This is a genomic window from Cohnella candidum (assembly GCF_003713065.1).
GTDB classification, from domain to species: Bacteria; Bacillota; Bacilli; order Paenibacillales; family Paenibacillaceae; genus Cohnella; species Cohnella candidum.
In genome coordinates this window covers 3,527,743-3,585,413 of the sequence record NZ_CP033433.1, presented here as the reverse complement: position 1 = coordinate 3,585,413, position 57,671 = coordinate 3,527,743, and the positions used below count along the sequence as shown (strand labels likewise).

The 57,671-nt window shown below is 55.6% G+C and carries 41 protein-coding genes (2 of these 41 only partly in view); 31 read left to right on the top strand and 10 right to left on the bottom strand.

All coding sequences use genetic code 11. From position 1 onward, the window contains the following. From EAV92_RS16275 to EAV92_RS16260, 4 genes are all read left to right on the top strand, one after another. A protein-coding gene (locus EAV92_RS16275; RefSeq protein ID WP_123042080.1) for an ABC transporter substrate-binding protein crosses the window boundary here: on the top strand, nucleotides 1-1,415 show its 3' portion. Its footprint begins 19 nt before the window's first position; 1,415 of the gene's 1,434 nt are visible here — the last part of the coding sequence; its start codon lies off the left edge, out of view; its stop codon occupies nucleotides 1,413-1,415. A gap of 95 nt (nucleotides 1,416-1,510) precedes the next feature. Beyond that, nucleotides 1,511-2,398, top strand: a complete 888-nt coding sequence (locus EAV92_RS16270; protein WP_123042079.1) for a carbohydrate ABC transporter permease — start codon at nucleotides 1,511-1,513, stop codon at nucleotides 2,396-2,398. A gap of 56 nt (nucleotides 2,399-2,454) precedes the next feature. Then, nucleotides 2,455-3,225, top strand: a complete 771-nt coding sequence (locus tag EAV92_RS16265; protein WP_241158572.1) for a carbohydrate ABC transporter permease — start codon at nucleotides 2,455-2,457, stop codon at nucleotides 3,223-3,225. 25 nt (nucleotides 3,226-3,250) lie between these two features. Further along, nucleotides 3,251-5,092 (top strand): glycoside hydrolase family 127 protein, encoded by a 1,842-nt coding sequence (locus EAV92_RS16260; protein ID WP_123042077.1) that lies wholly within the window; start codon nucleotides 3,251-3,253, stop codon nucleotides 5,090-5,092. A gap of 392 nt (nucleotides 5,093-5,484) precedes the next feature. On the opposite strand, the gene EAV92_RS16255 is transcribed toward EAV92_RS16260, so the two are convergent. From EAV92_RS16255 to EAV92_RS16235, 5 genes are all read right to left on the bottom strand, one after another. Continuing rightward, nucleotides 5,485-6,684, bottom strand: a complete 1,200-nt coding sequence (locus tag EAV92_RS16255; RefSeq protein WP_123042076.1) for a trans-sulfuration enzyme family protein — start codon at nucleotides 6,682-6,684, stop codon at nucleotides 5,485-5,487. 30 nt (nucleotides 6,685-6,714) lie between these two features. Beyond that, nucleotides 6,715-7,548, bottom strand: coding sequence for a carbohydrate ABC transporter permease (locus tag EAV92_RS16250; RefSeq protein WP_123042075.1), 834 nt, complete (start codon nucleotides 7,546-7,548; stop codon nucleotides 6,715-6,717). Next, nucleotides 7,548-8,423 carry a carbohydrate ABC transporter permease gene (locus tag EAV92_RS16245; RefSeq protein WP_123042074.1) on the bottom strand — a complete coding sequence of 292 codons (876 nt, stop codon included), beginning with the start codon at nucleotides 8,421-8,423 and terminating at the stop codon, nucleotides 7,548-7,550. The genes EAV92_RS16250 and EAV92_RS16245 overlap by 1 nt, the downstream gene beginning before the upstream one ends. 88 nt (nucleotides 8,424-8,511) lie before the next feature. Further along, on the bottom strand, nucleotides 8,512-9,858 hold the full coding sequence (locus EAV92_RS16240) for an ABC transporter substrate-binding protein (RefSeq protein ID WP_123042073.1): 1,347 nt from the start codon (nucleotides 9,856-9,858) through the stop codon (nucleotides 8,512-8,514). Nucleotides 9,859-9,983: 125 nt separating this feature from the next. Then, on the bottom strand, nucleotides 9,984-10,664 hold the full coding sequence (locus tag EAV92_RS16235) for a FadR/GntR family transcriptional regulator (RefSeq protein ID WP_123042072.1): 681 nt from the start codon (nucleotides 10,662-10,664) through the stop codon (nucleotides 9,984-9,986). 252 nt (nucleotides 10,665-10,916) lie between these two features. Between EAV92_RS16235 and EAV92_RS16230 the strand changes: the two genes are divergently transcribed. From EAV92_RS16230 to EAV92_RS16155, 16 genes are all read left to right on the top strand, one after another. Continuing rightward, nucleotides 10,917-12,716: a diguanylate cyclase domain-containing protein gene (locus tag EAV92_RS16230; RefSeq protein WP_164472813.1), complete on the top strand. Its 1,800-nt coding sequence runs from the start codon at nucleotides 10,917-10,919 to the stop codon at nucleotides 12,714-12,716. 40 nt (nucleotides 12,717-12,756) lie between these two features. Continuing rightward, nucleotides 12,757-13,335, top strand: a complete 579-nt coding sequence (locus tag EAV92_RS16225; RefSeq protein WP_123042070.1) for a dienelactone hydrolase family protein — start codon at nucleotides 12,757-12,759, stop codon at nucleotides 13,333-13,335. A 79-nt stretch (nucleotides 13,336-13,414) separates the two neighbouring features. Next, a complete protein-coding gene (locus EAV92_RS16220) occupies nucleotides 13,415-15,118 on the top strand; it encodes a sensor histidine kinase (RefSeq protein ID WP_123042069.1) in 1,704 nt (567 codons plus the stop codon). Further along, nucleotides 15,115-16,773 (top strand): response regulator transcription factor, encoded by a 1,659-nt coding sequence (locus EAV92_RS16215; RefSeq protein WP_123042068.1) that lies wholly within the window; start codon nucleotides 15,115-15,117, stop codon nucleotides 16,771-16,773. Before EAV92_RS16220 ends, EAV92_RS16215 begins: the two co-directional genes overlap by 4 nt. Before the next feature lie 158 nt (nucleotides 16,774-16,931). Beyond that, entirely contained in the window at nucleotides 16,932-18,236 is a 1,305-nt protein-coding gene (locus tag EAV92_RS16210; RefSeq protein ID WP_123042067.1) for a nickel pincer cofactor-dependent isomerase, group 22, read from the top strand. 39 nt (nucleotides 18,237-18,275) lie between these two features. After that, a complete protein-coding gene (gene larE / locus EAV92_RS16205; protein ID WP_123043773.1) occupies nucleotides 18,276-19,076 on the top strand; it encodes an ATP-dependent sacrificial sulfur transferase LarE in 801 nt (266 codons plus the stop codon). Nucleotides 19,077-19,082: 6 nt separating this feature from the next. Beyond that, entirely contained in the window at nucleotides 19,083-19,733 is a 651-nt protein-coding gene (locus tag EAV92_RS16200; protein ID WP_123042066.1) for an urease accessory protein UreH, read from the top strand. A 20-nt stretch (nucleotides 19,734-19,753) separates the two neighbouring features. Further along, entirely contained in the window at nucleotides 19,754-20,458 is a 705-nt protein-coding gene (larB, locus tag EAV92_RS16195) for a nickel pincer cofactor biosynthesis protein LarB (protein WP_123042065.1), read from the top strand. 12 nt (nucleotides 20,459-20,470) lie between these two features. Continuing rightward, nucleotides 20,471-21,370, top strand: coding sequence for a nickel pincer cofactor biosynthesis protein LarC (gene larC / locus EAV92_RS16190; RefSeq protein ID WP_123042064.1), 900 nt, complete (start codon nucleotides 20,471-20,473; stop codon nucleotides 21,368-21,370). Nucleotides 21,371-21,385: 15 nt separating this feature from the next. Further along, nucleotides 21,386-21,847, top strand: coding sequence for a nickel pincer cofactor biosynthesis protein LarC2 (gene larC2 / locus EAV92_RS16185; RefSeq protein ID WP_123042063.1), 462 nt, complete (start codon nucleotides 21,386-21,388; stop codon nucleotides 21,845-21,847). Nucleotides 21,848-21,994: 147 nt separating this feature from the next. Next, on the top strand, nucleotides 21,995-23,338 hold the full coding sequence (locus EAV92_RS16180) for an ABC transporter substrate-binding protein (RefSeq protein ID WP_123042062.1): 1,344 nt from the start codon (nucleotides 21,995-21,997) through the stop codon (nucleotides 23,336-23,338). A gap of 84 nt (nucleotides 23,339-23,422) precedes the next feature. Continuing rightward, on the top strand, nucleotides 23,423-24,289 hold the full coding sequence (locus EAV92_RS16175; RefSeq protein ID WP_123043772.1) for a carbohydrate ABC transporter permease: 867 nt from the start codon (nucleotides 23,423-23,425) through the stop codon (nucleotides 24,287-24,289). A gap of 10 nt (nucleotides 24,290-24,299) precedes the next feature. Then, the gene (locus EAV92_RS16170) at nucleotides 24,300-25,127 is read left to right on the top strand and encodes a carbohydrate ABC transporter permease (protein WP_123042061.1); all 828 of its coding nucleotides are present in this window, start codon (nucleotides 24,300-24,302) and stop codon (nucleotides 25,125-25,127) included. Next, complete coding sequence (locus EAV92_RS16165; protein WP_123042060.1) at nucleotides 25,127-26,086, top strand: phosphoglycerate dehydrogenase; 960 nt, start codon at nucleotides 25,127-25,129, stop codon at nucleotides 26,084-26,086. The genes EAV92_RS16170 and EAV92_RS16165 overlap by 1 nt, the downstream gene beginning before the upstream one ends. A gap of 15 nt (nucleotides 26,087-26,101) precedes the next feature. Continuing rightward, the gene (gene rbsK, locus EAV92_RS16160; protein WP_206424228.1) at nucleotides 26,102-27,007 is read left to right on the top strand and encodes a ribokinase; all 906 of its coding nucleotides are present in this window, start codon (nucleotides 26,102-26,104) and stop codon (nucleotides 27,005-27,007) included. A gap of 46 nt (nucleotides 27,008-27,053) precedes the next feature. Then, a complete protein-coding gene (locus EAV92_RS16155) occupies nucleotides 27,054-27,944 on the top strand; it encodes a dihydrodipicolinate synthase family protein (RefSeq protein WP_123042059.1) in 891 nt (296 codons plus the stop codon). Between the two features lie 298 nt (nucleotides 27,945-28,242). Here the strand turns inward: EAV92_RS16155 and EAV92_RS16150 are convergent, their stop codons facing one another. Both EAV92_RS16150 and EAV92_RS16145 read right to left on the bottom strand, forming a co-directional pair. Continuing rightward, entirely contained in the window at nucleotides 28,243-29,784 is a 1,542-nt protein-coding gene (locus tag EAV92_RS16150) for a glycoside hydrolase family 31 protein (protein WP_123042058.1), read from the bottom strand. A gap of 191 nt (nucleotides 29,785-29,975) precedes the next feature. Next, complete coding sequence (locus EAV92_RS16145; RefSeq protein WP_241158290.1) at nucleotides 29,976-30,686, bottom strand: DJ-1/PfpI family protein; 711 nt, start codon at nucleotides 30,684-30,686, stop codon at nucleotides 29,976-29,978. Between the two features lie 428 nt (nucleotides 30,687-31,114). Between EAV92_RS16145 and EAV92_RS16140 the strand changes: the two genes are divergently transcribed. The 4 genes from EAV92_RS16140 (at nucleotide 31,115) to EAV92_RS16125 (ending at nucleotide 38,743) form a co-directional block, all read left to right on the top strand. Continuing rightward, the gene (locus EAV92_RS16140; protein ID WP_123042056.1) at nucleotides 31,115-33,181 is read left to right on the top strand and encodes a methyl-accepting chemotaxis protein; all 2,067 of its coding nucleotides are present in this window, start codon (nucleotides 31,115-31,117) and stop codon (nucleotides 33,179-33,181) included. Between the two features lie 137 nt (nucleotides 33,182-33,318). Continuing rightward, entirely contained in the window at nucleotides 33,319-34,860 is a 1,542-nt protein-coding gene (locus EAV92_RS16135; protein WP_241158289.1) for a glycoside hydrolase family 31 protein, read from the top strand. A gap of 69 nt (nucleotides 34,861-34,929) precedes the next feature. Next, on the top strand, nucleotides 34,930-35,946 hold the full coding sequence (locus EAV92_RS16130) for a LacI family DNA-binding transcriptional regulator (RefSeq protein ID WP_164472812.1): 1,017 nt from the start codon (nucleotides 34,930-34,932) through the stop codon (nucleotides 35,944-35,946). 157 nt (nucleotides 35,947-36,103) lie between these two features. Further along, nucleotides 36,104-38,743: a DUF4832 domain-containing protein gene (locus EAV92_RS16125; RefSeq protein WP_164472811.1), complete on the top strand. Its 2,640-nt coding sequence runs from the start codon at nucleotides 36,104-36,106 to the stop codon at nucleotides 38,741-38,743. A gap of 65 nt (nucleotides 38,744-38,808) precedes the next feature. Here EAV92_RS16125 and EAV92_RS25060 read toward each other — a convergent pair whose 3' ends face one another. Then, on the bottom strand, nucleotides 38,809-44,100 hold the full coding sequence (locus tag EAV92_RS25060; RefSeq protein ID WP_123042053.1) for a DUF4832 domain-containing protein: 5,292 nt from the start codon (nucleotides 44,098-44,100) through the stop codon (nucleotides 38,809-38,811). Nucleotides 44,101-44,580: 480 nt separating this feature from the next. On the opposite strand from EAV92_RS25060, the gene EAV92_RS24900 reads away from it, so the two are divergent. From EAV92_RS24900 to EAV92_RS16100, 4 genes are all read left to right on the top strand, one after another. Next, nucleotides 44,581-47,010: a LysM peptidoglycan-binding domain-containing protein gene (locus tag EAV92_RS24900; protein WP_241158288.1), complete on the top strand. Its 2,430-nt coding sequence runs from the start codon at nucleotides 44,581-44,583 to the stop codon at nucleotides 47,008-47,010. A 110-nt stretch (nucleotides 47,011-47,120) separates the two neighbouring features. Continuing rightward, nucleotides 47,121-48,632 carry an extracellular solute-binding protein gene (locus EAV92_RS16110; RefSeq protein WP_123042052.1) on the top strand — a complete coding sequence of 504 codons (1,512 nt, stop codon included), beginning with the start codon at nucleotides 47,121-47,123 and terminating at the stop codon, nucleotides 48,630-48,632. An 11-nt stretch (nucleotides 48,633-48,643) separates the two neighbouring features. Continuing rightward, the gene (locus tag EAV92_RS16105; protein WP_164472810.1) at nucleotides 48,644-50,359 is read left to right on the top strand and encodes a sensor histidine kinase; all 1,716 of its coding nucleotides are present in this window, start codon (nucleotides 48,644-48,646) and stop codon (nucleotides 50,357-50,359) included. Nucleotides 50,360-50,379: 20 nt separating this feature from the next. Continuing rightward, on the top strand, nucleotides 50,380-51,996 hold the full coding sequence (locus EAV92_RS16100) for a response regulator transcription factor (RefSeq protein ID WP_123042050.1): 1,617 nt from the start codon (nucleotides 50,380-50,382) through the stop codon (nucleotides 51,994-51,996). On the opposite strand, the gene EAV92_RS16095 is transcribed toward EAV92_RS16100, so the two are convergent. After that, the gene (locus EAV92_RS16095; RefSeq protein WP_123043769.1) at nucleotides 51,991-53,280 is read right to left on the bottom strand and encodes a Gfo/Idh/MocA family protein; all 1,290 of its coding nucleotides are present in this window, start codon (nucleotides 53,278-53,280) and stop codon (nucleotides 51,991-51,993) included. The genes EAV92_RS16100 and EAV92_RS16095 overlap by 6 nt on opposite strands. 261 nt (nucleotides 53,281-53,541) lie before the next feature. On the opposite strand from EAV92_RS16095, the gene EAV92_RS16090 reads away from it, so the two are divergent. The 3 genes from EAV92_RS16090 to EAV92_RS16080 all read left to right on the top strand — a co-directional run bounded on the left by EAV92_RS16090 (nucleotide 53,542) and on the right by EAV92_RS16080 (nucleotide 56,686). Next, nucleotides 53,542-54,885: an ABC transporter substrate-binding protein gene (locus EAV92_RS16090; protein WP_241158287.1), complete on the top strand. Its 1,344-nt coding sequence runs from the start codon at nucleotides 53,542-53,544 to the stop codon at nucleotides 54,883-54,885. Between the two features lie 78 nt (nucleotides 54,886-54,963). Next, entirely contained in the window at nucleotides 54,964-55,833 is an 870-nt protein-coding gene (locus EAV92_RS16085) for a carbohydrate ABC transporter permease (protein ID WP_123042049.1), read from the top strand. A gap of 13 nt (nucleotides 55,834-55,846) precedes the next feature. Continuing rightward, a complete protein-coding gene (locus EAV92_RS16080; RefSeq protein WP_123042048.1) occupies nucleotides 55,847-56,686 on the top strand; it encodes a carbohydrate ABC transporter permease in 840 nt (279 codons plus the stop codon). Nucleotides 56,687-56,738: 52 nt separating this feature from the next. Here EAV92_RS16080 and EAV92_RS16075 read toward each other — a convergent pair whose 3' ends face one another. Further along, nucleotides 56,739-57,671, bottom strand: the end of a protein-coding gene (locus tag EAV92_RS16075; RefSeq protein WP_241158570.1) for an S-layer homology domain-containing protein. It continues 1,752 nt past the right edge of the window; 933 of the gene's 2,685 nt are visible here — the last part of the coding sequence; its start codon lies off the right edge, out of view; its stop codon occupies nucleotides 56,739-56,741.

Here is a 57,671-nt window from a genome sequence, read left to right as displayed (position 1 = left end):
CCATATCCGTTCTGATCGCTTTACTTCTGCTGCTGGTTGCGATTCTATCCGCATGCTCGAAGTCCAGCTCGGGCCAAGATAGCAGCAATGCCTCTTCCCCCGCCAATTCGGCGAGCTCGGCATCATCCGGCGGAGATCAGTCGAAAGAACAAATCACGCTTCGCATGACGGTATGGGGAGCGCCGGAGGAAGTGGCTGCTTATAAGGTAGCCATCAAAAAGTTCGAGGAGAAATATCCGAATATCACCGTAAAACTTCAGCATATTCCCACTGACTATGATACCAAGCTCACGACAATGGTGGCGGGTAATGACGTGCCAGATATCGCGCAGATGGAATCTGCCAGCATTGCTTTCCCGCTTGCGGAGCAAGGCAAATTCTACAATCTCCAGGAATTTCTCTCGTCCGATCCGGACATCAATGCGGAAAGACTCGTTCCGAATATCTCGTATTCGCTTGAGCCGGGCAACGTCATCGGCTTAGGCCCGGGTCCCGAGACATTCGCCTTGTTCTATAACGAAGATATTTTCAAAGATGCTGGCTTAACGCCTCCGCCGTCCAAAGCATCGGAAGCGTGGACATGGGATCAGTTCGTCGAAGTCGCCAAGAAACTGACGATCGACAACAAGGGCAGGAATGCCACGGATGCAGACTTTGATCCCAAAAATATTAAACAGTATGGCGTGAACTTTCCAACGTGGTGGGGGAGCTACAGTAACTTTATTTTCTCCAACGGCGGGGACTTCCTCTCCGAAGACGGGAAATCCTTCGCGCTAAATCAGCCGGCTGCAGTAGAGGCCCTTCAGAAAATCGCGGATTTGATCAATGTTCATCATGTTGCGCCTTCTCCGGTCCAAGCCAAGAACATTCCGGCTCCGAACATCGCGCTTCAGACGAAAAAAGTGGCAATGGACATTGACGGGCAATGGGTGAGCGCAGGATTGGCGCAATCGAAAGTCCATTACAACGTCGGAGTATTGCCGATTATGCAAAAACCGATGACCACCGTGGTTTGCGGGATGTTCTCCATGTTCAAATCAACCAAGCATCCGAAAGAGGCTTGGGAGCTGATGAAAGCGCTGATGGACCCGGATGCGGCGATCGACATGATTACGGCCGGGACATGGATGCCCTCTTATCGAGACTGGTATACGGAACCGACTTTGCTCGCCAAATGGACGGAAAACCTCGATTCCCGCCCATCGGGCTATAAAGACGCGATCGTAGACGTTCTATTGAATAGCAGCCACCAAACGCCGACGGGTTATGTCAAAAACTTCAACAAGATTATGGATATCGTGAATCCCGCCTTGGATAAAGTATGGCTCGGCCAACAATCCGCGCAAGAGGCGATGGATTCAATCGCGAATAAAGCGCAAGCTCAGGTAAAGGGCCGCCGTGACGTGAAGGGCTAAGAATAAAAGAACAAGCGTTTAAATTTGCGGAAGACGGCGTTCTTGCTTAAGATCGCCGTTTTCCTTAGCTGGAAGCTATGAGATCGGAGGTAATCATGAGAAAAGGGCTGTTTTACGGGTTGTTGTTCACTTCGCCCGCCATACTCGGGTTTCTCATCTTCACGTTAGGTCCCATGATTGCCAGCTTGGTGCTTAGCCTGACGGATTATAACGTATTCAGAGAGCATACCGCATTCGTCGGATTCGATAATTATTCCAAGTTGTTTTCAGGCGAAGACGAACTGTTCTATAAATCGCTTGGCGTTACTTTCTACTTCGTCCTTCTGCGGGTACCTGCCGTTATTTTCATTTCTTTCGTGATTGCCCTGCTTCTGAACCTGAATGTCAGAGGAAGAGCCCTGTTTCGTACGATCATCTACTTGCCCAGCATCGTACCTGCGGTCGCATCGGCCATGATCTGGATGTGGCTGCTGAATCCCGATCTGGGCCTTGCCAACTCTCTGCTCAGATGGTTACATCTGCCGGCCGGAAGTTGGTTGTATTCGGAGGGAAGCGTGATTCCTTCCGTCGTGCTGACCACGTTGTGGGGAATCGGGGGCACGGTCATCATTTTCCTCGCAGGACTGTCAGGCATTCCCAAGCAGTATTACGAGGCGATCGAAGTGGATGGGGGCGGGTGGTACAGCAAGCTGCGTCACATTACGATTCCGATGGTCACGCCGACGATTTTCTTCAATACCATCATGACGATCATCGGATCTTTCCAGGTGTTTAACGAAGCTTATATTTTAACGCAAGGCGGACCGAACAATAAGAGTTTATTTTTCGTGTTCTATCTTTGGCGAACGGGTTTCCGGGATACGGAAATGGGGTATGCGTCCGCGCTCGCGTGGGTGCTGTTCATCATTATCCTGTTTTTCACCTTGATTGTGTTCAAAACCTCGAAATCATGGGTGCATTACGAAGGAGGGGAGCGTACGTGAGGCAATCGAAGCTTACGCTTACGGCGGGTTACACGGCTTTGTTATTGATCTCAGCGATGTTTATTATACCGTTCGTATGGTTGCTGCGAAGTTCGCTCATGGATTTATCGCAAATTTTCACCATGCCGCCGGAATGGATTCCGAAACCTTTTCATTGGGACAATTTCCATAGAGCCCTTACGACCCTGCCGTTCGGTACCTTCTTCACCAATACGCTTATCATCGTGGTCAGCGTTCTTGTCGGTACTGTCGTGACAAGCAGTATCGCGGCGTTCGGGTTTTCTCGGATTCAATGGAAAGGAAGGGACGCCATATTCGGCATTCTGATGTCAAGCATGATGCTGCCGGCGGCCGTAACCCTGATTCCCAGCTTTCTCGGTTGGAAGATGCTCGGCTTCTATGACACGTATTACCCGTTGATCGTACCGGCGTATTTCGGCGGCGGAATCTTCAATATTTTCCTGCTGCGTCAATTCTATTTAACCATTCCGCGGGATTTCGATGAAGCGGCCTTCGTCGACGGAGCCACTTATTTTCAAATCTACATGAGAATTATCATGCCGCTAAGCCGTTCCGTTCTTATCGTAGTGTCCTTATTCAGCTTTTTGGGATCATGGAACGATTTCATGGGCCCGCTCATTTACGTGAAAAGCGACAGCCTGTTTACCCTTGCGCTCGGGTTGCAGATGTTTCAGGGAACCTATACCGCGCAATGGGATCTGCTCATGGCGGCTTCGGCAGCCGTCGTGCTGCCTTGCGTCATCGTGTTTCTGATCGGGCAGCGCTACTTCCTTGAAGGGATTACGTTGACCGGCCTCAAAGGATGAGTTGACGAAAGAAAGGAAAAACAGGATGACACCCATAGAAAGCCAAATCATGAAATGGCAGAGCGTTCCCTTTACGAAAGTGAATATCGATGACGCTTTCTGGCGTCCGCGTCTAGAAGTCCTAAAACATGTGACGATAAAGACCTGCATTGCCCAATGCAAGGAAACCGGGCGCATATCGAATTTCGCTAAAGCTGCCGGTCTGATGGACGGAGAATTCGAAGGCATCTATTTCAACGACTCCGATGTGTACAAGGTGCTCGAAGGCGCAGCCTATCTGTTGATGTCGAACAGGGATCCGGAGTTGGAATCGGAAACCGACCGGATGATTGAGCTCATCGCCGCCGCGCAGGAACCGGATGGCTATTTATGCACTTACTACACATTAGTGGCGCCCGAGAGCAAATGGACGGACATGGAAAAACATGAAATGTATAACGGCGGTCATTTGATCGAGGCGGCGGTCGCTTATTTCGAAGCGACAGGCAAACGCAAGCTTCTGGATGTCGCCTGCAGGATGGCAGATCATTACGACCGCTTATTCGGCCCCGGTAAACGCCATTGGGTAGAGGGCCATGAGGAAATCGAACTGGCACTTGTCAAGCTGTATCGCGTTACCCGTGAGGAGCGTTATTGGAAGCTCGCTCTTTGGCTGTTGGAGGAACGGGGGCATGGCCACGGCAAGGGGGAAATATGGGATAAGGAAGAATGGGGGCCGGCATACTGCCAGGACGATGTTCCGGTTCGGGACATCGAAAGGGTTACCGGGCATGCCGTCCGTGCCATGTATCTATACTCGGCAATGGCGGATGTTGTTCACGCTTCGGGTGATCTTGCCTATGTCGATGCCTTGCATCGCGTTTGGGCGCATACCGTGGAACGAAACATGTACGTGACGGGAGGAATCGGACCTTCCAGGGATAACGAAGGTTTTACCACGGACTACGATCTTCCGAACGAAACGGCTTATTGCGAGACCTGCGCCGCGATCGCCATGGCGTTCTGGAATCATCGGATGAACCTGCTGTTCGGCGATGCCAAATATGCCGACGTGGTGGAGCGTGAAATGTACAACGGCGCTTTAGCCGGCATTTCATTGTCCGGCGACAAGTTTTTCTACGTCAATCCGCTGGCGTCGAAAGGCGGCCACCACCGCGTAGAATGGTTCGGTACGTCCTGCTGCCCAACCAATTTGGTACGGTTTCTGCCTTCCATAGGCCAGTATGCTTATGCGCGGACGGACGACGGACTCGTCGTAAACCAATTCATGAACGGCGAAGCGGAATTCGAGATCGGCAACGGACTTAACGTAAAGCTGAAGCAAACGACTTATTACCCGTGGGACGGCAAGATCGAGCTTGCGGTAAATCCTGAACGAACAGGGAAATTCGCCGTTCGATTACGCGTTCCGGGTTGGTGCCGGGGTTACAAACTGGAGGTTTGCGGAGCCCCCCTCTTCGGAGCCGAAGCGCTGACGGACCGCGGGTACCTGATTCTGGATCGACAATGGTCACCTGGGGATTCCATCGTACTTCAACTGGACATGCCTGTGGAGGTCGTACGCGCCAGGGCGGAGGTAGAAGCCAATCGCGGTCGTCTTGCCATTCAGCGTGGACCCGTTGTTTATTGTATGGAGCAAGCGGATAATCCGGAATTAAACGATGACGCTTTTGCCCTATCTCCCCGGGACCCGTTCCATATTTGTTACCGTCCGGATCTGCTTGGAGGCGTAACTTTAATGACCGGTAAAGAGGAAAATGGGAAACCTTGTGTTTTGATTCCTTACTATGCTTGGGACAACCGGGAGAAAGGCTTCATGCAGGTTTGGATTCGAGAGGTAGAGAACCAGCTCCTATATCTCTATTAACAATCGTCATAAGTTTGTCTTCCTATAAAATGGATGAATTTAGGTGACGAAGTTAAAAATTGACGAAATCGCTGGATGCGAGCAGACCGGTTATTTCCAACGACCGGTTCTCGTAACGGAGTTCGGAGGCATCTCTTTCCAACGCGGTGAATGGGAGGGCTGGGGATGCTTGAAAGGTTGTCCTGGTAAAGAAAGCTAGAACTGCTGAGATTCTTTCCCTCGGTTATAAGAAAAACCAGCAAATCCTTGTGATTGCTGGTTTTTTTGCACTTCATTACTTAATTGTTAAGTAACAGGTTGCCTAACCATCTGGGACCGTTTTTTTAGTGGATAAAGAACGGCGACCTCTCCCCGGTTGATTGCCGGGAATCGATCGCCGTTTAAACGTTGTCTTATGAAGAGATGGCTTCCTGCGAAGGTTCCTTCAGCCTTGCCCAGCTGCGATCGATATCCGCGATCAGCTCCTCCGGATCCTCGATACCGATGTACAGACGAACGCTCGACGGTGCGCTGCCATCTGCGTTGAATTTGGCGGGGGCAGCGCCGGCGGTGACGAGACTCTCGTATCCGCCCCAGCTGACTCCGATTCGGAAGTATTGGAGACCGGTCGCCCATTCCTTCATTTTCTCCACGCTGTGGCGCGTCACGAAAGAGAACAGGCCTCCGTAACCGGTCAATTGGCTGTCGGCGAGCTCCTTTTGCGGATATTGCTCAAGGCCCGGATGATTGACGCGGACGACGTCCGGCTTGGACGCCAGGTGCTGCGCAATCTTGAGCGCGCTGGCCTGGTGGCGCTCAAGCCGCAACGGCAGCGTACGCAAGCCGCGGGTGATGAGCGAAGCCGTCTGCGGGGCCATCGCGGCTCCCAGATTCAGATAACTTCGGGAACCGATGAGTCCGAGGAGCTCGCGGCTGCCGACGACGACGCCGCCGACGGTATCGCTATGACCCGAGAAGTACTTGGTGAGCGAGTGCATGACCAGGTCGCAGCCGAGCGCGATCGGCTTCTGGAAATAAGGCGTCGCCCAAGAATTGTCGATTGCGGTGAGTATCCCGTGGGTTTTCGCCAGTTTCGTGACGGCAGGCAGGTCCTGCATCTCGAACATCCCCGAGGTCGGGCTCTCCAGGTAGAACAGCTTGGTATTCGGGCGAATCGCCGCCGCGAATGCGTCCGTGTCCGTGCCGTCGATGAAGGTCACTTCGAGGCCAAAGCGGTTAGACAGGTCGACGAGCAATTCGCGGGTCGGGCCGTACGCTTGGTCCACGCAGACGATATGATCGCCCGTGCCGGTAAGCGCAAATAGCACCGCCGCTATGGCACCCATTCCGGATGCGAAGCAGCGCGCGGCCTCTCCGCCTTCAAGCTGCGCGATTTTGTCCTCCAGATACATGACCGTCGGATTGTTGCCCCGCGAGTAGACAGAGGCCGCCAGTACGTCCTTCATCGCCTCGTCGAACTTCTCGTGCGTTTCGAAGGCGAACAGACTGCTCTGGTAGACCGGCATCGAGATCGCTCCGTGATGCCTTGTATCTACCGAATCGTGAGAGACTTGAGTGTAAAAATGGCGCTTATCGCTTTCACTTGTTGGCATGTGTGCTACTCCCATCCTGCTGGAACTTGTTTAACCCTTTTCTGCCCCTTGCGTCAAGCCTTCAACGATATACCGCTGAGCGAAGGCAAACATAATAATCGTTGGGATAACGGAGATTACGGTTCCGGCCGACATGGATCCCCAATCGATATCGAACTTCAACACGAACGAATTCATGCCTACGGGAAGCGTCTTGAGCGAATTCGTGTCGATAAACATGACGGCCATGAACAATTCGTTCCAGTTCTGAACGAAGGCGAAAATAAACGTTGACGCAATGCCCGGCAGCATCACCGGGATAATGATGCGAAAGAGGGAAGAGATCCGCGAACAGCCATCGATCATCGCCGCTTCCTCAAGACTGGACGGGATACGCTGGAAGAAGCCCCTGAGCATGATGGTAGAGAAGGCGATGGACATCGTCGTGTACAGGATGATGAGCGACAACCGGGTGTTCGTGAGCCCCATCTTGGACATCATCAGATATAACGGCGCCAGCGATATGAAGCCCGGCAGCATCTGTGTAAGGAAAAAGGCGAGCATGATCTGCTTGTGGCCGCGGAATGTGAATCGCGCCATGACATAAGCGCACAGAATCGAGATGAAGATGACGCAAATCGCGGACACGATGGATACAAACAAACTGTTCATAATATAAACCTGGAACTTGGAAACGGTGAAAATCCGATTGAAATTGTCAAGGGTAAATGTACTTGGCCAATACGTGATAGGCAGTTTGAAGATCTCGCGCTTCGGTTTTAAGGACGTGACCACGATCCAATATAGCGGGAAGGCCATCACGATCATATGCAAGGCCAGATACAGAATTTTCAATCCTTTAAGTGTCGCTGCTTTTGCCTTCATCAGAAGTCACCCACTTTCTCGGACTTCGTCACGAACAAATAGAAGACCGTATACAGCATCAGTATTGCAAGCATAATGACGCCGATGGCGGAAGCCATGCCATAATTGCCGGCGAGCAATCTTTCCATTAATAGGGACGACAGGACGTGCGTGCTTCCGGCGGGGCCGCCGTTGGTCATGCCGTAGATCAGCGTCGGGTCGTTGAAAATCCAGATGACCCGCAGCAGTGTGGTAGCGATAATTGTAGGCATAATGTAGGGCAACGTCACGTTGAAAAACTTGCGGAACGCGTTCGCGCCGTCGATGTCCGCGGCTTCGTACAATTCTGCCGGTACCGATTGCAAGGCGGCGAGCAGCATGATGGCAAAGAAGGCAATGCCATACCATACGTTCGCGACGATGACCGAGAACATCGCCCAATGCGGATCCGACAAGAAGCCGATCCGATCGTCTATAAGACCGATCTTGAGCAGCAAGTCGTTGATGACCCCGTACTGGGAGTTGAACAGCCATTTCCAGATGAGTCCGATCAGGAACCCGGACAGCGCCCAGGAATAAAACACGAAGCCCTGATAAACGCCTCGGCCGCGATACTGCTTTTTCAGCATGAGCGCCAGCGCGAGCCCGATCGCGAATTGGAAAATCAGCGAGAAAAAGACCCAATATACGCTGTTCTCAAGCGCGGTGAGGAACTTGCTGTCCTTGAACGCAGTCACGAAATTATCCAGCCCTACGAAGTCAATATTGCGCTGATCGAACAATTCGTAATGCTGGAACGCCATGAGGACGCCGCGCAAGAAAGGATAGAACGTGAAGACGCCAAGCAGCAGGAATGCGGGGAATAAGCTAAGCCATATAAATGTCCGCTGTTTCATTAGAATTCACCGCCTTAAGATGCAGGGAACAAGGCAGGCAGCCGAAGCTGCCTGCCAGTTCTCTTTTCGTTAACCTATGCGCCGTCGATTATTTTTTAGTCGCTTCAAGCTCTGCTTTCGCATCGACCCAGAACTTATCCCATACCGCGAGCGTTTCTTCGACGGTAGCCTTGCCGAGCAGCATCTTCTGGCCGGATTCCATGGACACCGTACCGAACTTGCTGTTGGCCGGATAGTTGAATGGAGCCTTGTAGCTGACGAAAGTCTTGGAATCGGCCGTCATATCCAGCAGCGTCTTGTAGGGACCGGATTGGAAATATTCGTCCGAGGTTGCCGTCGTGTGGATCGGAATCGTGCCGTAGCCCTTGGACCATGTCAAATTTTGTTCATTGGAGCTCAGGAATTCGATCAACTTCCAAGCAGCGTCCTTATGCGCGGAGAAGGACGTGATTCCCCAGCCCGCGCCGCCGGAGTTGATCAGCGCGACGCCGCCTGGACCAACCGGCATCGGCGCAGTCGCCCACGTTCCGTCTTCCATGCTCTCCTTCAGCGAGTTGATAACGTCCGGATCCTGCAGGAGGAACGCCGTCACGCCGGATGTAAATGCTTTAACCTGCTCGGAAAATCCCCAGCCGACCGAGTCTGGAGGCGAGCCTTCCTTGAAGAGCTTCAAATACAGTTCGAGCGCTTTCTTGGCTGCGTCGGAAGAGTAGATGGACTTGCCGTTGTTCAGGAACATGGCGTCTTTGGTATTGACATCCGCACCATTATAGGCAAGGATCATCGTATCGGGAACGCTGTTCGCGCCGGGGCCGCCGCGGAAGGAGAAGCCATAGCGGTTTTTGGATTTGTCGGTCAGCTTTATGGAAGCGTTGAGAAGATCTTCATAAGTCTTCGGCACTGCGATTCCTGCTTCTTTCAGCCAATCCGCGCGATAGAACAGCTGACGCTGATAGAGACCGTTGGAAATGAAGTACAATTCGTCGCCGATTTTGCCTACGTCGATTGCGGCCGGCGTCAAAGTGGAATACTCGCTCCAATTTTTCGTATATGGGCTAAGAGGTGCTAGATAACCGTTGTTGACAAACTCGGCAACGTTCAGATCGCGTGCTTCGACGATATCGATATCTTCCTTGGCGCTGAGCATCGTGCGGATCTTGTTGTCCGCTTGGTCGAACGGAGGCGAGATCAATTCGACCTGGATGTTGGGGTTCTTTTTCTCGAACGCGTCGATCATGGACTGAAGCATGGTCGTACGGGCATCCGAGGTCAAGCTCTCAATCATCCGGAGCTTCACTTTCTCTCCGCCGGAATCGCTGGGGCTGGCGCCGGAATCCTTGTTGGCATTGCCGCCGCACGCAGACAGGACCAACGCAAGCGCAACTGACGACACAGCCCATTTAGAAACCGCTTTCAAAACAGTTGGAAATACCATTTTCTTCCCCCTCCAATTTAGATACCATACCGGCTAGCTATCTAACTGTCAACCTGTATGATAGGTAAGTTCATAGTAGGGGAATAAGATTTTTTTGTCAATCCCCTCATGATCCTGAAATCAGTTTACACTTCGTAGGTTTTAATCAAGTCTTCCAGGGCGTTCGTCAGCTTGTCGAATTCAGACAGCGCGCCTGCTACATCGTGAGCCGCGATCGCATCGAACATCGTGAAGTGATAAGGGTAGGTCGTGTCAAAAAGCTGCTTGTTGCCAAGCGGTTCGTAGAAGAATTTATTATACAGGTCCGAAAAGGAATCTAAGACACTCTCCAAAATCGGATTTGCGGCAGCCTTGAAAATGAGACGGTGGTAGGTCAAATCGATCATGGACGTACTTTCATCGTTTTCCTTCAACCTGCGGTATTCTTCCAGACAGCTTTGTATTTCCTTGATTTGCTTGGGGGTTATGCGCTTCGCTGCCAGCTCGATCGCCTTGCCTTCCAAAGCGCGGCGTACGTCGAGGATGGCGAGGAGCGACTTTTTCTCCACTTCAACCTTGACCTTGCCCGAGAATCGAAATGTATCGACATCTCTCACAAAAATACCCTTACCGTTCTCGATCTTGATAATCTCGCTTGCTTCGAGGAAACGGAGCGCTTCACGCAGCGACGAGCGCCCGACGCCGAACATCTCCGTCAATCGTTCTACGGAAGGAAGCTTGTCGCCTTCCTTCAGTTCGTTATCGTGTATATACTTCTGAAGCTCTTGAGACACCTGCTCGTAGAGGTGTATCTTTTGTATCTTCATCCGGAACCTTTCCTTCTTTCCTGTTCACCTATCAGACAGGTAAATCATAGACACTTCTCGACTTACTGTCAAGTTAATGTTACATTTTAATCCATTTTACTGGCGTGAAAAATGTCGAAAGTCTAACAAAAAATAGCAGTTTGACCGACAATAAGATAGGTTGGATTCTTGGTTCGGAGGCGCATCATGTTTCAGCAGCTTTTTAATAACTTTTCCGTCCTTACTATAAGCGCATTGCTCGGAAGCTGGTATATGCGTAAATTTGCCGATGACCTCCGCCGTTGGAACAGGGGGATCATCGGGTTATGTGCCGGTTCCATCGGCATTTTGCTGATGACTTTTACCGTGCAGGTGGGAGAGCACGTCATTGTCGATGCGAGGCAAATCGCCGTGATGATGGGGGCTTTTTTCGGAGGACTGCCTGCTGCCCTTATCTCGGTATTCATGATCGCGGCTTTTCGGATTCTGAAATTCGGCGTAAACGAGCCGGCCATTGTGGCCTCGATGAGTGCGTTTGTCATGGCTGTCTTGTCCGCGTGGGTCGGGAAATACGTCGTTCGCTTCCATTGGAAATGGATGGCGATGACCGCCGTCTCCTTGATTCCCGTCGCAATCTCTTTTAGCATCTTGGTACCTCACCGTGCAGAAATGCTGATTTTCGTTTATACGTCGTTTATTATCGCCTGCAGCTTGTATTGTATCTTCGTTTTGGGGATGCAGTATCGAGCGATCGAAGCGCAGCGCTCGAAAGAAAGAGCGGAGCTGGAAGTATCGGCCGTGAAACAGGAATTGGCGGAAACGATACGCCTGCAGCAAGGGCTTACCTTCAAGATGAAGAAAGTGAACGACAAATTCATCTATACGATGGCGGACGGGCAGCTGCTTTATCAGCTCGGATTATCGCCGGAGCGTTGCGTTGGGAAAACGGTAGAAGAAGTGATGCCCGCCTCGATGGTATCGTACATCAACGGCATTTATGAACGGGTATGGGCAGGAGAAACGGTCGAATATGAGTCCGGCTTTAACGGATTCACGTATTTAAACTGGATCAATCCCGTACGGAATTCAGAAGGAAAAGTGATCGAGGCGATTGCTTCGGGAGCGGATATCACGGCCCGCAAAAAAGCGGAAAAGAAACTCAGCGACAGTGAACTGAGGCATCGCCGGCTGGTTGCATTGAGTCCGAATGCGATCTTAGTAGCCATTGACGGTAAAATCGCCATGGGCAACCAACAGGCGGCTTACTTGATCGGAATAGAAAACGAAGCGGATTTGGCGGACCGGAGTCTATTCTCCCTGGTGCCCGAAGAGTACCGAACTTCCTTTGTTCAAGCCGTGCAGGAAGTAAAGTCCGAGAACGACCCGATTATCCATGTGGAAAGCAAGTTCATGAAGTTCGACGGCACGGTCATGGATGTGGAGGTATCCATAGCGGCAGTGCCTTATAACGATAAACTCGGCGTGATGCTTAGCATTCGGAACGTAACGGAACGGAAACTGGCGGAGCTGCGTTTGCAAGAAGCTAATCAGATGCTTTCGCGAATGGCGACGAAAGACGGACTCACGGGCATATCGAATCGGCGCCATTTCGACGAGATGCTGGACACGGAGTGGAAAAGAGCGATCCGCGAATCGAGTGCGATCACGATCGTTATGTGCGATATCGATCATTTCAAAGCTTATAACGATACCTACGGGCACCTCGGCGGTGACGAATGTTTGAAAAAAGTGGCGTCCGCGATCGATGCGGCCGCCACGCGTCCCGGGGACATGGCGGCTCGATATGGCGGGGAAGAATTCATTCTTCTGCTGCCCGACACGGATCTGAACGGAGGCCAAGAGGTGGCTTCGCGATTACGGGAGGCCGTACTCAGCCTTAGGCTCCCTCACGAAAAATCGCAAGCCGGCGAAATCGTCACCATAAGCGCCGGAGTGGCGTCGCTCGTGCCTCAGGCCGACTTCGAGCCGAAAATGCTGATCGACTTGGCGGACAAAGCCCTCTATCAAGCCAAGCTGAATGGGCGCAATCGGGTCGCTGCGACTGTCTCATAACGCCGGATTCATAACTTCGCTTATGAAAGGAGAAAGAAGGATGGCCGAGATCTTGCTATTCCATCACGCACTGGGACTGACGAAGGGAATTTACGCTTTCGCTGACGAGCTGAGAAGAGAGGGGCACATCGTCCACACTCCCGACCTCTTCGAGGGGCGCGTGTTTACCACGATCGAGGAAGGCATGGCCTATGTCGAGGAAGCGGGGTTCGAGAAGATCATCGAACGGGGTACGGATGCAGCCGGAGAGTTTCCGTCCGAGATCGTCTATGCGGGGTTTTCGCTCGGGGTCGTCGCCGCCCAGAAGCTCGCCCAGACTCGTGAAGGAGCCCGCGGCGCGTTGTTCTTTTACTCCTGCGTTCCGACTACGGCGTTCGGCTCCCCTTGGCCGGCGGACCTGCCGGTTCAGATTCACGGAATGGACGCCGACCCCTATTTCATGGACGAGGGCGATGTTGAGGCGGCACGCGAGCTTGTGGCGTCGGCTCATCAGGCTGAGCTTTTCTTGTACCCAGGAGATCAACACTATTTCGCCGACAGCAGTTTACCGTCCTATGACGCTGAGGCGACGGCGCTCCTTTTGCGGCGCGTGCTTGATTTTCTCTCCAAAAATATGTAAATGGCCCGGTGTCCTTGATAGGGACACCGGGTTTTGTTTTAATTAGATTCATCCTCGAAACCGGCGGAGGCAGCCCTCGATGAAAAACACGACGTTCGGAAAAGTAACCGTTCTCATCCTTTGTTTGTTGATACCGATCATCCTTTTATACGGTTACTCGAACCAGGTCAGCATCGATACGGTGCGCGATACGATCGAGGATCAGAATCGCAGCCGGCTCGGCTTTTTCGTCAACCAGATGGACATGATGGTCGACCAGCTTGTGAAGCACTCCGTAACCGCCAGCCTGGATTTCAGCATCCGGGAGTACTTGGACGGCAGAGGGAAAAACGACCAGCGCGTGCAGCTTCAACGGCAATCCCGGATCGTCGACATGCTGAATATGCAGACGTCCACGAGCGCATGGAGCAATCAGATCATCTTTTATTTACGGGATTCCAAAGAGATCATCTCTACGGACTACTCGGCCAAATACAGCGACGAATTGATCAACAGCCGGAAGAAGGGCGTATGGCTGCACGAGAACGCCTTGTCTTTCGGGTTGAAAGAGAATCTATTCTCTCGTATTCAGGAAACCGAGCATCCCAATCTGTTGGTGGAAGTCCGGTTTAACGACGCGAACCTGAAGAACATGCTGGTATCGCTCAAGCAACAGGAGGCGCGGGAGCCTTTTCTCTACCACCCCGGCGAAGAACCGATCATGGGTTTCGATGCCAATTACACCACCGTGCAGCAAACGGCGGCACAACTGGAACGTCAAAAGCTGAAGGATAACGGCAGCTTTAACGTCACGATGAACGGCGGGAAATATATCGTCCACTACGTCCGTTCCCCTTCTCTCGGCTGGTACTTGGTTGACGTCGTTCCGCTTGAGAGCTATTTTTCTCCGATCAACAAAAGCCGCAACCTTTTTTATACTTCCATCGCGTTGTTAATGGCGTTAAGCGTATTGGCCGCGCTGCTGCTGTACCGCAACGTCCAACGGCCGATCAGCCTCCTGCTGCGAGGGGTTCAGCGCATGAAGGAAGGCGAATTCTCTTTCCGGTTGAACAAGCGGCCGGGGAATGAATTCGATTTTCTGTTCGGCAGCTTTAACGAGATGGCGACGCAAATCCAGGAGTTGATCGACAAGGTGTACAAGGAGACGCTCCGTTCCCAGGAGGCGACGCTGAAGCAGCTCCAATCGCAGATCAATCCGCATTTTCTGTACAATTGCCTTTTCTATATCAAAAACATGGCCAGCCTGGGAGACAAGCAAGCCGTCGTCGACATGGCGCTTAATCTGGGCGAATATTACCGCTATACGACCCGGCTGGAAAATTCGATGACGACCCTGCGGGAAGAACTGAAGCTGATCCGAAATTACTTGAATATCCAATCGGCGCGGCTTCAGCGGTTCCAGTTCGAAATCGAGGTGCCGGAACCGATGCTGTCGCTCGAAATTCCCCGGCTGCTGCTGCAACCTTTGGTGGAAAACGCGGTCCTGCACGGAGTGGAGAACAACCTTCAGTTCGGGATCATTCTCGTGAGGGGCGATCAGGAAAACGGAGTCAACCGCATTACCGTGGACGATAACGGACTGGGACTATCCGACGAAGAACTGGCGGCGCTCCAAGCGAAAGTCAGCATGCCGATCGATGAAAACACGGGAACCGGCCTGTGGAACATCCATCAACGCCTGATTTACATGTACGGCGGAAAATCGGGTCTGTACTTTGCGAAGTCACCGTTAGGCGGTTTCCGCGCGTCATTGATTTGGGAAGACAGGGGGGAACAGCGATGAACGAACAGGAGAAAATCCAGCTTCTGCTGGTGGACGACGAAGCCAGCGTGGTCGACAGCTTGGCGGAGACTCTGCCATGGGAGAGCATCGGGGTCGTGAACGTGTTCAAAGCCTATTCGGGCCGGGAAGCGCTGGAGATTTTAAGCACCAATTCGGTGGACATCATGATTTCCGATATCCGCATGCCCGGCATGAGCGGGCTTGAATTGCTCGCGCAAGTTAGGAGAAGCTGGAAGAAGCTCAAATTCATCCTTCTGTCCGGCCATGCCGAATTCGCTTACGCCCAGCAAGCGATGGCTCATGAAACGTTCGATTATTTGCTCAAACCGGTCAGCGACGAAGAGATTTTGTCCAAGGTCGCTTTGGCCGTGGAGACGGTGCGTAAAGAAAGAGACGAATACCGGATGCACGAACGGGTCGCCATGGCTTTCCAGGAAAGCTTGCCGAAGCTGCGGGGAGAGCTGCTCAATGAGCTGCTTCAGGGATTTAAATATTACCCGGGGCGGCTGGAGAGCCGGCTGGACTCGCTCAAAATCCGGATCGGACTTGGCGAGCCTTGCTCGCTCATGCTGGTACGCGTGGAAGGCCAACTGCTGGAAATGGATTTTTACAGCTTGTCCTTGATTGAGTACGCGATCGGGAACATGGCCGAAGAATGGTTCGAGGACCGCTTCCGCCTCTGGTCCTGCAAAAGCGTGCACGGCTATTTGGCTTTCGTCATTACGCCGACGTCGCAATCCGCGGGGGAGCTGCCGCCGGAAGAGCTGGAACAGGAGCTGCGGCAAAAAGCGTCTCAATTGCAGTTAAGCGTCGAGCGTTATTTGCGCGGTACCGTATCCGTCTTGATCAGCCAAAGGGGCGAATTTCCCCGCGACGTCAAACGCTTGTACGACGATCTGCTTCTCGCGCTTCGCAGACAGGTCGGGAACCAGAACGGGCTGTTCGTGCAGGTTTCGGACGAAATCGAACAGCAGCCGGTTCATTCCCTTCAGAAGCTTTACGAGCCGCCGCTGCTGCTGCATCTGTTGGAATCCGGCAACTGGGACCTGACGGAAGAGAAGCTTACGGGCATTTGGAACGAGCTCAATCAGAATTGGGCCGACTCTCCGGAGCATTTGACGGAAGTTTTCTTCGCCGTGTACTCTTCTTTCGCTTCCTTCTCGCATAAGAACGGCCGGGAGCTGGCGGCGATGATCGGCCCCTCGTTGTCTGACGTTGCGGGACTGCTGCCGAGCCGTTCGATCTCCTCGCTGCAGAGCTGGATCTTCGATTCGTTCCGGATGCTCCGCCAAAGCGTGGAGAACGAGGCGAGAGACGACCGGGAAATCGCCGTGCAGAAAATCAAAAACTACGTGCAAAAGCACCTGGTGGAAGACGTTTCGCTGCAAAGGCTTGCGGACTACATGTACATGCACCCGGTCCACGTTTCGCGGATTTTCAAGCTGCAGACGGGCGAGAACTTGAGCGATTACGTGCTCCGGCTGAAGATGGAGCTGGCAGCCTCCCTGCTCGCCAACCCTGCGATGAAAAGCTACGAGATCTCTCTGCAGCTGGGTTACCAGAATCCGAACTATTTCAATAAGGTGTTCAAGAAATACTACTCGCTGACTCCCCAAGAGTACCGGCAGAAGCTGGAGTCCTCCAGGGAAGATTGACAGGCGTGCCCGCTTCCGGGCACGCTTTTTTTCGCATCGTACAAGCCATCGCAATGCTGTTAATATCGTATCCCCGTTGTTAAATTGTTGCCATAGGATTCACTTTCCCCGAGGGTTAAGATGAAGGGAACCTGCACCCTCGGGAGGGACTTAATCGCATGAATCTTCACTTAGGCCGCATCAAGCTCGGCGTTTCGGAGCCGATTCCGCTGCCGCGGATGGTGCCGGTACGGCAAACATTCGAATCGAGGCGAATCAGCCCGGACGAAATCGACGGCATCGTGGCCGATCAATTCGAACGGGATGAAATAAACGCGAAAATCAAACCGGGAATGCGCATCGCCGTCGGCGTGGGAAGCCGGGGGATCGAGAACATCGCCCGGATCGTCCGCGCGACGGTTCACGAACTGAAACGGCGCGGAGCCGATCCGTTCATCGTGCCGGCCATGGGCAGTCACGGCGGGGCCACCGCGGAAGGCCAGACCAAGATTCTGGCGGAGTACGGAGTGACGGAAGAATTCGTCGGCGCGCCGGTCCGGTCTTCGATGGAGACCGTTCATCTGGGCGAGGTGCTGGACGGCGTGGAGGTCCACTTCGATAAGACGGCTTACGAGGAAGCCGACGGCATTCTGGTGGTATGCCGGGTGAAGCCGCATACCGATTTCAAAGCCCGCATCGAGAGCGGCATCATGAAGATGCTCGGCATCGGCCTCGGCAAACATAAAGGCGCGAGTTACCTTCACAAGTTCGGCATGGACCGGTTCGGCGAGCTGCTGCCGGCGGTGGGCAAGTTCATCATGGAGCGGACGCCCATTCTAGGCGGAGTGGCCATCACCGAAGACGCCTACCATTCTACGGCCGCCATCGAGGTTGTGCCGCGCGAACAATTGCCGGGCAGGGAAGAGGAACTGCTGGTCGAGGCGAAAAGATTGATGCCGCGTTTTTGGCTGGATGAAATCGATGTGCTCATCGTGGACCGGATCGGCAAAAACATCAGCGGAAGCGGGATGGATCCCAATGTCATCGGCCGCTCGGGAACGAACCGGTCGTTCGGAGACGGGCCTGCCGTGAGCAGGATCCTGGTCCGGGGACTGACTCCCGAAACGAAGGGAAGCGCGGTGGGCATCGGACTCGCGGAGTTTACGACGAAACGCGTCGTCGAACAAATCGATTTTGCCCCCATGTATACGAACGTCATTACCGCGATGGAAGTATCCGGCGGAAAGCTGCCGATCATACTGGAAAACGACGAAGAGGCCGTATCCGTGGCCATTTATACGACCGGCAAGAAAAATTACGCCGATGCGAAGGTCGTCCGGATCAAACATACGCTCGCGATGGAAGAAATCCTGATGTCGGAAAATCTGCTGCCGCTCGTGGAAGCCCATCCGATGATGGAAGCGATCGGCGAACCGCAGGAATGGCGTTTCGACGAAGACGGGTATTTGCCGGACGAACCCTAACGGGTAAACGGAAAGGAGCGGATCACGTTGAGAGAAAAAATGGCGGTTCTTGAAAGTACGCTGCGTGATATGCAGAGCGTGGTCGTCGCTTTTTCCGGGGGCGTGGACAGTACCTTCTTGCTCCGGGTCGCGCTGGACGTGCTGGGACCGGACAACGTGCTGGCCGTGACTGCGGATTCGGAAACCTATCCCGAACGGGAGCTTGCGGAAGCGATCGAGATCGCAGGGCTTATGGGGGCGCCGCATCGCGTCATCGAGACCTCGGAGCTGGCGATTCCGGGATATCGCGAGAATACGGCGAACCGCTGTTATTTTTGCAAAAAAAGCTTGTTCCAGCACCTCATTCCGATCATGGCGGAGCAAGGATTCCAAAACCTCGTCTTCGGCCTGATCGCCGACGATCTGGGCGACCACCGTCCGGGCATCCAAGCCGCCAAGGAGCACGGGGTGAGGGGACCGCTTGCCGAAGCGGGGCTCTATAAGCGGGAGATCCGGGAGCTTTCGAAAGAAAAGGGTCTTCCTACGTGGGACAAACCTTCTTTCGCTTGTCTGTCTTCTCGGATTGCTTACGGCGAGACGATCACGCAGCAAAAATTGACCAAAATCGACCGTTCGGAAGCGTATCTCCATTCGCTCGGCATTCGGCAGGTTCGGGTCCGTACGCACGGGAATATCGCGAGGATCGAAGTGGAACCTTCACAGATTCCGGTTGTGATGGAACATCATGACCGGATCGCCGCGGCATTGATCGAGTACGGGTTCGAATACGTCACCGTCGATTTGTCCGGGTACCGAAGCGGCAGCATGAACAAACAACTTACGAAGGCGGGAGCGGTGTAACGGACGATGGAACTGTTTGGCGTTCTTGTGTGGGGACTTGCATTGGGACTGAAACACGCGCTTGAGCCCGATCATGTCATCGCCGTTTCCACCATCGCGGGCCAAAGCAAGAGCTTATGGCGTTCGTCGCTGGCCGGCGTGTTTTGGGGGATCGGCCATGCCTCGACGCTGCTTTTGACCGGCATTCTCCTGATTGGATTAAACGTGATGCTGGTCGGCAAATGGGCCCTGTCGCTGGAATTCGCGGTCGGGATCATGCTCGTGTTCCTCGGCTCCAGCAGTATCGTTCGCTTCGCTCGCGGTCGCGGACAGGCTGCGCAACGGCCGCCGCAAACGGCTTCGATCTACCGCAAGTCGACGCTGATCGGCGTCGTCCATGGGATGGCCGGCAGCGGAGCGCTCGTGCTCCTGACGATGTCCACCGTGAAACTATGGTGGGAGGCCGTCATTTATATCGCCGTCTTCGGAGCGGGTACGATCGGTGGCATGCTCGTGTTTTCAACCCTGATCGGCGTACCGTTTGCTTTAACCCGCAAAAGCCGGAAGCTTAGCCATGCGCTTGGGATCGTATCGGGTGGCGTCAGCGCGGTGTTCGGCTTGTATTACATGTATAACATGGGAATCAAAGAAGGGCTATTCCGGATGTGGCTGCAATAGAGCGGCGGAAAGGAGCACCGATGGATACGAACGAGGACTGGAAAACGGCTGATCTCGGATTTGCCCAAGTGGATATGGACCGTGAGCGCAGGAACGGGTTTCCCGAAGTCATTTTCGGAGAAGGTAAATCGGCGGAGCAGATCGCCGCGATCATGAAAGAGCTGAGCGGCCGTTCGTCCCGGGTTCTCGCCACCAGGGTCGATGCAGTCAAAGCGGAACAAATCGTGAACGCGGTGGAAGGCGCCGTCTATCATTCGGCCGCAAGGGCGATCACCTGGCGCAAAAGCGGCTTGGAGGCGGTTGAATCGGCGGGTTATGTGGCCGTCGTTTGTGCCGGTACCACGGACATTCCCGTCGCCGAGGAAGCGGCCGTAACCGTGGAGTGGATGGGCAGCCGGGCGGAAAGGATCTACGACGTGGGAGTGGCGGGGATTCACCGGTTATTCGCCCGGCTCGAGGAGATTCGGGATGCCAACGCGATCATCGTCGTCGCCGGCATGGAAGGAGCGCTCGCGAGCGTCGTGGGGGGATTGGTGTCTAAACCCGTCATCGCGGTGCCGACAAGCGTCGGCTACGGTGCGAATTTCCATGGGTTCGCGGCATTGCTCGCCATGCTCAATTCGTGCGCGCCCGGAGTCACCGTCGTAAATATCGACAACGGGTTCGGAGCGGGGTATGCCGCAGGACTGATCAACAAGAACCGCGGCGTTCCGGCGGAGCATTAGGAGGAGAACGGCATGAAAGTTTTGTATTTCGATTGTTTCTCGGGGATCAGCGGCGATATGGCGTTAGCGGCTTTAACCGATGCCGGCGCCAGCCGCGATTTCATTCTGGAAGGATTAAGCAAAATCGACGCGGATCCGTTCGAAATTTCCTGGAGTCCGGTGAACAAACAAGGGATCATGTCGCTGAAGGCGGACATCCGGATCGATGAAGCCGCGGCTTCCCACCATAGGCATTACGCGGACATCGTGAAGCTGATTAACCGTTCCGGCATCGATCCCAAAGCCGCAGAGTACAGTTTGGCGATTTTCAAGAAAATCGGGGAAGCGGAAGGGAAGATTCACGGGATCCCGTTAAACCAAGTGCACTTCCACGAGGTCGGCGCCATGGACTCGATCATCGACGTGATCGGGGTGTCCTTGGCGCTCGTTTCGCTGGGTATCGATCGAATCGTGGCTTCGCCCGTACCGGTCGGGGGAGGCATGATCGACTGCCAGCACGGCCGGTATCCCGTTCCGGCTCCCGCCACCCTGGAACTGCTGAAAGGATGGCAGATCGCGGCGACCCCGCACCGCAAGGAGCTCACGACCCCGACGGGGGCCGGCATCATCGCCGCGCTCGCGCAGGAATGCACGGAGTCCTTTCCCCGGATGCAGGTTCAGACGGTCGGTTACGGAGCCGGCACCCGCGATTTGCCGAACCAACCGAACGTTTTGCGCGTCGTAACGGGTATTGCGCCGGACGAATCCCATCAGCATCGCCATGGACACGATCACCATCATCATGGTCACAATCACCATTATCATGGTCACGACCATCACCATGATCACGACCATCACCATGATCACGACCATCACCATGATCACGACCATCACCATGATCACGACCATCACCATGAGCATACTCACGATTGAAGGGAGTCCGGCCGGATGTTTACCCATTCGCAGGAACACGTGGATCCCGACCTGATCCGGATCGAGGCGAATATCGACGACATGAATCCCGAGTGGATTCCGTACGTCATGGACAAGTTGTTCGAGAAAGGGGCGAACGACGCCGTCTTCATTCCCGTCATCATGAAGAAAGGCCGTCCCGGCTTCATGTTCCAAATTCTCGCGTCCAAGGACCGGCTGAACGAGATGGAGGACGTGCTGTTCGCGGAAACGACCACGCTTGGCCTTCGTTATTCGCCTGTCATTTGCCACCGCTTAAGCCGCAAACAGACGAAAGTCGAAACCCGGTGGGGCACCATCCGGGTCAAAACGGGCAGCTACCGAAACCGGCTGGTGCAGGTGGCGCCGGAATATGAAGATTGCGCGAGGATTGCCAGGAACCATGGGGTTCCGTTGAAAGACGTCTATCACGAAGCCCGGCGGGAGTTCGACTTGTAAACATCGGCATGCCGGAAATGCATCGTGTTAATTTTGTATCATCCGCGTTAAATTGTTGCCATTTTAACGATCACCGGTACGCTTTATGATGAAATTGTAGCCGACAGGACAACAAGGCTCACACAGAACTTACTTGGAGGGTTAGATATGAAGAAGACTTGGTGGAAGACAACGGCTGCAGTCACCGTCCTTGCCGCTCTTCTGGCCGGTTGCGGAAGCGGGAGCAACGATGCTTCCAGCAGCAGCGCGAGCTCGTCCGGCAATTCCGCATCGAGCGGCACGAAAGGCAAGCTTACGTTCTGGATGAAGAAACAGCTGTTCGAAGACCAAAACAACCTGATCGTGGAACGCGCCAAGCAGTTCGGCAAAGAGAACAACGTAGACGTCGATATCGAAGTCATCGCGTATGAAGATTTCTATCCGAAATGGACCGCGGCGATCGAGTCGAAGAACGTCCCGGACGTCTCCTTCTTCGGTTATCAGGAAGTCGGCCAGTTCTACGGCCAAGGCGTTCTGGAAGACGTTTCCGACGTCGTGAAGGATCTCGAAACCAAAAACGGCGAAATCCGTCCCAACGTCAAGAAAGCGGTCACCTTCGACGGCAAGCAGTACGGCATTCCTTTCTGGACGGAATCCCAAGTCCTCTACTACCGAAAGGACCTGCTCCAAGCGGCAGGCTTCAACGCTCCTCCGAAAACCTGGGATGAGTTCAGAACGATGGCCCAGAAGCTGACCGATCCGAGCAAAGGCTTGTACGGCGCCGGCATCGGCTACGGCAAAGGGAACTCCGACGCGGAATTCCTGACGCGCGGCATCATCTGGTCCTACGGCGGTTCGGTCGATACGCAGGACGGCAAAACCGTCATCGCCGACTCTCCGGAGACCGTCCAAGCGGCTAATTACATCCGCGACCTCTTCCTGACCGACAAGAGCACGCCTCCGAGCGCCATCGGCTGGGATGACAGCGGCAACAACAAGGCTTATCTGAGCGGTCAAGCCGCGATGATCTTCAACACCGGCAGCGTACTGGCCACCATCAAGAAGGACAATCCGGACCTGTTCGACAAAACCGGCATCGCGCCTTATCCGGCGGGACCGAAAGGCACGTTCATTCCGGGCATCAGCAACAACCTCGGCATTTTCAAAGATTCGAAAAACAAAGACCTGGCGAAGAAGTTCATCGCCTACATCCTCGCGCCGGACTGGTACAAAACGTGGGTAGAGAAAGGCGCTCCTCTGACGGGCCCGATCTACACCGCGCTCACCAAAGAAGCGGTATGGCAAGAAGAGAAGAACAAGGCGTTCGTCGATTCCGTGGAAGGCTTCAACTTCCTGGGCTTCCCGGGCGAATACAACCCGAAAGCCGGCGAAGTGTTCAACCTGCGCGTCGTCAACGACACGTTCCAGAAGCTGCTCCTCGAGACCAGCTACACGCCTGAAGCGGCCGTGAAGGACATGCAATCGAAGATCCAAGAGATCTACAGCAAATAATCCAGACAAACACAAAGGAGAAGGGATGACAGTCTTTCCGGGTCATCCCTTCCCCATATAAGTAAGGCGGGATAGGATTTGAAAATGAGATTGGACAACAAGCTGGCTTATCTGCTGATGAGTCCCGTACTGATCTACCTGCTGGCCGTCATGCTGCTGCCGTTCGGATGGGCGCTTTACTTGAGCTTCACCGACAAAACCGTCGGCATGTCCGCCCATTTCATCGGCCTCGGCAACTACCTCGATCTGCTGAAAGACGCGACGTTCTGGAAGGCCGTCAAGAACACCATTGTTTTCACCGTAGTCGCAGTCATTTTGAAATCCGTCTTCGGAATGATCATGGCCCTCGTGCTGAACGAAAAGATCATTTTCCGCAACGTGTTCCGGGTTCTGCTCTTCCTGCCCTGGACGATTCCGACCATCGTCTCCGTATTCACTTGGCAATGGATTTACTCCGACGTCGGCGGAGTGCTCAACTTTTTGCTGCTGAAAACCCACGCGATCGGCCGCCCGCTCGGCTGGCTGGCAGAGCCGAATCTGGCCATGCTCTCCGTCATCATCGTCAACGTATGGCGCGGCATCCCGTTCATGGGAATCGCGATTCTCGCCGGCTTGCAGTCGGTTTCCAAAGAAATGTACGAAGCGGCCATGCTGGACGGTGCCGGAGCGGTCAAGCGCTTCTTCTATATGACGCTGCCTTCCGTTAAGGAAGTCACCATTCTGGCAGCGGTCATGACGACGATCTGGACGCTGAACGATTTCGAAATCATCTGGCTGCTGACGCGCGGCGGTCCGAACAACGGAACGCAAGTGCTGTCCACGCTCAGCTACACCCTCGGATTTTTGAATATGAGCCTCGGGAAAGCGATCGCCATCGCCATCTTGACGATGCCGCCGTTGATCATCCTGATCAACTACGTAACCAAACGTTCGCTTTCGTCCAGAGATTAGGTGATACGTTATGGAAAATAAATCGGTGAGCAAACAAGTCGTCATCTACGTCACCCTGGCCATCATGCTGGTGTGCGCTTTGTTTCCGCTCTACTGGATGCTGAATACCTCTTTTAAATCGCAAGGCGAGATTTACAACATGACGCCCAGCTTCTGGCCGAAAAAGCTGACTTGGGACGGGTATCGCAAGCTGTTCGAAAAAGACTTCCTGTTGAACGTAAGGAACAGCTTCGTCGTCTCGCTGATCGTCTCCTTATTCTCGATCGTCATCAGCATGCTGGCCGCATACGCGATTTCGAAGCTGAAGTTCCGCGGCCGCAACGCGATCTCCAAAAGCATTCTGTACGCTTACCTGATGCCGAGATCCGTGCTTTTCATCCCGCTCTACATGCTGGTTTCCGCGATCGGGCTCAGCAATTCGATATGGGGCCTGATGCTGATCTACCCGACCATCACGATTCCTTACGCAACATGGATGCTGATTTCTTACTTCAAAACGATCCCGGACGAAATCGAAGAAGCGGCGATGATCGACGGGTGCAGCCGCGGCCGCACGCTGTGGAGCATTATCCTTCCGCTCGCGGCGCCGGGTATGGCGGCTACGTTCATCTTCTCCTTCACGCTGTGCTGGAGCGAGTATCTGTACGCCCTCGTCGTCGTCACCAAAGGAACGGAAAAAACGATCACCCTCGGCCTGTCCGACATGATCGTCGGCGACGTCTTCGCTTGGGGCCCGCTCATGGGCGGTTCGATCATCGCTTCCATCCCGGTTATCATCATGTATCTTTTCACATCCAAATATATGGTTAGCGGCATGACCGTCGGAGGGGTTAAATAATGGCGAACAAAAAAGTGTTGGTCACGGCGACGAACTATTCGGTGCTGTGTGCGGAAGCCAAAAGACTGTTGGAGGAAGCGGGCTGCGAGATCGTCGAGAACAAGCTGGGACGTCCGCATACGTTCGAGGAGCTGGCTCCGCTCGTCGGCGATATCGACGGCGTCGTCGCCGGCGTGGATACGTGGAACGAAGAGGTTTTCAAGATCGCTCCGAAATTGAAAGCCATCGCGCGTTTCGGCGTCGGCGTGGATAACATCGACCTCGAGAAAGCGAAGGAATACGGCGTCCAAGTATCCAACGTGCCCGCGGGTAATGCGAATGCAGTCGCCGAACTGACCATCGGGTTGCTCCTGTCGCTCATGCGCAATATCCCGGCCCTGCAGGAATCCGCCAAGCGGGCGTTCTGGGACCGCCGGGTAGGCATCGAGATGGAAGGAAGAACCGTCGGCCTGCTGGGCTTCGGCAACATCGCGCAAATGGTGGCGAAGAAGCTCCAAGGCTTCGACGTGAATCTCATCGCTTACGATAAATACCCGAATCTCGCCAAAGCGGAAGCGCTCGGCGTCAAGATGGTTTCCTCCGATGAGGTGCTGGAGCAAAGCGATTTCGTCAGCATGCATCTGCCGAGCTTCAAGGAAACGTACCACATGATGAGCGACGATCAATTCGGCAAGATGAAGCCGACCGCTTATTTCGTCAACACGGCGCGCGGCGCCCTCGTAGACGAGAAGGCTCTCTACCGCGCGCTTGTCGCCAATCGGATCGCCGGCGCCGCTATCGACGTTTACGAGCAGGAGCCGGTACAGGCGGACAACCCGCTGCTGCAGCTGGACAATTTGCTCGCGACGCCGCACACGGCTGCCGAAACGGTCGAAACGTATCACCGTGTCGGCTTGGCAACGGCTCAAGCTTTGCTGGACGTATTTGCGGGCAAAGAACCTGCGAATTTGCTCCGTTAAGGAGGTGCGGCTCCCTTGAAAGCAGCCGTAGTCGGCAGTTTAAATATGGATCTAGTCGTCGGCGTGACCGATTTGCCTCAAGAAGGCGAGACCTTGTTCGGCCACGAGCTGTCGGAGGTGCCGGGCGGCAAAGGCGCCAACCAGGCAGCCGCGATCGGCAAGCTGGGGATTCCCGTGTCGATGGTCGGCAAGGTCGGGCAGGACACGAACGGGTCCTGCCTGATCAAATCGCTGCGTTCGGCCGGCGTGGATACGGCTTCGGTGATGCATTCGCTGAGACCGACGGGGACCGCGCTCATTACCGTCGATCAAGCCGGACGCAATCACATCGTCGTGATCGCCGGGGCCAATGCGAACCTGACGCCAGACGATATCGAGCGCCAGTTGAACGTCATCGAACTAGCCGATGTCGTCGTGCTTCAGCTGGAAGTCCCGCTCGAAACCGTCGCTCATACGCTGGAATTGGCCAAAAGCATGGGGAAGACGACGATCCTGAATCCGGCGCCCGCACGCAAGCTGAACGCGGAGATTCTTCGTCACGTCGATTTCCTCATTCCCAACGAGCATGAGCTGCAGGCGATCACGGGAATTCAGCAGCTGGACGAAACGGGCATCCGGGAAGCCGCGAAATCTTTCGCCGAGCAGGGCGTGGGGAATTTGATCGTGACGCTCGGCGACAAAGGCTGCGTCCACTCGGACGGCAATGCCGTTACCTTCTATGAAGCCTACCGGGTGAAGGCGGCGGACACTACGGCGGCCGGCGACAGCTTCATCGGAGGCTTCGTGGCCGGCTATTCGGAAGGCGACGTGGGCGAAGCCATCCGTTTCGCGATGAAAACCGCCGCGATTACCGTCACGAGGCACGGCGCCCAAAGCTCGCTTCCGACCCGGGATGAAGTCCTGTCTTTTGCGAACTCATAACCTCAGAAGCTCAGAACCTAACCTTAACCTATTGGAGGATACTTACATGAAACGTTTATATGGCGTGACTACCGCGATGGTAACTCCTTTCGATAAAGACGGCCAAGTGAACCTGGAGAAGGTCGCTCAGCTGACGGAATTCCTGATTTCGAAAGGCGTGCACTGCCTCTTCCCGCTCGGAACGACCGGGGAAATGATTCGCCTGAGCGTAGCCGAGCGCAAATCGATCGCGGAAACGATCGTGAAGACGGCTGCTGGCCGAGTCACCGTGTACATCCACGCAGGGACGACGACGCTTCAAGATACGATCGAGCTGGCCAAACACGCCCATGAAATCGGCGCCGACGGCATCGGCGTCGTGACCCCGATCTTCCTGGGAGCGAACGACAGGGAGATGGAAGAGTACTACGTGACGGTGGCGAACAGCGTGCCGGAGGATTTCCCGGTGTACCTGTACAACATCCCGCAATGCGCGTCGAACGATCTGAAAACGGAAGTCGCCCAGCGGGTGGCGAACCGCTGCAAAAACGTGGTCGGCGTGAAATACAGCTGGCCGGACATGCTTCGCACGAACGAGTATTTGGCCATCAACGACGGGAATTTCTCCGTCATGCAAGGCGCCGACCGGCTGCTGCTTCCCGCGCTGGCGATGGGCTGCGACGGCGTCATCTCGGGCGTTTCCTGCGTATATCCGGAGCCGTTCGTGGCAGTCTACAACGCTTATAAAGAGAAGGATCTGGAGAAAGCGCGCAAGCTGCAGCGCATCGCGATCCGCTATTGCGAAGTGCTGAAAAGCGGCGCCAACATGTCCTACTTCAAAGAAGCGCTGAAGCTGAGAGGAATCGACGTCGGCTTCATGAGAGCGCCTCAATTGGACCTGCCGGAGGAAGAAATTCGCGAATTGCAGCGGCAATTGAGCGAGCTGCCTCAGGTATAATCGCCACGCGCAACAACCCGATGGAAAGCTTCCATCGGGTTGTTTTTTTATAGAAGTTATTGCTTTCCGGCACTAAAATGGAGCCCAAGGTCAGTTCGACCGCAGAGTTGTTGCTTTTGGACACTAAAAGCTTGCTTTTGCCCTCACATCGACGTGAAACAGGCGATTTAGCGTCGAAAAGCAATAAAACGACCCCGCTTTCGCGATCTAAGCCGAAGTTAGTGCCCAAAAGCAATAAACGGGGGGCGGCGATGGTGGAGCGATGGCAGCTGCGGTTGGCCCGCGATTTTTTGAAGGATTAACCTTTGCGGTACCACGGCAGTTTGGAAAGAGGCGCCTCCACTTCTAGAACCGATGGTCCTTCGATTTTCGTCCCGTCATCTCCCATCCAGACCCCTGTCGGGAAATGGACTTTCCGCGAGGTTTTCCCCTTTTCCAGCACGGGCGCGACCAGGATTTTCTCCCCCAGCATGAATTGATCTTGAACCTTCTCGTATCCCTGATGCGGATAAACGAATTCCATGCTTCGCAAGATCGGCAGCCCGTCTTGGGAAGCTTGCCGCGCGAGGCTGAAGATTTCCGGTCCTAAGGCCGTTCTGAGCCGAATCGCGTCCATGCACCAGGCGAGTTCTTCGCCCTGCAGCACGCGCCACGGAGCCATGGAAAACTGCATGACCGGAAACAAGGCGGCACACTGGGTGAAACGAATGAACAATTCGCTGTCAAAATGAAAGTTAGGAGAGTTAATGTCTCCGTCCATTCCTCCGCCGATCATGTCGGGGCAGTTGAAGGCATAACCAAGCAATCCTTGCGCGATCGCGTTTGGGATAAGGCCGGCCAATCCGTACCGATCCCACGAATGGTGCTTGTCCCGCTGCCGCTGAATGAGCGGCTGTCCTCCCAGTTTCCAGCACATGCGAAGCTCGCTGAGCGGATAACCGATGCCGAGTCGCGCGTAGGCTTCACAGTCCTCTAGCAGCCGAACGGGACGGGTCCAGGCAACCTCCTCCAAGACATCGCCGGATTCCGGAATCAGCGGTTCTCCGGCATCGAGCTTGAATCCGTCCACGCCGTAATGATCGACCAACCGATCCAGCTGCTTTTTGAACCAAGACGCTCCTTCTTCCTTCGTATAATCGACGACGGCGCTGTATCCGTTCCACCAGCGGCGGATTAAAGGGTTTCCCCGGACGCTTTTCATCAGGATGCCGTCCGCGAGCAGCTTCTTGTATTCGGTGCAATCGGCGCTTACGTACGGGCAAACCCAGAGCATCACTTTAAAACCCATGCCATGCAGCGTATCGACCATCGCTCTCGGGTCCGGGAATCGGGATCGGTCGAAATCCCACATGCCGTAATCCTTCATCCAATTATCGTCGATGATCAGGATGCCGGGCGGCATGCCGTTGGCCAGAATCGATTCGGCATAATGAATGATTTTCTCCTGCGTCGGCTCGTAGAACATCTCGACCCACGTGCAGTATTCGGGCGCAAGAAAAGCGAGATCGTCGGGAAGCCGATTCGATGGGGGGAAGAAGGCGTTGCCGGCATGCCGGTAGGCTCCCTGCAAGGAGCCGTGTCCTTCTTCCAGGGTGACTTCGCTTTCCGAGTAAAAGATGACAAGTTCTTGTTCGTCCACCATGAACGCGAACGGATCTTCGCTCCATAGGTATCGGCCTTGGTTGGAAAGCAATAAGGGAGACGCTTGATTGTCATCGGTTGAACGTAAATCCCGGGCATAGGGCGCATCCCCGTAGGGCATCAAGCTGCCGTCGTTGATGACGCCTCCCCACCAATATTCGTTCGGTAATTTTGCGATTCTCTTGGACTGCAAAGTCATACTCTCCTTCTGGAACAGAGCTGAATCGTGAATAGGAACCACGCTGGTTTTCATTATGCAGAGTCCCCGCCGGCTTGCAAAGGCGATCTTTAGTTTTGGGTCTCGATCTTAAAAATGGGGCATAGATTGTCCGCAACGAAAAGGAGTTCCGTTACGACGCACGTAACGAAACTCCTTCTGAACTTCGCCGGTTATTTTACATCAGCAGCTTTCGGACTCGCTTGAAAATCGATCGGCTCGTTGCCTTCTGCCCGCCACACCGTGCCTCTTTTCTCGTATTCGAATAACTTTTCCACGGCATTCGCGATCCGTGGGCCTAATTCGCGGTCGACCAAGTACAAGGCCGTGTCAATTCCCGAGGTCACGCCTCCCCCGCTCACGAATCGGGGACCGTCTTCAACGACTCTCGCTTCAACCGGAATGGCGCCAAGAGCTCCTAGCGCAGGCATGCCGAGATGATTGGTAACCGCATGCCTATCCTTCAACAACCCTTCCATTGCAGGCAGCAATGTACCTCCGCATACCGTAACCATCGTGACGTCTTTATCGTTAAACGCTTGTTTCAACAATTCCGGCAAGCGGGTCTTCATAGTCTGTCTTAATACATGGGGAATGGAATCTTCCGAATTTCCCGCCGGCTTGCCGGAGGCTCCGGGCACCACGATCATTCCCGGAAGATGGGGGTCCAATGCGGCTTTCGCTTCTAGGGAGGGCCCATTCAGACCGCTCGGAACGGAACGCTTGCCTTCCGCGGAAACCAATTCAACCGTAACCGCTCCTCCTGAGTACATTCCCGCGGCAGCGAATACTTCATAGGGTCCTAACGCGTCCAGCAAATCGAAACCGTCGAACAACACGATTTGGACATGTATGCTTTTGTTTTTGGCCGAGTCGTTTTTCACGGTTGTTTTCGCGCTTGCTACAGGGGCTGCAAGGCATAGAACGAGTACCAACGACAGAAGTAATTTCGAATAATTTTTGATCATGGCGCCTATTCCTTTCGTTTTAGCTTGATGGTTCCTATCATTCATTGCCCGCGGCGATCGCATGGATCAAACGCTGCCACCCCTCCTCATCCGTTATTGCGCAGGACGAGCCATGACTTGCGATGGTTGCCGTCCGTTACCGCTGCTTGAATCATGACAAATGAATATCTCAATTGGATTGACCAAAAGGTACCAACACCATAAACCGTCCATCACGAAACGGAATCCCCAACAGGCGATCTTTAGTTTTGGGTCGCGATCTTAAAAATGGGGCATAGGATTGCCCGAGATCTTGGATTTATGATGAGGGAGTCCAGACTCTGAGATAGGGAGATGCAGCAAGCATGATCCGTAAAATAAAACTTGTCGGACGATGGGCACATTCCGTCGGCAACCAACTGTTCGCGATTTTCCTCGTCGGCATCATCGGTTTCGTGCTGCTTACCGGATACGCGTCCTACTACAATTCCCAAAATATTTTGAGAGACAAGCTGACGGAAGCGTCGAAGCAGACGATTCGCCAGGCGAACGAGAAGCTCGATTTGGCGTACAACCAGTACGACGAGAAGTCGGAGCAGCTGGTGATCAACTCGCTTCTGCTGCAAGATATTCGCACTTTCTTGAATCCAAATATGCCGGAAACCGACCGCGCGCTTGCCAAAGTCAAAATCCAGACGAAAATCAACGAGTTCGTATCGGTTGACGACAATCTCGTTTCGGTCCAGCTGTACGGAGCGAACGGGCGGTGGCTGCTGTCCGGGCGCAAAACGGCCGCGCAAACGGACGTATCCGGCGAACCCTGGTTCGCGGACGTTCAGAAGCTGAACGGCGAGCCGAAGTGGCTGGGCACGCAGGCCAAGGGGTACTCTTTGGACGGTGATGCGGCAACGTTCGCATTGACGAGGATGCTGGGCAATCAAGGTGCCGGTGAATTTCTGGGGGTCATGCTGTTCGAGATGAAGCTCGACGTGGTCGCGAAAATGCTGGGGGCCGTGCAAATCGGAGACGGCGGCGTGAAAATGGTCTTAAGCGAGACGGGGGGCGTCGTATACGACAGCCGCTCGCCGTCTGACCCTGCCGGTGCCACCGCGAGCCTGATGTTGAACGATATCGGCGCGGCAACGGAGAATACGGGATTCGTCTACCTTCAGGACGAAGCGGGCATCACGAATGCGGTCGTATACTCCCGCTCGGAGAAGACCGGCTGGCTGACGGCGGCATACGTTCCCGTGAGTCAATTCCTTCGCGAGACCCGCACGATCTGGTCGAATACGCTGCTGATGGCGGGCTTGTCGTTCGTCCTGGCGGCTTTCATGGGCCTATGGATGGCTCGCAGGTACGGGCGCCCGTTGATCCGCCTTCGGGAATTGATGAGGGCCGGGGAGAATGGAAATTTGCAGGTTCGCATGCATATCCGCAGGAAAGATGAAATCGGACAGCTCGCGGACAGCTTCGACGGCATGATGTCCCGCATTACCGAGCTGGTTCAAAGCACGGCCAAGTCCGCGTACCTGGTGCAATCCACCTCCGGTGAGTTGATGCAGGTTTCACATGCAACGGCCGAGTCGGCACAACAGATGTCCCGCGCGAACCGGGAAATCGCGTCCGGATCGGCAGGCTTGTCATCCGAGACGGAAAAAGTGAGCGAAATGGCCGGCGAAACGACGAGCCGGATGGAGAGGGTGCTGCAAAAAAGCGTCCAGATGGAGCAATCCGCCGAAGAGCTTCGTCAAGCCGGACTCCAAGGCCAATCGTACATGCTACGGCTCAAGGAGCAAACCGCCCAGGTCGAAGAGAAATCGAGGTCCATGCTCGAAAACGTGGAGCGGCTGAAGGAAGGCAATCAATCCGTTCGCAAAATCATGGACAAGCTGAACGACATCGTCAAACGAACGAATATCTTGGCCTTGAACGCTTCGATCGAAGCGCATCGCTCGGGCCACGCGGGGAAAGGGTTCATGGTCGTCGCGGAAGAAATCCGCAAGCTCGCTGAGCAGTCCAGGCTGACCATTGAAGGGGTCGGCGACGTGACGGGCGGCATTCAAACGGATATCGAGAGCACGGCGCGATTGATGGCGGAGACGTATCCGGTCTTGAGAACGCAGTCCGAATATGTCAGGAGCACCGACGAGATTTTTCGGTCGATCCACGAACGGCAAAACGGGTTCCTCGAGGACTTGTCGCACATGGCGAACGTATTGAAAATGCTGGAACGCTCCCAACTGCAATTGGCGGAAGCCATGGAGAACGTCAGCGCCGTCTCCGAGCAATCCTACGCGACTTCGCAGGAGGTCGCGGCGCAAGGAGAAGTCCAGCTGCAGATCGGCGAACGGCTGGTTCGCTTATCGGAGCAATTGGCCGAGCTGTCGGGCGGGCTCAATCTCGCCATCGGAAAATTCGATTATGAGTGAATGGAATTGCGGTAAGCCCGTTCCTTGGAGGAGCGGGCTTCTTTATTTGCGCAATTGACGAATGGCGACGGCACGCCTTAAAATAGTTTAAAAAGTTGCGCAAAAATTTGCATTCACGAAGGTGAGCGTGATCGGCATTGAAAACGAGCGTTGAGATCGAGTTGCTGCCCGGCGAGGTATGGTGGGGCGGAGCCGTGCACGACGGAACCCGTATGCCCTATGGGAAAGGAACCGGTGACGTTGCGATCGATTTGAAGAACTTGCTCGAAAACTCGGGAGCGCCTTTGCTCGTATCGAATCGCGGCCGTTATTTGTGGTACGACCGGCCTTTCTCGTTCTCGTTTCGGACCGGCGTCATGTCGGTCGAGTCCGAGGAGGGGGGCGTTCGGCCTTCCGAAAGTTTCGATAACTTGGCAGGAGCCTATCGGCAGGCATCCCGCAAGCATTTTCCCGCGCAAGGCCGAATGCCCGATCCGATCGCCTTTTCCGCTCCGCAATATTGCACTTGGATGGAGATGCATTATGAGCCGACGCAGGATAAGACGATCGCATATGCCCGAGAGATATTGAGAAACGGGTTTCCGCCGGGCGTGCTGATTATCGACGACAATTGGATGAAGGACTACGGGACGTGGGAGTTCCATGCCGAACGTTTTCCGGATCCCAAAGCCATGCTCGATACGCTTCACGAGCTGGGCTTTAAAGTGATGTTGTGGGTATGCCCCTACGTAAGCCCAGACAGCCGGACCGCCAGGGAGCTGGATAAGCAAGGCCTGCTCGTCAAAGACGCGGAAGGCCGGATGGCGCTGCGGCGGTGGTGGAACGGCTGCAGCGCGGTTCTGGACTATACGTACCCTCCGGCGCTGGAGTGGTTCAAAAGCAAGCTTGACGAGCTGGTTCGCCGTTTCGGCGTCGACGGCTTCAAATTCGATGCCGGAGACCCGTCCGAAGGAGAACCGGGAGCATGGGCGACAGGGTATAGTTGGCGCGGCTCCGGCATTCCGAACGAGGATTGCGCGGCGTACAGCCGGCTCGGTCTTCATTATCCGCTGAGCGAATTTCGCGCCAGCTGGAAGGCCGGAGGAGCGCCGCTCTTGCAGCGGCTGCGAGATAAGCCGCACTCGTGGGGAGACGACGGCTTGAAGGCGCTCATCCCGAACTCGATCGCCCAGGGCTTAATGGGATACCCATTCAACTGTCCGGACATGATCGGGGGCGGATGGGATGGAGACCTCCAAACGACGCCATTCGATGCGGAGCTGTTCGTCCGCTACGCGCAATGCGCCGCTTTGTTTCCGATGATGCAATTTTCGACCGCGCCTTGGAAAGTGCTTGACGAGAAGTATCTGGGATATTGCTTGGACGCGGTGCGGCTGCGGGTGGCCATGGGGCCGGAGCTGATCGGGCTGGCGCGGGATGCGGCCTTGACGGGCGAGCCCATGCTTCGGCCGATGGCATACGAGTTTCCGGACGGCGGATGGGAGGGCGTGAAGGATCAATTCATGCTGGGCGCCTCGATCCTGGTCGCTCCCGTTCTGGAGAAAGGAGCCGGGGAAAGAACCGTCCGTTTTCCGGATGGCGCATGGAAGGGAGAGGACGGCAGTCTCATCCTCGGCCCTTGCGAGGTTTCCGTGAAAGCTCCGATCTCCCGTCTCCCTTGGTACCGGAGGGAAAAATAAGTTTGACTCCTTTTTGCGCAAATTTTAGAATGATCGTATATCGTTTTGCGCCGGAAGGGAGCCACGCTCTTGAAGTTGAAAGAAATCGCCGCCAAGGCCAACGTTTCGATCAGCACCGTATCCCGAATCATCAATAACCAGGGCAATTTCAGCGAGGATACGCGCCGCAAGGTGATGGACATCGCCAAAGAATATTTGAAGCCGGGCGCCACGCCGTCCAAGATCGCCGGTCATTCGTACACGATCGCCGTGTTCGTGCCGGAGGTCCACGATTTCGTCGATAACGACCCCGCCTCCTCGACGGATCTCAGTCATTTGAAAGAAGAATTCGAATCGAACGGACACCAGTTCCTGCTCGCGACGCACGCACGCGGCGCGCAGACCGGAGGACCGTCTTACCGTTTGCTGGCGGATAACAAAATCGACGCCGCGATCGTGTTCGATCCGTTCGTGGACGACAAGCTCGTCCACGAGCTCGTGGCGCGAGGCATCCCTTATTTGGTGACGAACGGCAGAAGGTACGATCGCAGCCAGAACTATATCGATTACGATAATCGCAGAGGCGCTTACGAGGTCATCCAGTATTTGCATCGCCTCGGTCACCGGAAGATCGGATTAATCGCGGGCCCGGAAGACCATCTCGTCAGCTTGAACCGGTTGGACGGGTGCAAAGACGCTTTTCGGGACTTGGGCCTGGCTTGGAACGATCGCATCGTGCTTGCGGGAGCTTTCGATCCTTCCCATGGTTATCAAGCGGCCAAGCAGTTGATCGGACTGGACCGCGGCATTACCGCGCTGTTCGCGTTTAACGACATCCTGGCATTCGGTGCCATGAAGGCGCTGGCGGAGCTGAAGCTGAAAATTCCGAAAGATATATCCTTAGTCGGTTTCGACGACTTGAAGCTGTCCGAATACATGATGCCGCCGCTGACGACCGTCCGGAGATTCCGCTACGACATCAGCGGGCTGATCGTGAAGATGCTGACCGAACTGATTACGAACAAGACGATCTCCGAAGTCCATATCAGCCTGAAAACGGAATTGATGGAGCGCGAATCCTGCGGTGAAGCGCACGCCAAATCCTAAATATGGGAACTCACTTGAGAAAACCGGCACTTGTGTCGGTTTTTTTCTATTTATTGTTAAAAAGTTGTCGCGTTTCTTTAATTCTCGGCATCGCGCGCGAAGGCTCCAAGTGAAAAAATGAGAGTGTAGTCCAAATAAGATGCCGAGGAGGAATACGATGAAAAAAAGAAGGGTTTTGCCGCTTCTTTGCGCGGCGGCGCTGTCCGCGCTCACATGGGGAGGGACAGGTAAAGTGAATCAGGCGCAGGCGGCGGTCGGTCCGATCACGGTCCAATTGACAGAATCGCAGGAGGCATTCAAGAATCCGATCATGGGTTTCCGTCCGTCCAGGTACATCAACGACGCCGCTTTCCCCGATCGGGAGTACTCGGACATCTATAAGCACTATATTCGATACACGGATCTCGAAACGGACGCGACGGATTCCGTGCAAAAGATCAAAGATTGGAGCAACTCGGCCTGGGCGGGCATCGAGAATAAAAACGTCAAGGTCGTTCCGCGCGTCGTCATCGTCTATCCGGGTACCGGGGAGTTTTGGCCGAACGGGGTTCCCCACGGCGATCCGGTGAACCAATGGCTGACGGATACGTTGAAGTCCCGCCTCGTCTCGTTCATCGGCAAGCTCGGCCAAGCTTGGGACAACGACCCCCGCGTCGCTTTTATCGAACTCGGCTTATACGGTAACTGGGGAGAAAACCATATCTATCCGAACAAATTCGCGGACGGCACGGATCGGATTCCTCTCAGCTTCCAGACGGCGTTAGGCGACGCGTATACCGCCGCCTTCCATAACAAAAAGGTGCTCGTCCGTTATCCGGAAACGTTCACCGCGTATAACTTCGGCATCCAGTGGGATTCTTTCGCGCTCCCGGACGACGCGGCGGGTGGAAACGGGGAGATTTCGCGGGACACGTGGCGGACGCAGATCAACAGCGGCGAAGTGGCGTACGATTGGGGCGATCAATCTCAGCTGGGCGGCAGCCCGGACGGCACGCTAGGGAGCTCCTCCAACACGAACTACGTCATCGATTGGATCATGAACACCCATACGTCCAGTTTAGGATGGATTTCGGATTATACGGCGAGCAACCCTTCCGTCGAAGCGGGAGCGACCGCGATGCAGAAGGTGCTGGGTTACCGGTTCGTGATCAATCAGGCGACGTTCTCCGGCAACGTGTCGCCCGGAGGAACGATGAACGTTTCGTTCCAGGTCGTAAACAAAGGCTCCTCGCCTTTCTACTATAATTGGCCGGTCGAGGCGAGTTTGCTGAAGAGCGACGGAACCGTCGCGTGGAAAGGATTGTTCCAAACGGACATCCGAAACTGGCTGCCCGGCACGGGATGGAACAGTTCGACTCGGTCGTATGCTCAAGCTCCGGCCGTCAACACGGTGAACGGCGCGTTCACGATCCCTTCGGGTTTGCCGAACGGAACTTACACGCTGGCACTGTCCGTTTTGGATCCGGCAGGCTGGAAGCCGAGCGTCCGCTTCGCCAACACGAACTATTACGCCGGCGGACGCACGCCGATCGGCAAGGTCGGAATCGGCATGGACCCGTCCGATCAGAATTTGGGATCGTTCGCCAGCCTGAAATCGGACAACACGCTCAGCTACAGCCTGCAAAGCGGCGCTTACGACGGATCGACGGGCGGCAGCGGAGGCGGTGGCGGCGGAGGCACCGCCGTATCCTACGAGGCCGAAAGCGCGGCGAATACGCTTGCGGGCGGAGCGGCAACGGCGTCATGCGGTACGTGCTCCGGCGGTTCGAAAGTCGGATACGTCGGCAATAACGGCGGCACGCTTCAGTTTAACGGCATTAACGCGACAAACGCGGGAACTTATACGCTCACTGTCTCTTATCTCAATGGAGACGCGGCGAGGTCAGCCCAAATGAGCGTCAACGGGGGCGCGGCAACAAGCTTGAGCTTCCCGAGCACGGGCGGCTGGAGCACGGCGGGCACGCTGCAAACTTCCGTACAGCTCAGCGCGGGAAATAATACGATCAAATTTTCCAACGCAACCGGATGGGCTCCGGACTTTGACAAAATCACGCTCGATGTCGGCGGAGGAAGCGGCGGGGATGCGCAGGCGCCTTCCGTTCCCTCGAATGTCGCGGTTACGGCGACGACGGCTAGCAGCATCACGCTGGATTGGAGCGCTTCTACCGACAATGTCGGCGTGACGGGTTATGAGGTCTATCGAGGCGGGACCTACGTCGGAACCAGCACGACGACGGCGTTTACGGATACGGGTCTCTCTTCAGGCACGTCGTACAGCTACACCGTCAAAGCCAAGGATGCGGCCGGCAACGTATCCGCGGCAAGCAGCGCGGTAACGGGAACGACGAACGCGGGAGGAGGCGGCACGGCTCTTGTGCTGGATAATTTCGATAACTCTCCGGCGTGGCCCGGCACCAACGACTTGGGCAAATGGACCGGCGCGAACGGTTTCGTCAACAATGCCGGAGTCATCGAGAACGGAGCGCTCAAACTTCAGTATAACAACGCCGGTTGGTTCGGCAGCGACGTGACGCAGAGCATCGCGGGATACAGCAAGCTGATCGTGCGGATCAAAGGCGCGGCCGGCGGAGAGGAAAGCCAGTTCCATCTGATCCTGGGCGGCGTGGAGAAAACGCTCGGCGCGTTCAGCGGGAACACGGTGACGACCTCGTACAAGGATATCTCCATTGATTTGGCCGCCAACGGCGTGGATAAAGCTTCGCCGGGGCAACTGCAAATGTCTTTCTGGTATGGCAGCGCGGGCACGGTTTGGATCGACGAGATCCGTTTCGAATAAGCGAGCAGAACAAAGCTCCCTGCGACGCATGCGTGCGCAGGGAGCTTTTCATTGCGGCTGTTCGATTATTGGATCGAGATCGATCCGAGACCGAGCCATCCGTCGGCCCCTTGGGTTTGGTTCGCGAACAAGATCGGAAGCGGATTGTTCCAGGGTAAGTAGCTCGGCATATGGCCTTTGGCCCGTACGTCGGCTTCTTTGATTTTCCACAGCGGATTGTAGACGTGCATCACGAGCTGGTAAGATCCGGGCGTTACGCCTGCGGCGTTTACCGTGGCGTCGAAGTATTGCGGCGTGCCGAAGTTCACGTAGGTCGGATTCCCCGGGACGTTCCAGTCCGGGAACGCGCGGATTTGCGTGGGCAGGATTTTGCGCAAATCCCAGTTCATCGTCCACGTCTTGACGATGTTGCCGGAACCGTCCTTCAGCGCGAGTTCGACCGGATACATGTCCGGGCCGTAATAGAACGGAGCCGTGCCTGTATTCTCGATTTGCACGCCGACTTTGAAGCTGCCGGACACGGTGTTGTTGAAATAAGCATTTTTCGCGTAAAAGTTATAACCCATCTTTTGCCACGCCGCCACTTCGTTCGGATCGTTCTTGTTATACTTGCAGTTTTGGCAGATCATCCACGTGGCGTGCGTCATCTCGATATCGGTCATCGCGTCGTCTTTGGTCGCGGAAGCGGGATCGAACAGGTTGCCTTGCACTTCCGGCCGGACTTCGCCGCCGAAGCTGCCGGTGACCCATTTGTTCTCGGCGCCGAACAGCAAAGCTTGCGTAAGCTGTGCGTCCGTCTTGCCGCCCATGGACAGCGGCAGCGTCATGCTGCCGACCCGGCCGAGATTCGGGTCGTTCTCCCGATAGGCGAAGGAATCGTCGTGATACCCGATGCGCGAAAGCGAGGTCAAGTGCGTGCCCCCGCCGGACCGCGGATAACGGTTTTCGACCGGGGTTTTGCGGAATGCCGCATCGTAAGCGTCCAGCAGCACATTGGCTCCGGCATCGGAAATCATCCAGTTCTCCGTTCCGTTGCTGCCGTCGTTCGGCCAAGTGTGCCATTCGCCCCAATATCCGACGAGTCCCATCGTAATGAACGCGATGCGCGGATCGCCGTCGTACTTGGCGCCGAAGGCGGCGATGAAGTTTTGGAACGCCTGCATGACGGTCGGAGAATCGTAGTTCAATATGCAGCCGTTGCGGATTTGCCCGGACAGGAAGTCCGGATAATCTTTGCTCGAGAACGACTGGCACGACGCGACGCGCAAGGCGAGCTGTTTGCCGTGGGAAGCGACCTCGTCCAATGCGGCCTCCATCGGCTCCCAGTTATACGTGTTCATGCCCGTCATCAGCTCACCCAAGCCGAAGTAACGCCATTCGATCGAGTTGTTGATGCCGCCGTATTGCGTGGCCGTTTTGTCGGCACGGTCTCCGGGATAAAACCAAATGGCCAAGCCTTTCAGCGGATTGGTGACCGGGTCGGTTCCTTTCGCCAGCGCATGCACGGTCAAAGAAGCGTCCGGCGTCTGGGACGGATACGGGTTGCTCGGCAATCCGCCCGGCACCGTCGGGAGATCGCCTGTCGTGCCGGAGGCGAGCGTCGTGATCGTCGCCGCCGCGCTGGCGGGCGAAACGTTGCCTGCGGCATCCTTCGCTTTCACCGTGTACGTATAAGAGGTATTTGGAGAAAGCCCCGAGTCGAGGTATCCATTGCTCGCCGAAGAGCCGACCCACGTACCGCCGCGGTAAATATCGTAGCCGGTTACGCCGCGGTTGTCGGTGGACGCCGTCCAGGACAGATTGATCCAAGCGTTGAAGGCGGTACCGTTCACGTTGGAAGGTGCCGTCGGCGCTTGCGTGTCCGGAGCGTCCAGCGTCGTCGCCTGAAGGGCCGTCGAAGCGGGCGAAACGTTGCCTGCGGCATCCCGGGCCGTAACCGTATAGCTGTAGGACGTGTTCGGCGAAAGACCGGTATCCGTGAAAGAAATCGTCCCGGAACTGCCTGCCAAAACTCCGTCCCGGAAAATATCGTAAGCCGCGACGGCTACGTTATCCGTCGAAGCGGACCAAGTCAAGGAAAGTGACGTCGTCGTCTTCGATGCAACCGAGACGTCGGCCGGCGCGGATGGCGGCTGCAGGTCCGGCGTTGTGCCTGATGGCGAAATGATGATGCGGTCGAAGTCGGGGGACCAACCGCTCGCCGAGTACAGTTTAATCGTGTTGCCGCCTGCTTGCAGGGAAACGTTTACGGCTTGCGTGCCGACCTGATTCCAACCGCCGGTACCGGGAAGCGTTAAGTTCAAGGCCGCTCCGTTGTTTACGCTCACGGACACCGGCCGGCTGGCATCGCCGTTCGAATAAGCAATCGTAAGCGTGTATGCTCCTGCGGCGGCAGCCTGCACGCCGTTAAAAGTAATCGTTCCGCTGTTGTTGCCGACGTAGCCGACCTTCGCGCCGCCCGAGCAGCCGGAGCATGAGGCGACCGCGGCTCCCCCGGCAAGCGCATTGCCGGCCGCTTCGGCTTCGTAGGAGCCTGCCTGGCCGTCACCCGGCGGGGGCGGCGCCGAATCGGTCGTGACGGACAGAGGGGAAGACAAGGCCGAGACGTTGCCTGCGGCATCTTTCGAGTCGACCGTGTACGCATACGCCGTGCCTGCCGTCAAACCGCTGTCCGTAAACGAGGTGCCGGTCGGGCTGCCGACCTTCGTGCCGTTGCGGAAGACCTCGTAACCGCCGACCCCGACGTTGTCCGTGGAGGCGGTCCAAGACAAGGTGACCGACGTTTGCGATTTGGCCGTCGCCGTTAAGCCGGTCGGCACGCTCGGCGCCTGGGTATCGGCGCCTCCGCCTCCGCCGCCGCTTCCGGCTGCGCCGTCCGTTTTGATCGCATCGATCAACAGGACCGCATAGGTTGCGTCTCTATGCACGATGCGGATGTATTTCGCATTCGCCAGGTTCGCTCCGAAATCGGAGAGCGGAATGGACAAGTCCGCGTAGGTTCCGTTGATGTTCCCGTAGGTAGAGAGCGGCCCGACGGTGTGGTCGGTGCCGTCGTTCAGCACGACGTTCCAATGCTGCTCCGTGTCGGTCTCTCCCCAGTCGCGGACTCGAAGGATCAGGTTTTGCAAACCCGCCAAGCTCTGGTTGACGTTTTCCTGCAAATATTGGCCGGAAGCACCGGAGTTCATGACCAGGTTACCTGAAGCGTCCGAGCCGTAATAAAGGCTGTCCATCGACCAACCGATCGGTTGGTTCAGGTCGTTAATCTTGCTCGCCAAGTTCGATTGGCTCGGGAACGAATCGATCGTGACGGCCGCCGCCGGAGCCGAAGGCGTAGCCGAAGCTTGCGCGGAATTGCCGCTGCTGCCGGCCGAATTCACGGCTTGCACGACGTAATAGTAAGTCGTGCCGTTCGTTACCCCGGCATCGGTATAAGTCGTTCCGCTCACGTTGCCGGCGATTAAGGAATAACCGGAACCGCTGGTCGTGGATCGGAGCACGCGATAGCTCGTCGCACCGGAAGAGGCCGTCCACGTCAGCGCGACTTGCGCGTTGCCGGCCGTTGCGGTCAAACCCGTGGGAGCGGAAGGTATCGTGACGTTATTGTTCGGCGTCGCGGAGGCTTGATTGGAGTTCCCGCTGCTGCCGGCCGAATTGACGGCTTTCACGACGTAGTAGTAAGCCGTTCCGTTCGACAGGCCGGTATCCGTATAGCTTGTGCCCGTAATTCCGGCGGCGGCTTGGACATACCCCGACCCGTTCGTCGTCGAACGGAATACGGAATAGGTCGCCGCGCCCGCCGATGCCGTCCAGGTAAGCGTAACTTGGGCGTTACCAGCCGATGCCGTCAAATTCGCCGGTGCGGCAGGGATCGTCGGAGTGCCGACCGTCACGGCATTCGTCAGCACGTTATAACCCTTGGCGGCATCCCATGTACCGGTATTGGCCAGGCGCACGGAATATTCCGAACGCGAGCGCAAACCCGGGTCGTTGTCCGGGAGCCAGAGGGCCAGCTTATAGGTGCCGGAGGCCATGCTGGCCGGCAGCGTCACGGTCTGCGAGGGCACGTTAACGGCCCCGCTGGTCCAAAGTCTCGGGTCCAAACCGGGCAGCGGAACGTCGTATCTCTGCGTCCCGTTATCGAACACGAGGAAGACGGGTCTCGGTTTAATGAAGCCGGCATACCCGTCGTTGCTTAAATGCGCGGAGAACGTAAAGCTCGTGCCGGGGCCGGCTGTCGTCGGGAAATCGGCGTCGACCAGCCGCAATCGGTAGCCAAGCTTTCTTTTGATGCGCGTAAACGCGGTTTCGGCCGGATCGTTGCCGGAGGCGGCCAGGCTGGCGTTCTTCCAGATGTTGAGGTTGACCGCGGCATAGTCCTCATTGATCTCGGAGAAATGGAGCTTGCTCATTTCGGATTGCACGGTGACGCCCGCTGCGTCGTTGGAGCCCGCGGAATCGCACGTTTCTCCCCCGACCATTTTGTTGCCGCCTGCGGCCGTGGCCATGTCGTACATCCATTGTTTTTTCTCTTCAACGTAGAACCAGCCCATCCAAGAGTTGTTGTCATAGGTCCCCATGTCGGCGCTGTCGGACAAGAAACAGTCGTTATGGAAGCCGATCCGGTCTTTCTCTTGCTGCGTCAGAGGCGTTGAACCGGAAGGCGTCGGCAGCTCCGTCACTTCCTTGATGAAAATGGGATACCGGATAACGACCGGAATGGAGGCGGGCGTCGTGCTCAAGATCTTCTTGATGATCCGATAACGGGTGTCGGCGTCGGTTCGGCTGAACGGATCGGTGTACTGGCTGGTGTGCCACTCCCCCCAAGGACCGATATAGCCGGCTTCCAAATGGTTGACCACGTCGGCGTTGGCGGAGATGACGGCGTCGAGCTGCTGAATGTGGCCGAGAATGCGGCTCTCCGGTACGGAGGGAGATTCGGACCACGCGTATGCCGGCCGCAAGACGATTTTCAAACCTGCGGCTCGAATCGCGGCCAATCCGGACGCCAAGTTATCCAGCAGGGCTTGGGGCAGCTGATCGGTGTTTTTGTACTTATCGAGATGGATGTAACTGTGGATCAACGTGTCGCCGTCCGCTTTCGCCCGGGCGAAAGTCCGGTCCAGCATGTCGGGGTTGAAGCCGGCGATGCTGGTGGCGGAGCTGGCGTAATCGTTGACGCTCGGATCGTTGATGATTTCGTACCGGTTGTGGAAGCCGCGTTCAGGGTTCGGAAATGCGGTTGCGTAATCTCCGGCGTAGGTAAAGGTTGCGGCGGATGCCGGCCCGTACGGCAAGAGGCCGAACAAGAGCGCGGCGATCACCATGACGGACAGAACCTTCTTCTTGCGAAACATAGCATACCTCCTGTTTTTGAATTCGAATTCAGGACGAGAGTAGACCCTGCGTAACTTGGAAGCGCTGTCACCTCCTTTCGAGGAAGGCCTGTTTCCATTCCGAATAGGGCAGGAGGGCGTACGACAGGAGAAAGATGCGGACGGCGGCGGAAAGGAACCGAGTGCCAGGGGATGTGAGGAAAATATAAAGCAAAAAGTTGCGCAACCAATTTCAAATATAATTGGCTTTCACCGTGATGTTCAAGGTGCCGAAATCCTTATTTTACGGTGTTTATCATGGCAAAAAACGAGGAATCGGTCGAAAGTAGACGAAGCCTGTCATGCAAATCATGATGCATCCGATCCAGACATATGCTATGATAACTTTTGAGCAAAATTGCGCAAAAAATTTCCTAAGCGAAGTGAGGGTGAAACGACAGGGCTGCATGTGCCCGCAACAATCCGCAACACCAATCTCTTGAAGTTGGAGGAAAAAAAGCGATGAAACGAAAAGCTTTGAAAGCGTCATCACTCCTATTGGCGATCGTGCTGCTTGCCGCTGCTTGGGCGGTACCGGTTTCGAACATCGCGTCCGCGGATGCGGCGAGCGCAAGCCCCGCGATCATTGACGATTTCGAATCGTACGCGGACGATGCCGCGCTGCAAGCCTCGTGGAAACTGGACTGGTCGGATAAACCGAATGCCGTCGGGATCTCCCTGGACGGGGCGAGCGGCAGCAACGGAATGAAGCTGACGATTCTGGAGCCTGCCGCGACTTGGGCCAACATCTTGCATCCGCTCGCGAACGGGGTCCGCGACGCGTCTTCTTTTGAAGGGGTGACTTTTTGGCTCAACAACGAGTCGGCCGGCCGTCCGCTCGATCTCGGAATGGAGCTGAAAACCGACGAACCGAACGGCGCGTTCAACTTCAAACAGGCCGGCTCCGCCCAAGGGTCAGCCGACGGGACCAGTTGGCAGCCGCTTTCTTTTAACGGAGGGTCTCTCCATGTGGAGGCAGGCTTTAAAGGCTATATCCGAGTGGCTTGGGACCAGTTCAATCAGGCGGCCTGGCAGTGCGGGAACGATCAGGCCAAGTGTTCGGCTGCGCTGAAGACCGACAAATTGACGGGCATTCAGTTCGGCTACAACCCGTCGGCGAACGAAGGCGACATCCTCCATATCGACGATGTCGGATTTTACGGGACGGCATCCGGCGGCGGATCCGGGCAAGGCGGTCCGTCCGGCGGCGCGCAGCCGGGAACGCCGGCACCGCAAGCGCCGGCATGGGCAACGGCGGGCGGGACGCACAAGCTGGCGTACAAACCGGCTCCAATCGATAATCCGCTGAAAGGGTTCATGCCTTTCCTGGATGCCGGATCCGACGGCTTTTACAAGACGGGCGACGATTGGCGAGATCGGGCGACGCAGATGCCGTACAGCATGGAGTACTTCTACGAGCCGCTGAACGCGGTCATGAAAGGACCGAATACGTTCGATTGGACGGACTTCGACCGCCAGTTAAACGCGATCGCGGCAAGGGGCCATCAAGCGGTATTCCGATTCTACGTGGATTATCCTGACAAACCGACGGGAATTCCGCAGTACTTGCTGGACGGCGGCCTTAAGACCCGCACCTATGCCGACTTCGGCAACGGCACGCATGCGGCGAGCTTGCTGCCGGATTGGGACGACCCGAACCTGAACGCCGCCTTCCTGGCGTTTGCGGCCGAGCTAGGGAAACGTTATGACGGCGATCCTCGCATCGGCTTCATCATGGTCGGTTTGATCGGATTTTGGGGGGAATGGCATACGTGGCCGTACGACGGTTGGACTCCGGTCACCGACGCGAACGGAAACGGTTTGACGGACAAGGATGGCCAGCCCGTACGCCAGCCCAACCTCATGCCGTCCGAGGAAAACCAGAAGAACGTTCTGGAAGCGATGGATCGGGCATTCAACAAGACGAGGCTGCTCGTCCGTTATCCGGCGGCCAACGGAACCTATCAGACGAAAAACTACGATATCGGCTATCATGACGATTCCTTTGCGTTCCAGACTTTGCCGCTCAGCATGGGCGGGCAGGATTGGCATTTTTGGGGCCGTACGTTGAACGCGGGGGATACGGAATTCTGGAAGACCCGTCCGATGGGCGGCGAGATGCGTCCGGAAATCCAAGTCCCGATGTGGAACAACGATCCGCCGAGATACAACGATCCGGCGCATCCCATCGAAGGCCAACAGGGCGAGGACTATTACACGGCTCTCAATCTGACGCACGTGTCCTTCCTGCTGAACCAAGGCGTGTTCCAAGTGCCGATGAGCGGCGAGCCGCTCAAACGGGCGCTGGAGGGATCGCGCCGCATGGGGTACGAGTATTACGTGCCCAAAGCGTATCTGGACGGACGGGATGGCAAACTCAAAGTCGGCGCGGAAATCGAGAACCGCGGCGTCGCGCCGTTCTATTACGACTGGCAAGTGGAGCTGGCGGCCAAATCCGGCGGCAAGACCGTCAAGGTTTGGAAGACCGATTGGAAGATCGGCGGGATCTTGCCGGACGACGGGGCCAACATCAACCGCAAGGCTTTCGAAAGCCGGTTCTCGAGCAAGGAACTCGCGAACGGCAAATACGAGATTTATTTGCGTGTCGTGAATCCGCTGAGCACCGTGACTCCCAAAGCGACCAAGTTTAAGTTCGCCAATGCGGAGCAGGGGGCGGACGGCTGGCTGTCGCTGGGCAGCGTTAAGGTGACCGGCAGTAAGTCGGACGGCGGTAAATCCGACGGCCTTAACGGCGTCTACGTCGTGCAGGCGGGAGACAACTTGTCCCGGATCGCGGCTCGGTTCGGCACGACTTGGCAACGGCTTCAACAGCTGAACCATCTGCACAACCCGAACCTCATCTTCCCGGGGCAAACGCTTGTCCTGCCTTAAATGAATGCGTTTTTGCCTCCGGCTCCAAATTTTGGGGCCGGAGGTTCAATTTTTCGACATGCCGTGTTATCGTGAAGTTGTCTACAGCAATCAAGGGGGCTTGCTTACAGATGGCCAATCGAGCGTTTCGCCTGTTCGCGGTACCGGTTCTCCTTGTGTTCTGCATGCTGATCGGAGCCTGTAAAGACGCGCAAGAGGCTTCCTCCACCGGCAAGGCCGCTGCCGGCGTAACAGAAAACCCAGTCACCTTGAAGATGATCATGCCGGGAGACGAATCGCCCCGCATGAGGGAATTCGTCGATAACGAGCTGAACGAACGCTTGATGAAGGAATTGAACCTCAAACTGGAATTGACGTATATTCCGTGGCCGGATTACCAATCGAAGCTGGAGCTGGCGCTGGCGACGGGCGAAGATTACGACTTGGTCTGGTACGGCACGCCGTTCGTCTCGGACTATAAGGCCAAAGGATATATCCAGCCGCTTGACGAACTGCTGCAGAAGTACGGGCCGGATTTGACCGCCAACATTCCGGCGGACAATTTCAAGCTGGATCGAATCGACGGAAAGCTGTGGGCGATCCCGTCACAAGCCTTTACGTCGGCCGGTAAATTCACTTCGGTCATGGTACGCCAAGATTTGCTGGAATCGGTCGGCATGAAGGACATTCGCACGATCGCGGATTTAGAAACGTTTTACGCCCGGATACACGCCGTGGATCCGAGTTATTACGGGTATTTGGAAACCGATCGGGGCCAAGACATTTTATGGCGCGAGCTCTCGGATGAGCCGCTCACTTTCCTGGACGAGAACCAGATGTTCGCCGTGAACGAAAACACGGGCGAGCTGGTGGACTACCTTGAATCCGATCTTTACGAAAGGGTAGCGGAAGTCCGGAAGAGGTGGGTCGACATGGGGTTGATCGACAAAAGCCTCGTCGGCAATTTGGCCGCGAATATCGATCAGGAGAACGCGGGCAAGCTGTTGTTCCGGGTCGGCGCCGTTTCGCGGGCGATGGAGAATTTGCAAACCGCTCAGCATGCGGACGCATCGGCGAAGCTTCGGGAGTACTACCTGTCGCCGGACAAGCCGAAGTATATCGCCGCGCCTTCCAACGAAGCGTATATGATTCCTGCAAAGGCTCCTCATCCGGAAGGAGCCATGCGGTTCATGAATTGGATCCTGCAGAGCCAAGAGCACTACGATTTCATCATTTACGGCGTGGAAGGCAAGGATTATCGGATCGAGAACGGCAAAGTCCGCCTGCTCACGAATGATCAATTGATGTACGAATGGATGTGGCGGAACAAAAATTATTTCATGGCGCCGGCCAACGTCGAGGACTCCGTCGTGCAAGACATGATGCATAACGACGACAATGCGCAAATATCCCGGATATTCGGGTTCCATTTCAACCAGGAGCCGGTGAAGAACGAATATGCCAAGGTGCTTGCGGTCTATAACGAGAAGTTCGTTCCGATCAACATGGGCATCGTCGGTTACGATAAGCAATACGCCGGCGCGATGGCCGCGCTCAAGAAAGCCGGCTTCGACAAGGTATGGGCCGAGCTGCAGAGGCAGTATGCGGCATTCCGGTCAGGGCAGCCACCCTTTGCAGGATAGGAGGAATCCGGGTGCGATCCAGCATTTTCACGAACATGGTTATCGCTTTGCTGCTGCTCTTGACTCCGATTATCGCGCTGTATGCTTATTCCAACCAAACGAGTTCGCGCGTGCTGACCGAGGAAATCGTGAAGGCCAAACGCACGCAGGTCGATACGTTCGTCGGACAGATCGGGCAAATGTTCGCCCAGTTCGACTCCTATCAGAAAATGCTCTATCAAAGCAAGGAAGTCCGCAATTTGGCGTATCCCGATCTTCTCGGCGACGATTTGCTGCATTTCCGCACCTTGAAAACCGTGTCCGAAGAAATCAATCGGCTGGTCGGGTACGGAAGGAGGAAGGGCGTCATCGCGGTCGTCTATCCCAAGACGGGGATGGTCATCAAGAGCGATTCCAGCTTAGGCGCTTTACCTTCCGCGCTTCCCGATGTCGATGGTTTCTGGAGCTATCGGAACGAATCGAACGGAGACTCCTACTTTATCGAGACGATTTCCAATCCGGCCAAAACCGCGAAGGCGGAGGAAGCGGATTTAACGGTCGTCGCCAAAGTGGATGAAGGGGAGATCAAGAGCGGACTCTCCGATATGAAGAGCAAAGGCTTGGAAGATCCCTTTTTGTATAAACCCGGCTTCACGCCGATCTTCAATTATACGGCTGATCAAGCGTTGATTCGGCACATGCTGCCCGAACTGACGCCCGGCGAGCATGCCGAAGACGTAAAGCCTCGGCTGATCCGCACGGAGAACGGCGCGTACCAGGTTCATATGGAGATGGTGCCTTCGCTCGGCTGGTATTTGGTGGATTACGTGCCGATCGACACGATCATGGCCCCCATTAAACGAAACCAAACGATGTTCTATATGATCAGCGGCATGATGCTGTTCATGGCGTTCATTCTGAGCTTTATCCTCTACAGAAACGTCCGCATTCCTTTCCGGAAGCTGATGCAGGGGATGAATTTCATCGAGAAAGGCATGTACAAGAGCCGGATGCAGGATCCTCCGAAAGGCGAATTCCGGTACCTGTACCAACGCTTCAACTCGATGGCCGCGAGAATCGAAGAGTTGATCGAGGACGTGCTGAAGGAGCAAATCCAAACGAAGGAAGCGAACGTCAAACAGCTGCAATCGCAAATCAATCCGCATTTTCTCTACAATACGCTGGCCTATATCAAAAGCATGGTGGAGCTCGGCGAGAAGGAAGCAGCCGTCTCCATGACGATGAACTTGAGCAAGTATTACCGCTATACGACCAAGACCAGCCGCAGCTTCGCGACGCTCGATGAGGAGATGGGCCTGGTCGTCAATTATTTGGACATCCATCGCATGCTGACGGATGACTTCGAGTACGAAATCGAGATCGAACCGGCCATGACGGAGATGGAGATTCCCCGGTTGTCGCTGCAGCCGCTTGTCGAGAACGTCATCGTGCACGCCTTCCGGAAACCGGTTCAATACGGAATCGTCCGGATTCGGGGAAGGGTGGAGTCGGGCATCGCCCGCCTCTCCGTCGAAGACAACGGACCGGGCATCCCGCAGGCGCAATTGGATGCGATGCAATCGAAAATCCGGCTGGCAACGAGCGGCGAAATCGATTCGGGCCTGCAGAACGTGCATCAGCGGTTGATTCTGCTCTTCGGTGAGGGCTCGGGATTGACGCTCGGCACTTCCGAGTGGGGCGGGCTGCGCGCGGAAATCAGCTGGCGGATCGAGGAAGGAAACGCGTGACTTCGGAGGAGGCAAGCGGCATGTACGAAATTTTGATCGTGGACGACCATACCCATTTGGTGGACAGCTTGGCGAACGCACTTCCGTGGGAACGGATGGGCATTTCGGCCGTGCACAAAGCGTATTCCGGAGAAGAGGCGCTCGAGCTGCTGCAGTACCATGCCATCGACATCCTCGTGACCGATATTCAAATGACGGGCTTGAGCGGACTCGAGCTGGTATCGGCGGTGAAGGACAAATGGGTCAAAATCAAATCCGTGATCTTAACGGGGCACGACGAATTCCAGTATGCGCAAGAAGCGATCCGGCAGGGGATTTGCGATTATTTGCTGAAGCCCGTTGCCAACGAAGAGCTGGAGAGCACGCTTCGCGGCTTGATCGCCGATCTGCAAAGAGACGGGGAACTGCTCGTCAATCAGCAGAAACTTTCGTATTTGTTCCGGGAAAGCTTGCCGAAGCTGCGGGAATCGCTGCTCTACGAATTGCTGGGAGGCAAAATACCGCCGGCGTCCGTGCTTCGGGATAAGCTGAAACTGTACGAACTGCCGTATCAAGAGACCGATCCCGTTCTCATGCTGTGCATGCGTATCGAAGAGGATTTCGCCGGCACCGATCTGTACAGCGTGTCTCTGCTGGAATATGCGCTGACGAACATTGCGGACGAAATCTTTTCTCCCCGTTTTCATATATGGCATTGCAAGGACGACTACGATTACTTGGTCTTCCTCGTCCGCCCGAAGCAGCCGTCCGAAAGCTCCGAGAAGGAGTGGATGGAGGAAGCGGAGCGGCTGGCTCGCCTTGTCCAGCATCAGATTAAGCGGTTTTTGAAAATTAAGGTTTCCCTGGTCATGAGCAACTGGAGCTCGTTTCCGGGCGAAGTACCCGCGGTCTACCATAATCTGCTCTCCCTGTTTACCGACTACATCGGGTTTCAGACCGAGAGCTTCTTCCATGACCTTCAGGAGCGGAACGTAGAAGAGATCCGCCCTTTATCCGAATTGTACGCGTCCCCTACGTTCATGCAATTGCTGGAGGTCGAGCAATGGGACGCCGCCGAGCGGAAAATGATCAAGGTGTTCGAGGAGCTGGAGCGCCGGGAAAATAAAACGAAAGAGCACGTCTTCGAAGCGTACGTCACGATCATGCAGGCCTTCTCCTACTATGTTCACAAGAAGGGCAAGCGCTTCAACGACATCTACGGCCGGGAAGCCGAGAAAATGTTAAGGCTCGATGCCGGCTGGAGCATCGAGCCTTTGCGGGAGTGGTCCTTCCACAGCTTGGGGCAGCTGAAATCCTACAGCGGCAGCTTGTCCGACAGCTTCCGGAACGATCTCATTAAGCGGGTCGTCCGCTTCGTCAACGAGCAGGTGAAAGACGTCACGCTGCAGTCCGTGGCCGATCACGTTCACCTGCATCCCGTTTACGTCTCCAATTTGTTCAAAGCCGAGACGGGAGAGAATTTCTCCAACTACGTGCTGCGCGTGAGAATGGATACGGCGATGCGGCTGTTAAAGCAGAAGGATCTCAAAATCAATCAAATCGCGCAAGAGGTCGGATATCAGAAACCGCAATATTTCATCAAGCTGTTCAAAACCCATTACGGCATGACGCCGCAGGAGTATAAAAGCGGATTATAGCCGGGGGTGTTCATACAGGTCGGCGGATAGCGCGTGGCGGAAGCTTCTCAGTTCGACGACTTCTCCTTGGCGTACCCTGGAAGCTTCCGCGGCGAACGCCATCAGATGGCTTTCGAGGGAAGCTTCCGCCGACGTCAACGAACCGGAGAACCTGGCTTCCCGCAAGTCGGCGATGAATTGACGCAAGACGCCCGCGTCTCCTCCGTGATGCCCGCCGTCTTCGCTTGGCGTCCGGATCAAGGTCCGTTTCGCTCCGGCGAATTCGAAAAGATCGATCTCCTCTTTGAGCAAATCCCCTCGAATTTCCCCTTTGGTCCCCATGATCTGCACGGTGCGATTCGTATCCCGCGTGAACCCGCACATGCTGAACATGACCGTCGCGCCATTCTCGAATTCCATGTTGACGACCTGGTGGTCGACGACGTCGTTATCCGTCCGATACACGCATTTGCCGTAAGGGCCGCTCGCGATCGCGTTCATCCGGTTTTCGAGCGTCGGAGGATCGGTGATGAGAGCGGCATAAGGGTTCGTTTCCAGGTCCTGCGAATAGAAGCGCAAGGCGGAATAAGGGCAGGCAGCCTCCGCGGCGCAGCCGTCCGTGCACCGGTCGGCCGCGCCTTCCGGGGCGTTCTCCGGTCGAAAGTGGCTTAACGAGCCGAAGGAACTGACGCGCGTGCACTCGGAATCGACCAGCCAGCGGATCAGATCCATATCGTGGCAGGATTTGGCCAAGATCATCGGACTGGAGAGCGAAGCGTTCCTCCAATTGCCTCTCACGAAGCTGTGGGCGTAATGCTGATAGCCGACATTCTCGTTATGCTGGATCGATACGACGTCCCCGATCTTCCCTTCGGAGAGGATCGTTTTTAATTGTCGCCAAAACGGGATGTAGCGTGAAACGTGGCAGATGGTCAGCAATCTGCCGGTATGCTGGGCCATCTCGGTCATCTCGATGCATTCGGACGGACTGTTCGACATCGGCTTCTCCAGCAGCACGTGGTACCCCTGCTGCAAGGCGGCCATCGTCGGAGCGAAATGCATTTGGTCCTGCGTGCAGATGAGGAGAGCATCGCAGAAGCGGGGCTGAGCCAGCAGTTCCTCCCAAGAGGCGTAAACGCGCTCGTCCGGTAAATCGAACCTCTGCGCGAAATCCATTCTTCTTTGTTCGTTCGGTTCGGCGACGGCGACGATCTCCGCCTCGTCCGGAAATCGGCTGAAGTAAGGGGCATAGCTGAGCAGCCCTCTCGCGCCTGCCCCGATCACGGCCAGCGACGGTTTTTTCATGAAATTCCATCTCCTTAAATGCAAATAATTGCGCATATATTTGATTCGTTTCTTCAAAAACATTATGTAACGGATGCCGAGATCTTGCATAGCCGATCTTAATTTTTGGGTTTCAATCTTTAAAATGAGGCATTTCGTGCCCGTAATCCCGTGATTTATGATGAAAACACAAGGGACACCTTGTCAGGCAGGATCCGAGGAAATGTGCGCAAATTTTTTCGGGCCATTGCCTATCTATCATCATCTCGAGGGGGAAATACAGTGGCATTCCGCAAAAAAACATGGATTTCCGCAATGAGCCTGCTGGTGGTTACCGCGCTGGCATTGGCGGGCTGCGGCGGCAGCAAATCGAATGACGGCGGAGCGGCATCGCAAGGAAGCGACGCTTCGGCCAGCGCTCCGGCCAGCCAGTCGTCCGATAAGCCGAAAGAAGACGTCACGCTGACGTACACGATTTGGGATCAACTGCAGCAGCCGGCGATGGAAGCGATCGCCAAAGAATTCACCGCTCAAAACCCGAACATCAAAGTCAAAGTCGAGGTCATTCCTTGGGGGGATTACTGGACGAAGATGTCCGCGGCCGCTCCGGCCGGTACGCTGCCGGACGTATTCTGGATGCACAGCGGCCAGTTCGTGAAGTACGCATCCGGCAAATTCCTCGAGCCCATCACGGATAAAGTGCAAGCCGGCGAGATCGACCTGAACAACTATGCGGCGAACCTGGGTTCGATCTACGCGCTGGACGGCCAAAACTATGCGATCCCGAAAGATTTCGACACGATCGGGCTGGCTTACAACAAAGACCTTTTCGATAAAGCGGGCGTTCCGTATCCGGACGACACTTGGGATTACGCCAAGCTGGCGCAAGTGGCGAAACAACTGAGCCAACCGGATAAAGGAATCTATGGCTTCGCGGCCAAGATGGATACGCAAACGGGCTATTGGAACGACATGCTCGCGAACGGCGGTTCCGTCATCAGCGCGGACGGTTCGAAGTCCGGCTATGACGATCCGGCATCGATCGAAGCGCTGAAGGCCCGTTATCAAATGATCCTCGACAAAGCCTCTCCGTCCCATCAGCAGATGACGGATACGGACGCTACGGAAATGTTCAAGTCCGGCAAAGTCGCGATGATCTTCGAAGGCGACTGGAGAACGACCGACATCGACGGCAGCGACATCATCAAAGGCAAATGGAACTGGGCACCGCTACCGAAAGGTAAAGCGAAGCGCGGCAACATCATCAACGGTCTCGGCAACGTGATGTCGGCTTCCGGCAAACACAAAGACGAAGCATGGCAGTTCCTGAAATTCCTCGGCTCCAAACGCGCGGCGGAAATCACGGCGGAGATGGGCGCGGCGATCCCGGCCTTCAAGGACACGCAAGCCGCATGGGTAAAATCCAAACCGCAGCTGAACCTGCAGGTGTTCATCGATCAAGCGGCTGACGCCATGCCTTACCCGGCCGGCTCGAAAGCCTATCCGGTCTGGTTCCCGAAAGAATCGGAAATCATGGCGCAAGCGTGGGGCGGCAATATCTCGATCGAAGAGGGCGCCAAACAAGTGGCTGCGATGATGAACCAAGCGATCGCGGACAACAAATAAGGCATTTTCGGATTGGCATAAAAAGGCTGAGGCATTCCGGGTTTCCGGAATGCCTCAATGAATGCGGGGAGGTAGGCTATGAATTCGAGAAGCAGGTACATGTGGGCTTACGCCATGATTGCACCTACCTTGCTCGGTACGGTCTTGTTCTGGAGCTGGCCGGCCGTCTATTCGATTTACCTCAGTTTTTTGAAATCCGAGAATTTCGGGCTCGTCAACCATTGGGTCGGTTTCGCCAACTACGAGAAGCTGTTTCACGACAAAGAATTCTGGCGTAACCTGCGAAACACAATGTATTACGTGGTTTTATTCGTTCCTCTGACGCTGATCTTCTCTACTTTTTTCGCCGTGCTGTTGAATGCCAAGATTCGAGGGTTATCCGCGTACCGCGTCATTTTCTTCCTGCCCCAGGTCACGATGCCCGCCGCGGCAGCCATGGTTTGGGTCGTGCTATTCGCCCGCGATTACGGGTTTATCAACTATTTGCTCGGCACGCATGTCGCCTGGATTTCCGATTCGAGATTCGCCATGTTCGCGCTGGTCATCGTGGGGGTCTGGGGAGCGATCGGCTTTAACATGCTGCTCATTCTGGCAGGCTTGCAAGGCATTCCGAAGGCGCTGTACGAAGCCGCGGAAATCGACGGGGCCGTGCGGTTCCGCAAGTTCCGCTACATCACCTTGCCCTTGCTGACGCCGACGCTCTTCTTCACGACGGTCATCCTGATGATCGGAGCGACCCAGATTTTCGATTCGATCTACCTGCTGATCGGCAAAACGAACGTAGCGCTGCCTGCCGTGCGTTCTCTCGTCTATGCGTATTACCAAAATGCGTTCGTCTATTACGACCAGAACTACGCAGCGGCCATCGTGGACGTTCTGCTCGTCATCAATTTGATTTTGACGGGCATTCAGTTCTCATTGCAGAAAAAATGGGTCGTCTACGACTAAGGGAGGGAAGAGAATGACGAACAGCGCGCCAACCCGTTCGGGCAAATCCAATTGGCCGATTCACCTGATCCTCATCGCAGCGGCCATCGTCATGATCGTCCCTTTCCTGTGGATGATTCTGACGTCTTTCAAAACCGTGACGGAAGCCACCCAAATCCCCGTGAAAATATTTCCTTCCCATCCGGATTGGAGCAGCTATGCGAAGGCATTCGAAAAATCGGACTTTAAGCACTATTACTTGAATACGGCGTTTACCGCCTTCATGAAGACTTTATTTCCCGTCATTTTCAGCTCCATGGCGGCCTACGCTTTCGCGAGAATCCGGTTCCCGGGAAGATCGATCCTGTTTTTCATCATCATCTCCGTCATGATGGTTCCGAATCCCGTCTTCTACACGCCGCAATACTTGCTCATGAGCAAATGGGGATTGGTCAATACGGTGACCGCCCTCTGGATCTGTTCGCTGGTCAGTCCGTTCGCTACGTTCATGCTTCGTCAATTTTTTCTCGGCATTTCCAAAGAGTTGGAGGAAGCTGCGATCCTGGACGGCTGCAATCCGTTTCAGACGTTCCGATATATCATGCTGCCTTTGGTGAAATCCGCTTTGGTGGCGATCGTGATCATTCAACTGCTGTGGTCTTGGAACGAATTGCAATGGCCTCTTATCATCAACAGTTCGCCGGATAAGCTTACTTTATCTTCCGGGCTGGCCACGCTGGTTTCCATGTTCAGCACGAATTATCCGATCTTGATGGCCGGAGCCTTCATGGCCGTCATCCCGATGATCGTTCTCTTTTTCATCTTCCAGAAGCGCTTTATCGAAGGCGTAGCTTTCAGCGCGCATAAGGGGTAATCCGTCTGTCCAGCAAACAACCCGTCGATGAGTTCGACGGGTTGTTCTTCGTTCATTTGGATGCGGGATCGTCGGCAAAACCGAGCGTCTTCAGCATCTGAAGCACGGTGACGGCCGCTTCCGCCCTTGTCGCCTTGCTGGACGGGCGGAGAAGACCCTGCCCGTTCCCCTTCATCACGCCGAGGGACACCATCTCCTGCATGGCTTCCCTAGCCCAGCCGCTTATCGCTCCGGCGTCCCTATAGGCGTAAAGATGATCGGGCTGCCTTGCCGACTGCGAAGGCTTCACATAGTGAATAGCTCGTGCCGTCATGGCCGCCATTTCTTCCCGCGTCAGCGGACTGTCAAGCAGCAAGAGGCCATTCGTGCCTCTCATGATTCCGGCTTGTGTGAGCGCGAGGATGTCTCGGTAATACCATTTGGTTGGCGAAATGTCGGCATATGACGGCCCGGAGGGGTTGCCTTGCAAACCCAGTGCCCTGGCCAGGATCGAGCCGAATTCGGCTCTGGTGACGATGCCGTCCGGCTGGAATCGGGACGGTCCGCGGCCGGAGACGATGCCTTTAGAAGCAAGACCGTGAACCGCGGCCGCCGACCAGTGACCGGCCAGGTCCCCGAACGCCGCCTCTTTGCTGCCCGCCACATAGGTGCTAAAGCCCGCCCGATACGCATGCGCCGTTACGCTGCCGTCGGAATGGCGTTCGAATGTCGCGGGGACATAGGCCAGCCTTCCGTCATCGGCGAGCATAAAGATGGATAGTTGCGTGACCGAAGCAGCCGGGCTTTCCAGTTGCAAGGTGCGCTCCACATAAATGCCGTTCGTATCTTCGACGGCATGCATAACCCCTTCGGAGTCCAGAACGGCCAGTTCGAATTGGACCGGGCTCGAGATCAGCCGAACTCCGTCGGAGAGGGCGGCATTCCGAACCTGCGTCGCCGCCGCGTCATCGGATGTCCGGATGGTGACGGTCATAGCGGCGCCGTT

What these genes read in the sequence shown, in the direction of transcription:
- EAV92_RS16250 (WP_123042075.1), bottom strand. Translation starts at nt 7,548, where the DNA reads ATGAAGGCAAAAGCAGCGACACTTAAAGGATTGAAAATTCTGTATCTG.
- EAV92_RS24900 (WP_241158288.1), top strand. Translation starts at nt 44,581, where the DNA reads ATGAAACGAAAAGCTTTGAAAGCGTCATCACTCCTATTGGCGATCGTG.
- EAV92_RS16255 (WP_123042076.1), bottom strand. Translation starts at nt 6,684, where the DNA reads ATGCCAACAAGTGAAAGCGATAAGCGCCATTTTTACACTCAAGTCTCT.
- EAV92_RS16230 (WP_164472813.1), top strand. Translation starts at nt 10,917, where the DNA reads ATGCGTAAATTTGCCGATGACCTCCGCCGTTGGAACAGGGGGATCATC.
- larB (WP_123042065.1), top strand. Translation starts at nt 19,754, where the DNA reads ATGGATACGAACGAGGACTGGAAAACGGCTGATCTCGGATTTGCCCAA.
- EAV92_RS16245 (WP_123042074.1), bottom strand. Translation starts at nt 8,423, where the DNA reads ATGAAACAGCGGACATTTATATGGCTTAGCTTATTCCCCGCATTCCTG.
- EAV92_RS16265 (WP_241158572.1), top strand. Translation starts at nt 2,455, where the DNA reads ATGTTTATTATACCGTTCGTATGGTTGCTGCGAAGTTCGCTCATGGAT.
- EAV92_RS25060 (WP_123042053.1), bottom strand. Translation starts at nt 44,100, where the DNA reads ATGTTTCGCAAGAAGAAGGTTCTGTCCGTCATGGTGATCGCCGCGCTC.
- EAV92_RS16095 (WP_123043769.1), bottom strand. Translation starts at nt 53,280, where the DNA reads ATGAAAAAACCGTCGCTGGCCGTGATCGGGGCAGGCGCGAGAGGGCTG.
- larC (WP_123042064.1), top strand. Translation starts at nt 20,471, where the DNA reads ATGAAAGTTTTGTATTTCGATTGTTTCTCGGGGATCAGCGGCGATATG.
- EAV92_RS16110 (WP_123042052.1), top strand. Translation starts at nt 47,121, where the DNA reads ATGGCCAATCGAGCGTTTCGCCTGTTCGCGGTACCGGTTCTCCTTGTG.
- EAV92_RS16180 (WP_123042062.1), top strand. Translation starts at nt 21,995, where the DNA reads ATGAAGAAGACTTGGTGGAAGACAACGGCTGCAGTCACCGTCCTTGCC.
- larC2 (WP_123042063.1), top strand. Translation starts at nt 21,386, where the DNA reads ATGTTTACCCATTCGCAGGAACACGTGGATCCCGACCTGATCCGGATC.
- EAV92_RS16220 (WP_123042069.1), top strand. Translation starts at nt 13,415, where the DNA reads ATGAAAAACACGACGTTCGGAAAAGTAACCGTTCTCATCCTTTGTTTG.
- EAV92_RS16165 (WP_123042060.1), top strand. Translation starts at nt 25,127, where the DNA reads ATGGCGAACAAAAAAGTGTTGGTCACGGCGACGAACTATTCGGTGCTG.
- EAV92_RS16125 (WP_164472811.1), top strand. Translation starts at nt 36,104, where the DNA reads ATGAAAAAAAGAAGGGTTTTGCCGCTTCTTTGCGCGGCGGCGCTGTCC.
- EAV92_RS16175 (WP_123043772.1), top strand. Translation starts at nt 23,423, where the DNA reads ATGAGATTGGACAACAAGCTGGCTTATCTGCTGATGAGTCCCGTACTG.
- EAV92_RS16225 (WP_123042070.1), top strand. Translation starts at nt 12,757, where the DNA reads ATGGCCGAGATCTTGCTATTCCATCACGCACTGGGACTGACGAAGGGA.
- EAV92_RS16240 (WP_123042073.1), bottom strand. Translation starts at nt 9,858, where the DNA reads ATGGTATTTCCAACTGTTTTGAAAGCGGTTTCTAAATGGGCTGTGTCG.
- EAV92_RS16270 (WP_123042079.1), top strand. Translation starts at nt 1,511, where the DNA reads ATGAGAAAAGGGCTGTTTTACGGGTTGTTGTTCACTTCGCCCGCCATA.
- EAV92_RS16215 (WP_123042068.1), top strand. Translation starts at nt 15,115, where the DNA reads ATGAACGAACAGGAGAAAATCCAGCTTCTGCTGGTGGACGACGAAGCC.
- EAV92_RS16200 (WP_123042066.1), top strand. Translation starts at nt 19,083, where the DNA reads ATGGAACTGTTTGGCGTTCTTGTGTGGGGACTTGCATTGGGACTGAAA.
- EAV92_RS16210 (WP_123042067.1), top strand. Translation starts at nt 16,932, where the DNA reads ATGAATCTTCACTTAGGCCGCATCAAGCTCGGCGTTTCGGAGCCGATT.
- EAV92_RS16085 (WP_123042049.1), top strand. Translation starts at nt 54,964, where the DNA reads ATGAATTCGAGAAGCAGGTACATGTGGGCTTACGCCATGATTGCACCT.
- EAV92_RS16235 (WP_123042072.1), bottom strand. Translation starts at nt 10,664, where the DNA reads ATGAAGATACAAAAGATACACCTCTACGAGCAGGTGTCTCAAGAGCTT.
- EAV92_RS16150 (WP_123042058.1), bottom strand. Translation starts at nt 29,784, where the DNA reads ATGACTTTGCAGTCCAAGAGAATCGCAAAATTACCGAACGAATATTGG.
- EAV92_RS16155 (WP_123042059.1), top strand. Translation starts at nt 27,054, where the DNA reads ATGAAACGTTTATATGGCGTGACTACCGCGATGGTAACTCCTTTCGAT.
- EAV92_RS16080 (WP_123042048.1), top strand. Translation starts at nt 55,847, where the DNA reads ATGACGAACAGCGCGCCAACCCGTTCGGGCAAATCCAATTGGCCGATT.
- EAV92_RS16140 (WP_123042056.1), top strand. Translation starts at nt 31,115, where the DNA reads ATGATCCGTAAAATAAAACTTGTCGGACGATGGGCACATTCCGTCGGC.
- larE (WP_123043773.1), top strand. Translation starts at nt 18,276, where the DNA reads ATGGCGGTTCTTGAAAGTACGCTGCGTGATATGCAGAGCGTGGTCGTC.
- EAV92_RS16260 (WP_123042077.1), top strand. Translation starts at nt 3,251, where the DNA reads ATGACACCCATAGAAAGCCAAATCATGAAATGGCAGAGCGTTCCCTTT.
- EAV92_RS16100 (WP_123042050.1), top strand. Translation starts at nt 50,380, where the DNA reads ATGTACGAAATTTTGATCGTGGACGACCATACCCATTTGGTGGACAGC.
- EAV92_RS16170 (WP_123042061.1), top strand. Translation starts at nt 24,300, where the DNA reads ATGGAAAATAAATCGGTGAGCAAACAAGTCGTCATCTACGTCACCCTG.